The sequence below is a fragment of the Ruegeria sp. CDSB113 genome, assembly GCF_059611045.1.
Genome location: NZ_JBXWOU010000002.1, coordinates 112,614 through 168,078 on the forward strand (window position 1 = coordinate 112,614; position 55,465 = coordinate 168,078).

General features: G+C 58.2%; 59 protein-coding genes and 1 other RNA gene (2 of these 60 only partly in view). 30 read left to right on the forward strand and 30 right to left on the reverse strand.

What is annotated here, in order from left to right:
* The 3 genes from AC2FIS_RS04985 to AC2FIS_RS04995 form a co-directional block, all read right to left on the reverse strand.
* A protein-coding gene (locus AC2FIS_RS04985; RefSeq protein ID WP_058276835.1) for a hypothetical protein crosses the window boundary here: on the reverse strand, nt 1-23 show its start. The gene continues 331 nt to the left of window position 1, outside the view; 23 of the gene's 354 nt are visible here — the first part of the coding sequence; the start codon lies at nt 21-23; its stop codon lies beyond the left edge, outside the window.
* A gap of 136 nt (nt 24-159) precedes the next feature.
* Nucleotides 160-645: a DUF6497 family protein gene (locus AC2FIS_RS04990; RefSeq protein WP_496772207.1), complete on the reverse strand. Its 486-nt coding sequence runs from the start codon at nt 643-645 to the stop codon at nt 160-162.
* 113 nt (nt 646-758) lie between these two features.
* Nucleotides 759-2,291 (reverse strand): acyl-CoA carboxylase subunit beta, encoded by a 1,533-nt coding sequence (locus tag AC2FIS_RS04995; protein ID WP_496772208.1) that lies wholly within the window; start codon nt 2,289-2,291, stop codon nt 759-761.
* Between the two features lie 183 nt (nt 2,292-2,474).
* Between AC2FIS_RS04995 and AC2FIS_RS05000 the strand changes: the two genes are divergently transcribed.
* Complete coding sequence (locus tag AC2FIS_RS05000) at nt 2,475-3,680, forward strand: multidrug effflux MFS transporter (protein ID WP_496772210.1); 1,206 nt, start codon at nt 2,475-2,477, stop codon at nt 3,678-3,680.
* Between the two features lie 64 nt (nt 3,681-3,744).
* A complete protein-coding gene (locus AC2FIS_RS05005) occupies nt 3,745-5,145 on the forward strand; it encodes a helix-turn-helix domain-containing protein (protein ID WP_496772211.1) in 1,401 nt (466 codons plus the stop codon).
* 72 nt (nt 5,146-5,217) lie between these two features.
* On the opposite strand, the gene AC2FIS_RS05010 is transcribed toward AC2FIS_RS05005, so the two are convergent.
* From AC2FIS_RS05010 to AC2FIS_RS05035, 6 genes are all read right to left on the reverse strand, one after another.
* A complete protein-coding gene (locus AC2FIS_RS05010; RefSeq protein WP_109313161.1) occupies nt 5,218-5,457 on the reverse strand; it encodes an HP1242/YdcH family protein in 240 nt (79 codons plus the stop codon).
* Nucleotides 5,458-5,548: 91 nt separating this feature from the next.
* Complete coding sequence (gene betA / locus AC2FIS_RS05015; protein ID WP_496772212.1) at nt 5,549-7,207, reverse strand: choline dehydrogenase; 1,659 nt, start codon at nt 7,205-7,207, stop codon at nt 5,549-5,551.
* A 73-nt stretch (nt 7,208-7,280) separates the two neighbouring features.
* Nucleotides 7,281-8,789, reverse strand: coding sequence for a choline-sulfatase (gene betC / locus AC2FIS_RS05020; protein ID WP_496772213.1), 1,509 nt, complete (start codon nt 8,787-8,789; stop codon nt 7,281-7,283).
* Nucleotides 8,786-9,358, reverse strand: a complete 573-nt coding sequence (gene betI, locus AC2FIS_RS05025; protein WP_108859390.1) for a choline-binding transcriptional repressor BetI — start codon at nt 9,356-9,358, stop codon at nt 8,786-8,788. Before betI ends, betC begins: the two co-directional genes overlap by 4 nt.
* Before the next feature lie 88 nt (nt 9,359-9,446).
* Entirely contained in the window at nt 9,447-10,355 is a 909-nt protein-coding gene (locus AC2FIS_RS05030) for a DMT family transporter (protein WP_496772214.1), read from the reverse strand.
* Between the two features lie 40 nt (nt 10,356-10,395).
* Complete coding sequence (locus AC2FIS_RS05035; protein WP_496772215.1) at nt 10,396-10,995, reverse strand: LysE/ArgO family amino acid transporter; 600 nt, start codon at nt 10,993-10,995, stop codon at nt 10,396-10,398.
* Between the two features lie 86 nt (nt 10,996-11,081).
* Here AC2FIS_RS05035 and AC2FIS_RS05040 point away from each other — a divergent pair, with 86 nt between their 5' ends.
* Entirely contained in the window at nt 11,082-11,978 is an 897-nt protein-coding gene (locus AC2FIS_RS05040; RefSeq protein WP_496738093.1) for a LysR family transcriptional regulator ArgP, read from the forward strand.
* Here AC2FIS_RS05040 and AC2FIS_RS05045 read toward each other — a convergent pair.
* Nucleotides 11,975-13,246, reverse strand: coding sequence for an MFS transporter (locus AC2FIS_RS05045; protein WP_496738094.1), 1,272 nt, complete (start codon nt 13,244-13,246; stop codon nt 11,975-11,977). The genes AC2FIS_RS05040 and AC2FIS_RS05045 overlap by 4 nt on opposite strands.
* A 156-nt stretch (nt 13,247-13,402) precedes the next feature.
* Complete coding sequence (locus AC2FIS_RS05050; protein ID WP_058275643.1) at nt 13,403-14,143, reverse strand: YebC/PmpR family DNA-binding transcriptional regulator; 741 nt, start codon at nt 14,141-14,143, stop codon at nt 13,403-13,405.
* A 110-nt stretch (nt 14,144-14,253) separates the two neighbouring features.
* On the opposite strand from AC2FIS_RS05050, the gene AC2FIS_RS05055 reads away from it, so the two are divergent.
* The 4 genes from AC2FIS_RS05055 (at nt 14,254) to AC2FIS_RS05070 (ending at nt 19,380) form a co-directional block, all read left to right on the forward strand.
* Entirely contained in the window at nt 14,254-16,026 is a 1,773-nt protein-coding gene (locus AC2FIS_RS05055) for an SLC13 family permease (RefSeq protein WP_108859384.1), read from the forward strand.
* Nucleotides 16,027-16,042: 16 nt separating this feature from the next.
* The gene (locus AC2FIS_RS05060) at nt 16,043-16,777 is read left to right on the forward strand and encodes a glutamine amidotransferase (RefSeq protein WP_496772216.1); all 735 of its coding nucleotides are present in this window, start codon (nt 16,043-16,045) and stop codon (nt 16,775-16,777) included.
* Nucleotides 16,778-16,849: 72 nt separating this feature from the next.
* Nucleotides 16,850-17,707, forward strand: coding sequence for a bile acid:sodium symporter family protein (locus AC2FIS_RS05065; RefSeq protein WP_496772217.1), 858 nt, complete (start codon nt 16,850-16,852; stop codon nt 17,705-17,707).
* A gap of 11 nt (nt 17,708-17,718) precedes the next feature.
* Entirely contained in the window at nt 17,719-19,380 is a 1,662-nt protein-coding gene (locus tag AC2FIS_RS05070) for an FAD-binding dehydrogenase (RefSeq protein WP_496772219.1), read from the forward strand.
* Nucleotides 19,381-19,394: 14 nt separating this feature from the next.
* On the opposite strand, the gene AC2FIS_RS05075 is transcribed toward AC2FIS_RS05070, so the two are convergent.
* The 3 genes from AC2FIS_RS05075 to AC2FIS_RS05085 form a co-directional block, all read right to left on the reverse strand.
* On the reverse strand, nt 19,395-20,135 hold the full coding sequence (locus AC2FIS_RS05075; RefSeq protein ID WP_058275638.1) for a YbaY family lipoprotein: 741 nt from the start codon (nt 20,133-20,135) through the stop codon (nt 19,395-19,397).
* 98 nt (nt 20,136-20,233) lie between these two features.
* Nucleotides 20,234-22,012 carry an SLC13 family permease gene (locus AC2FIS_RS05080; protein ID WP_496772220.1) on the reverse strand — a complete coding sequence of 593 codons (1,779 nt, stop codon included), beginning with the start codon at nt 22,010-22,012 and terminating at the stop codon, nt 20,234-20,236.
* A 90-nt stretch (nt 22,013-22,102) separates the two neighbouring features.
* The gene (locus tag AC2FIS_RS05085) at nt 22,103-22,918 is read right to left on the reverse strand and encodes a TIGR00282 family metallophosphoesterase (RefSeq protein WP_496772221.1); all 816 of its coding nucleotides are present in this window, start codon (nt 22,916-22,918) and stop codon (nt 22,103-22,105) included.
* Between the two features lie 89 nt (nt 22,919-23,007).
* Between AC2FIS_RS05085 and AC2FIS_RS05090 the strand changes: the two genes are divergently transcribed.
* Nucleotides 23,008-23,241: a putative hemolysin gene (locus tag AC2FIS_RS05090; protein ID WP_496772223.1), complete on the forward strand. Its 234-nt coding sequence runs from the start codon at nt 23,008-23,010 to the stop codon at nt 23,239-23,241.
* Between the two features lie 5 nt (nt 23,242-23,246).
* Here AC2FIS_RS05090 and AC2FIS_RS05095 read toward each other — a convergent pair whose 3' ends face one another.
* Nucleotides 23,247-23,810: a 5-formyltetrahydrofolate cyclo-ligase gene (locus tag AC2FIS_RS05095; protein ID WP_496772225.1), complete on the reverse strand. Its 564-nt coding sequence runs from the start codon at nt 23,808-23,810 to the stop codon at nt 23,247-23,249.
* Nucleotides 23,807-25,201, reverse strand: a complete 1,395-nt coding sequence (gene mgtE, locus AC2FIS_RS05100; RefSeq protein ID WP_113789947.1) for a magnesium transporter — start codon at nt 25,199-25,201, stop codon at nt 23,807-23,809. Before mgtE ends, AC2FIS_RS05095 begins: the two co-directional genes overlap by 4 nt.
* Nucleotides 25,202-25,341: 140 nt before the next feature.
* On the opposite strand from mgtE, the gene guaD reads away from it, so the two are divergent.
* Nucleotides 25,342-26,631 (forward strand): guanine deaminase, encoded by a 1,290-nt coding sequence (gene guaD / locus AC2FIS_RS05105; RefSeq protein WP_496704691.1) that lies wholly within the window; start codon nt 25,342-25,344, stop codon nt 26,629-26,631.
* Here guaD and AC2FIS_RS05110 read toward each other — a convergent pair.
* The 3 genes from AC2FIS_RS05110 to AC2FIS_RS05120 all read right to left on the reverse strand — a co-directional run bounded on the left by AC2FIS_RS05110 (nt 26,628) and on the right by AC2FIS_RS05120 (nt 29,284).
* Complete coding sequence (locus AC2FIS_RS05110) at nt 26,628-27,962, reverse strand: 8-oxoguanine deaminase (RefSeq protein WP_496772226.1); 1,335 nt, start codon at nt 27,960-27,962, stop codon at nt 26,628-26,630. The genes guaD and AC2FIS_RS05110 overlap by 4 nt on opposite strands.
* A gap of 114 nt (nt 27,963-28,076) precedes the next feature.
* The gene (hisN, locus tag AC2FIS_RS05115; RefSeq protein ID WP_496772227.1) at nt 28,077-28,868 is read right to left on the reverse strand and encodes a histidinol-phosphatase; all 792 of its coding nucleotides are present in this window, start codon (nt 28,866-28,868) and stop codon (nt 28,077-28,079) included.
* A gap of 44 nt (nt 28,869-28,912) precedes the next feature.
* Nucleotides 28,913-29,284, reverse strand: coding sequence for a helix-turn-helix domain-containing protein (locus AC2FIS_RS05120; protein WP_058275630.1), 372 nt, complete (start codon nt 29,282-29,284; stop codon nt 28,913-28,915).
* A 320-nt stretch (nt 29,285-29,604) separates the two neighbouring features.
* Between AC2FIS_RS05120 and AC2FIS_RS05125 the strand changes: the two genes are divergently transcribed.
* Complete coding sequence (locus AC2FIS_RS05125; protein WP_496772228.1) at nt 29,605-30,561, forward strand: NADPH:quinone oxidoreductase family protein; 957 nt, start codon at nt 29,605-29,607, stop codon at nt 30,559-30,561.
* A gap of 7 nt (nt 30,562-30,568) precedes the next feature.
* Here AC2FIS_RS05125 and AC2FIS_RS05130 read toward each other — a convergent pair whose 3' ends face one another.
* Nucleotides 30,569-31,450 (reverse strand): LysR family transcriptional regulator, encoded by an 882-nt coding sequence (locus AC2FIS_RS05130; RefSeq protein ID WP_496772229.1) that lies wholly within the window; start codon nt 31,448-31,450, stop codon nt 30,569-30,571.
* Nucleotides 31,451-31,577: 127 nt separating this feature from the next.
* Between AC2FIS_RS05130 and AC2FIS_RS05135 the strand changes: the two genes are divergently transcribed.
* A complete protein-coding gene (locus AC2FIS_RS05135) occupies nt 31,578-31,787 on the forward strand; it encodes a DUF1127 domain-containing protein (protein WP_496720682.1) in 210 nt (69 codons plus the stop codon).
* A 181-nt stretch (nt 31,788-31,968) separates the two neighbouring features.
* Nucleotides 31,969-32,745 carry a Bax inhibitor-1/YccA family protein gene (locus AC2FIS_RS05140; RefSeq protein ID WP_113789941.1) on the forward strand — a complete coding sequence of 259 codons (777 nt, stop codon included), beginning with the start codon at nt 31,969-31,971 and terminating at the stop codon, nt 32,743-32,745.
* Nucleotides 32,746-32,921: 176 nt separating this feature from the next.
* Here AC2FIS_RS05140 and AC2FIS_RS05145 read toward each other — a convergent pair whose 3' ends face one another.
* The 3 genes from AC2FIS_RS05145 to AC2FIS_RS05155 form a co-directional block, all read right to left on the reverse strand.
* Nucleotides 32,922-33,428 carry a hypothetical protein gene (locus AC2FIS_RS05145; protein WP_496772230.1) on the reverse strand — a complete coding sequence of 169 codons (507 nt, stop codon included), beginning with the start codon at nt 33,426-33,428 and terminating at the stop codon, nt 32,922-32,924.
* A gap of 209 nt (nt 33,429-33,637) precedes the next feature.
* Nucleotides 33,638-33,805, reverse strand: coding sequence for a 50S ribosomal protein L33 (gene rpmG, locus AC2FIS_RS05150; protein WP_007799108.1), 168 nt, complete (start codon nt 33,803-33,805; stop codon nt 33,638-33,640).
* A 126-nt stretch (nt 33,806-33,931) separates the two neighbouring features.
* Entirely contained in the window at nt 33,932-34,636 is a 705-nt protein-coding gene (locus tag AC2FIS_RS05155; protein ID WP_496720684.1) for a DUF533 domain-containing protein, read from the reverse strand.
* 316 nt (nt 34,637-34,952) lie between these two features.
* Between AC2FIS_RS05155 and AC2FIS_RS05160 the strand changes: the two genes are divergently transcribed.
* From AC2FIS_RS05160 to AC2FIS_RS05170, 3 genes are all read left to right on the forward strand, one after another.
* Complete coding sequence (locus AC2FIS_RS05160; protein WP_108859367.1) at nt 34,953-35,588, forward strand: DUF1326 domain-containing protein; 636 nt, start codon at nt 34,953-34,955, stop codon at nt 35,586-35,588.
* A 13-nt stretch (nt 35,589-35,601) separates the two neighbouring features.
* Entirely contained in the window at nt 35,602-36,444 is an 843-nt protein-coding gene (locus tag AC2FIS_RS05165; RefSeq protein ID WP_496772231.1) for a DUF2182 domain-containing protein, read from the forward strand.
* A 67-nt stretch (nt 36,445-36,511) separates the two neighbouring features.
* Nucleotides 36,512-36,844: a GYD domain-containing protein gene (locus AC2FIS_RS05170; protein WP_113789937.1), complete on the forward strand. Its 333-nt coding sequence runs from the start codon at nt 36,512-36,514 to the stop codon at nt 36,842-36,844.
* A gap of 8 nt (nt 36,845-36,852) precedes the next feature.
* On the opposite strand, the gene rnpB is transcribed toward AC2FIS_RS05170, so the two are convergent.
* From rnpB to gatC, 5 genes are all read right to left on the reverse strand, one after another.
* Nucleotides 36,853-37,252, reverse strand: an RNA gene (rnpB, locus tag AC2FIS_RS05175) — RNase P RNA component class A.
* A gap of 123 nt (nt 37,253-37,375) precedes the next feature.
* On the reverse strand, nt 37,376-38,080 hold the full coding sequence (locus AC2FIS_RS05180) for an N-acetylmuramoyl-L-alanine amidase (protein ID WP_496772232.1): 705 nt from the start codon (nt 38,078-38,080) through the stop codon (nt 37,376-37,378).
* Nucleotides 38,037-38,735 carry a hypothetical protein gene (locus tag AC2FIS_RS05185; RefSeq protein WP_496772234.1) on the reverse strand — a complete coding sequence of 233 codons (699 nt, stop codon included), beginning with the start codon at nt 38,733-38,735 and terminating at the stop codon, nt 38,037-38,039. The genes AC2FIS_RS05180 and AC2FIS_RS05185 overlap by 44 nt, the downstream gene beginning before the upstream one ends.
* A 40-nt stretch (nt 38,736-38,775) precedes the next feature.
* Nucleotides 38,776-40,263, reverse strand: coding sequence for an Asp-tRNA(Asn)/Glu-tRNA(Gln) amidotransferase subunit GatA (gatA, locus tag AC2FIS_RS05190; protein WP_496772235.1), 1,488 nt, complete (start codon nt 40,261-40,263; stop codon nt 38,776-38,778).
* A gap of 3 nt (nt 40,264-40,266) precedes the next feature.
* Nucleotides 40,267-40,554 carry an Asp-tRNA(Asn)/Glu-tRNA(Gln) amidotransferase subunit GatC gene (gatC, locus tag AC2FIS_RS05195; RefSeq protein ID WP_058275619.1) on the reverse strand — a complete coding sequence of 96 codons (288 nt, stop codon included), beginning with the start codon at nt 40,552-40,554 and terminating at the stop codon, nt 40,267-40,269.
* Between the two features lie 236 nt (nt 40,555-40,790).
* Here gatC and AC2FIS_RS05200 point away from each other — a divergent pair, with 236 nt between their 5' ends.
* Together AC2FIS_RS05200 and AC2FIS_RS05205 are read left to right on the forward strand one after the other, a co-directional pair.
* Nucleotides 40,791-40,955 (forward strand): hypothetical protein, encoded by a 165-nt coding sequence (locus AC2FIS_RS05200; protein WP_186437502.1) that lies wholly within the window; start codon nt 40,791-40,793, stop codon nt 40,953-40,955.
* A gap of 141 nt (nt 40,956-41,096) precedes the next feature.
* Entirely contained in the window at nt 41,097-41,660 is a 564-nt protein-coding gene (locus AC2FIS_RS05205; protein WP_496772236.1) for a DUF4202 domain-containing protein, read from the forward strand.
* Here the strand turns inward: AC2FIS_RS05205 and AC2FIS_RS05210 are convergent.
* Entirely contained in the window at nt 41,651-42,307 is a 657-nt protein-coding gene (locus AC2FIS_RS05210) for a ceramidase domain-containing protein (protein ID WP_496772237.1), read from the reverse strand. The genes AC2FIS_RS05205 and AC2FIS_RS05210 overlap by 10 nt on opposite strands.
* A 60-nt stretch (nt 42,308-42,367) precedes the next feature.
* Here AC2FIS_RS05210 and AC2FIS_RS05215 point away from each other — a divergent pair, with 60 nt between their 5' ends.
* Nucleotides 42,368-43,060 (forward strand): metal-dependent hydrolase, encoded by a 693-nt coding sequence (locus AC2FIS_RS05215; RefSeq protein ID WP_472723195.1) that lies wholly within the window; start codon nt 42,368-42,370, stop codon nt 43,058-43,060.
* A gap of 2 nt (nt 43,061-43,062) precedes the next feature.
* On the opposite strand, the gene AC2FIS_RS05220 is transcribed toward AC2FIS_RS05215, so the two are convergent.
* Complete coding sequence (locus tag AC2FIS_RS05220) at nt 43,063-43,512, reverse strand: nucleoside deaminase (protein WP_472723194.1); 450 nt, start codon at nt 43,510-43,512, stop codon at nt 43,063-43,065.
* 61 nt (nt 43,513-43,573) lie between these two features.
* On the opposite strand from AC2FIS_RS05220, the gene AC2FIS_RS05225 reads away from it, so the two are divergent.
* The 12 genes from AC2FIS_RS05225 to AC2FIS_RS05280 all read left to right on the forward strand — a co-directional run.
* Nucleotides 43,574-44,383, forward strand: coding sequence for a pseudouridine synthase (locus AC2FIS_RS05225; protein WP_472723193.1), 810 nt, complete (start codon nt 43,574-43,576; stop codon nt 44,381-44,383).
* Nucleotides 44,384-44,557: 174 nt separating this feature from the next.
* Complete coding sequence (locus tag AC2FIS_RS05230) at nt 44,558-45,472, forward strand: 5-bromo-4-chloroindolyl phosphate hydrolysis family protein (protein WP_472723192.1); 915 nt, start codon at nt 44,558-44,560, stop codon at nt 45,470-45,472.
* Between the two features lie 29 nt (nt 45,473-45,501).
* Nucleotides 45,502-46,692 carry a toxic anion resistance protein gene (locus AC2FIS_RS05235; protein ID WP_472723191.1) on the forward strand — a complete coding sequence of 397 codons (1,191 nt, stop codon included), beginning with the start codon at nt 45,502-45,504 and terminating at the stop codon, nt 46,690-46,692.
* Nucleotides 46,693-46,741: 49 nt separating this feature from the next.
* Nucleotides 46,742-47,662: a DUF2927 domain-containing protein gene (locus AC2FIS_RS05240; RefSeq protein ID WP_496772524.1), complete on the forward strand. Its 921-nt coding sequence runs from the start codon at nt 46,742-46,744 to the stop codon at nt 47,660-47,662.
* Between the two features lie 21 nt (nt 47,663-47,683).
* Nucleotides 47,684-48,832, forward strand: coding sequence for an SPFH domain-containing protein (locus tag AC2FIS_RS05245; protein WP_496772238.1), 1,149 nt, complete (start codon nt 47,684-47,686; stop codon nt 48,830-48,832).
* Between the two features lie 238 nt (nt 48,833-49,070).
* Nucleotides 49,071-49,379, forward strand: a complete 309-nt coding sequence (locus tag AC2FIS_RS05250) for a hypothetical protein (protein ID WP_496772239.1) — start codon at nt 49,071-49,073, stop codon at nt 49,377-49,379.
* Nucleotides 49,376-50,464 (forward strand): TFIIB-type zinc finger domain-containing protein, encoded by a 1,089-nt coding sequence (locus tag AC2FIS_RS05255; RefSeq protein ID WP_496772241.1) that lies wholly within the window; start codon nt 49,376-49,378, stop codon nt 50,462-50,464. Before AC2FIS_RS05250 ends, AC2FIS_RS05255 begins: the two co-directional genes overlap by 4 nt.
* A 99-nt stretch (nt 50,465-50,563) precedes the next feature.
* Nucleotides 50,564-51,232 (forward strand): nitroreductase, encoded by a 669-nt coding sequence (locus tag AC2FIS_RS05260; protein WP_496772242.1) that lies wholly within the window; start codon nt 50,564-50,566, stop codon nt 51,230-51,232.
* A gap of 25 nt (nt 51,233-51,257) precedes the next feature.
* Nucleotides 51,258-51,695 carry a D-aminoacyl-tRNA deacylase gene (gene dtd, locus AC2FIS_RS05265; protein WP_496772244.1) on the forward strand — a complete coding sequence of 146 codons (438 nt, stop codon included), beginning with the start codon at nt 51,258-51,260 and terminating at the stop codon, nt 51,693-51,695.
* A complete protein-coding gene (locus AC2FIS_RS05270) occupies nt 51,695-52,798 on the forward strand; it encodes a glycerate kinase type-2 family protein (RefSeq protein ID WP_496772245.1) in 1,104 nt (367 codons plus the stop codon). The genes dtd and AC2FIS_RS05270 overlap by 1 nt, the downstream gene beginning before the upstream one ends.
* 51 nt (nt 52,799-52,849) lie before the next feature.
* Entirely contained in the window at nt 52,850-54,844 is a 1,995-nt protein-coding gene (locus AC2FIS_RS05275) for a CocE/NonD family hydrolase (protein WP_496772246.1), read from the forward strand.
* Nucleotides 54,845-54,969: 125 nt separating this feature from the next.
* Nucleotides 54,970-55,465 carry the 5' portion of an ABC transporter substrate-binding protein gene (locus AC2FIS_RS05280; protein ID WP_058275605.1) on the forward strand. It continues 1,091 nt past the right edge of the window, so only the first 496 of its 1,587 coding nucleotides appear in the window; it begins with the start codon at nt 54,970-54,972; its stop codon lies off the right edge, out of view.

Consider the following 55,465-nt stretch of genomic DNA (forward strand, 5'->3'; position numbering starts at 1 on the left):
GGAAATCCGCGATGTTTCAGCATGGTTCCACCTCAGTTGCACAAGGGGTCATGGTGATCAGATATTCACATCCGTCACAGGATGATGTCATGGTGCGCACCTCCAAGGCCGCGTAGCTGTTCAGAAATGCCCTGACGGGATGAATAGCGTGATTCATAGTCAAAGCCCCTCCCAGATACATCGGGACTGTTCCAGCCGGTAGGCTTCAAAGAACTGCGTGGCATCAGGGGATGTACGGCCGAATTCGATAGGCCTGTCAGATAGGGAAATGACCACCCGGGCAGCGTCCAGTTGGTATTTGGCCACATAGGTAACCGCCAGCGTCTGGCACAGATGTTCCATATCGACCGAGGCGATATCGTACCCGATCCGGCCAATGTCCGAACCGATCTTGGGCGCAATAAAGCGAAATCGCACCCAAAGCTCACCTGGGTTATTGTCCAACAGAACGTCGCTCAGGTGCACTGGCTGTCCGGAAGGGACCAGCAAAAGGTTTTCGGTATCAGCCAGAACGGGAACCGCAAAAACCGACAGTACAACAGCTAAGGCGCGATCCCGGACCCGCCACAGGCGAGCTCCTCTCTCCGGGATCGCGCGCGCCTGGCTTTCGGCCCGCGCTGTTCTATGTCTAATTGGGCAACTCATTAGCAGTTGTGGCCTCAAAGTCAATTTTGCACCCAAGTAACCTGCCCTGACCGGTTGTCCGAGACGCTGTCCAAACCGTTTTTTTGGCCGGGCAGATTTCCTGGCACATCCCCTTAAAGGGGGATGTTGTCGTGCTTTTTCCACGGGTTTTTCACGTGCTTGTTCCGCAAGCTGGCAAAGGCCCGCGAAACGCGACGGCGGGTCGATTGCGGCATGATCACCTCATCGATAAAGCCACGCTCGGCCGCGACAAACGGGTTCGCAAACCGATCTTCGTAGTCCTGCGTGTGCTGTACAATTTTCTCGGCATCGCCCAGATCGGCACGGTGAATGATCTCGGTCGCGCCCTTTGCGCCCATCACCGCGATCTCGGCTGTAGGCCAGGCATAGTTGAAGTCACCGCGCAGGTGCTTGGATGCCATAACATCATAGGCACCACCATAAGCCTTACGGGTGATGACGGTAACTTTTGGCACCGTGGCTTCACCGTAGGCAAACAACAGCTTGGCGCCGTGCTTGATCACTCCGCCATATTCCTGCGACGTCCCCGGCAGGAAGCCAGGCACATCCACCAGCGTCAGGATCGGAATTTCGAAGCAATCGCAGAACCGCACAAACCGCGCGGCCTTGCGCGAGCTGTCGATGTCCAGACAACCCGCCAGAACCATCGGCTGATTGGCTACAACGCCCACTGTCTGTCCTTCAAGCCGGATGAACCCGGTGAGGATGTTTTTGGCGTAGTCCTCTTGAATCTCGTAGAAATCACCCTCATCCGCCACTTTGGTGATGAGTTCCTTCATGTCGTACGGCGTATTAGGGTTGTCGGGGATCAACGTGTCCAGCGAGGCTTCCAGACGGTCGGGCTCGTCAAAAAACGGGCGCACTGGCGGCTTTTCGCGGTTGTTGAGCGGCAGGAAATCAACCAAACGGCGCACCTCGGCCAGTGCTTCAACGTCGTTCTCAAACGCTCCGTCCGCAACCGAGGATTTCTTGGTATGGGTCGACGCCCCACCCAATTCCTCGGCGGTAACGATTTCGTTTGTGACCGTCTTGACCACGTCGGGGCCGGTCACAAACATGTACGAGGTGTCTTTGACCATGAAGATGAAATCGGTCATCGCCGGGCTGTAAACTGCGCCGCCAGCACAGGGCCCCATGATCACGCTGATCTGCGGAACCACGCCTGACGCCATGATGTTGCGCTGGAACACCTCGGCATAACCAGCCAACGACGCCACGCCTTCCTGAATTCGCGCACCACCCGAATCGTTTATCCCAATCACCGGCGCACCGTTCTGAACGGCCATATCCATGATCTTGCAGATCTTCTGCGCATGGGTTTCCGAAAGCGAGCCGCCAAAGACCGTAAAATCCTGGCTGAACACATATACCATGCGACCGTTGATCGTACCCCAGCCAGTGACAACACCGTCACCCGCAGGCTTTTGATTCTCCATCCCGAAATCGGTGCAGCGGTGACTGACAAACATATCGAATTCTTCAAAGCTGCCTTCGTCCAGCAGCAGTTCGATCCGTTCGCGGGCCGTCAGTTTGCCGCGCGAGTGCTGTGCGTCGATGCGCTTTTGTCCACCACCCAGCCGCGCGTTGTCGCGACGGTCTTCAAGTTCGGAAAGGATGTCTTTCATAACGATGATCCCCTGTAAAATCTGGCCGGACACTATACGTAGATGCCGCAAGACCAAAGTATCTTTCGGCAAATTTGCAAATCTTTCCCAATCATCTTGGTGAATATTGTAAACTTGCTAATTTTCACTCACAAAACACGTGATGGATGGCATTCTTATCCGTGGTGACTATACACGTGAACTATGCAGTTTAGTTCTTCGTCGGCGCATCGCTCGCCTCCTAAAATTACCACTCTGGTTTTGCTGTCCGGATTGTCCGCGCTCAGCCTCAATCTGTTTTTGCCGAGCCTGCCCAATATGGCCCTGCACTTTCAAGCCGACTACAAGGTCATGCAACTGTCGATTGCCCTGTACCTGCTGGTCAATGCGGTGCTTCAGATCCTGATCGGACCAATTGCCGACAAGGCGGGGCGCCGCCCCGTTCTACTTTGGGGGTTGGCTCTTTTTCTGGGTGCTACGCTTGGGTGCATCTATGCCCCCAACATTCAGGTCTTTCTTGTCTTCCGGATGTGTCAGGCCATCATCGTGGTCGGGATGGTTCTCAGCCGTGCGGCGGTTCGCGACCTTTATGATCAGGACCAGGCCGCATCGATGATCGGTTACGTCACGATGGGCATGGCCATCGTTCCTATGATCGGACCCGCGATCGGAGGCTTGCTAGAGGAGAGCTTTGGCTGGAAAGCCAACTTCTGGCTGCCCTTTGCTCTTGGCGTCATGACACTGATGTTAACCTACTCAGATTTTGGCGAAACCTCAGCCAAGAGCGGCAAAACACTGGTTCAACAATTCCGGGAATACCCCGAACTGCTGGGTTCCCCGCGATTTTGGGGCTATTCGCTATCATCCGCGCTGTCGTCTGGCGCCTTCTTTGCCTATCTGGGCGGCGCTCCCTTTATCGGCACCGAACTATTCGGCCTCAGCGCCGCCGAGGTCGGCATCTACTTTGGTGCCCCAGCCGTTGGGTACTTTTTTGGTAACTTCTTCAGCGGTCGCTATTCCGTTCACTTCGGCGTCAATCGAATGGTACTTTGGGGCTGCTGGCTGAACGCAGCAGGCGTTGCAATGTCCGCGATCTTGTTTCTGGCCGGTTTCGGAACAGCGCTCAGCTTTTTCGGATTCATGACCTTTGTTGGCATTGGAAACGGCATGACAATTCCCAACGCAACCTCAGGCGCGCTTTCGGTGCGACCGCATCTGGCCGCGACGGCATCCGGGCTGAGTGGCGCCATCATGTTGGGCGGCGGTGCGGGCCTCAGCGCGCTTGCAGGAGCCTTGCTAACCCACGAAACCGGTGCAATGCCTCTGCTCTGGCTAATGCTGGCAACCTCAGTCCTGGCGGTTTGCGCAATATTGTCTGTTATTCGACGCGAACGACAACTGGGCCTTTGAATGGCTTGCCTATGACGGTTTGCAAAGTTAGTTTGCCGGATTAGGAAAGTTGCAAAGGCCCAACATGGCGACTCAGAAACTCTATGCAGGTGCAAAGCTACGCGAAATGCGTACGCGCTTGTCACTGACCCAAAAGGAATTTGCCGCTAAACTGGGTGTTTCCCTGCCCTATCTGAACCAGATGGAGAACAACAACCGTCCGATTTCGACTACGGTCGTTCTGGCGCTGGCGCAAGAATTCGGAATGGATGTCACCGAGTTGAGCACCGGCGACAGTGAACGCCTGGTCTCGGACATGCGCGAGGCATTGGCCGATCCGGTCTTTGACGACGCTGTTCCGCCACTCGCCGATCTCCGCCTGACGGCTTCAAACGCACCCGCTCTGGCACGGGCCTTCATTGCCCTGCACCGCACCTATCGTCAGACGCATGAACGTCTGGCCTCCCTTGACGAAGCATTGGGGCGCGAAGACGCGCAAATCCAGGCCAGCCCATGGGAGGAAGTGCGGGACTTCTTCCACTATTGCGACAACTATATCGACGCAATGGACCGCGCAGCTGAACGATTTGCCGGGCGCGCCGAGGATGCCGGTGGCATACGCGCTGCAGCCTTGGGCAGCCTCGCGGAGCGCGGCATCCGGGTCCAATTCCCGGACATCCATGAAACCCGAAAGTACGACCCAGAGAACAAGACACTGCAGCTTTCGTCCAGAACCGCACCGCAAACTCAGGTGTTTCAATTGTTGTTGCAGGTTGCACTGATCAGCCAGGACAAACTTCTTGAAGCAACGCTGGATTTTGCCAAATTTCACAGCGATGAAGCCCGTGCCATTGCCAAGATCGGGCTGGCAAATTATTTCGCCGGCGCATCGCTGATGCCTTATGCCAAATTTCTGGCCACAGCGCAGGAATATCGTCACGATCTTGAACTGCTTAGCAACCGGTTTGGCGCATCAATCGAACAGGTGGCGCACAGGCTTTCGACCCTGCAACGCCCCGGCGCAAAGGGCATTCCGTTCTTTTTCGTTCGCGTTGATCAGGCCGGAACGATCACCAAAAGACACTCGGCCACGCGTCTGCAATTTGCCCGGTTCGGCGGCGCCTGCCCCCTATGGAACGTCCACCGCGCTTTCGAAACGCCTGGCCACTTCCTGCGGCAGTTGGCAGAAACACCCGATGGTATTCAGTACATATCCTTGGCTCGGGACGTGTCGAAATCAGGCGGCTCATACGGCGCGCCAGTCCGTCGCTATGCCATTGCCCTGGGGTGCGAGGTGCGCCACGCCGAGGCGCTGGTTTATGCCGACAATCTGGATTTCAACAACGCCAGCGCTTACGAACCAATTGGCATATCCTGCCGCATCTGCGAGCGGCCGAATTGTCATCAGCGCTCGGTCCCGCCATTGGAAAGACGCCTGACGATCGACGCCCATACCCGCGGCACCTTGCCCTATGAAGTCACCTGATCTTCACCTGGCCTAAAAATATCCCGGGGGAGGCGCGGCTTGCCGCGACGGGGGCAGAGCCCCCGCCATTTCTCAGGACTTGGACAAGATCGCCCAGATCTCGTCTTTCAGAACCGCACGTCTTTTACGCAGATCTGTCTCAGCGATATCATCCATCGGTTCGACATTGGTTTCGGCACGATGAACCTCGCGGTTGATCTCATGATACTCGTCCGCCAGCCGTGAAAAATGAGCGTCCGTTTGCTTAAGCTGGCTCATCAGCTCAACCTTGTCCGGAAACTCTTCGGCCAGTTCGTGCGGGGTGTGGGACATTCCTGTTCGCTCCTGAAAATATGTCGTTACGATCCAAGTCTATTCGTCCCGGCCCCGTCAAGCTTTGACGCGGATCAAATCATGCTGTCGCTCACCGTTGGGCAACAGCCCATTGCGGGTGAATCCAAGGGCGGTCATTGGCGGAAGGCAAGGCTTCCTTGCCCAACAGATGATCGGACATTTTCTCACCCACCATGATCGACGGCGCGTTCAAGTTACCGTTGGTGATCTGCGGAAAGATCGAGCTGTCGGCGACGCGCAGCCCATCCACACCAATCACGCGTCCCTGCGGATCGACCACAGCATTTTTGTCATCCGCCCGGCCCATACGGCAGGTTCCACAGGGGTGATAAGCACTTTCAGCATGTTCGGCGATAAAGGCATTAAGCGCTTCGTCAGACTGCACATCTGCACCCGGTTGGATTTCTTTACCGGAATAAGGTTTGAACGCATCCTGCCCGAAAATTTCACGCGTCAGGCGAATGCAGGTGCGGAAATCTGCCCAATCCTCTTCATGGCTCATGTAGTTGAAGCGGATGACAGGTGCGTCTTCGACCTTAGCCGATCGCAGCGTCACCGCCCCGCGCGACGGCGAGCGCATCGGCCCGACATGCGCCTGGAAACCATGGCCTTCGGCCGCGGCCTGACCGTCATAGCGAACGGCAATTGGCAGGAAGTGATATTGAATATCTGGGTATTCCACGCCCGGTTTGGACCGAATGAAAGCCGCACTTTCGAATTGGTTGGATGCACCCAGACCGGTTTTTGTGAACAGCCACTGCGCCCCGATCAGACCTTTGCTGATCAGATTCCAGTGTTTGTACAGCGTGATCGGCTGTAGGGATGCCTGCTGGATGTAAAGCTCCAGATGGTCCTGAAGGTTCGCACCCACACCCGGGCGATCCGCCACGATGTCGATCCCATGCTCGGCCAGATGCGCTGCCGGACCGATGCCTGACAACATCAGCAGCTTGGGAGAGTTGATGGAGGACGCGGCAAGAACCACCTCGCGCCGGGCGCTGATGACCTCAGTCTTGCCACCTCGGATCAATTCGACCCCGATTGCGCGGCCATTTTCCATAACCACCTTTGAGGCCAGTCCGCGTACGATATCGCAGTTGTCGCGCTTGAGCGCAGGTTTCAGATAGGCATTCGCCGCCGACCAACGCCGTCCTTTCCAGACGGTTTGCTCCATCGGGCCAAAGCCTTCCTGCTTTTCACCGTTATAGTCTCCGGTAACTTCGTATCCCGCCTGCTGTCCCGCATCGACGAAAGCCTGAAACAGAGGGTTCTCGCGCGGTCCGCGCGAGACATGCAACGGGCCATCCGTGCCGCGCCATGTCGGATCACCACCATGTCCACCGTCATGCCAGGTCTCCATGCGTTTGTAATAGGGCAGCACATCCGCATAGGACCAGCCATCGGCACCCATCTCGGCCCAGGCGTCAAAATCACGCGCGTGGCCACGTACGTAAACCATGCCGTTGATCGATGACGATCCACCGATAACCTTGCCGCGCGGGCAAGCCAGTTCGCGGTTATTCAGGTGCGGCTCGGGCTCGGACTTGTAACCCCAATCGTACATCGGCATGTTCATCGGATAGCTCAATGCCGCTGGCATCTGAATAAACGGACCCGCATCGGTCCCGCCATGTTCGATCACCAGAACCGAGGCCCCGGCCTCGCTCAGGCGATACGCCATTGCGCAACCCGCTGATCCTGCGCCGACGATGACGAAATCTGCTTCCATTTTCAGGTCTCCATATCCTGCCGAACCGCGTTTTGAACCGTTCGGCAGGAGTATTTTCAAAAAGGTGAAGAGGTTACTCGCCGCGTGGGAAGCGGGCGTTTTCCTCGACGACATTCAGATCCATGTGATTGCGCATGTAGCGTTCGGATGCCTTCTGCAGTGGCTGATAATCCCAAGGGTAATACCCACCCTGCCGCAACGCCTCGTAAACAACCCAGCGGCGCGCCTGGCTGGCGCGGACATCCGCGTCGAATTGATCCAAGTCCCAACGCGCCTGAGATTTCGCGCGCAGAGTTTCCAGCGTACCTGCGTGTTCGGGGATTTCCGCAAGATTTTCCAACTCGTGGGGGTCAGCCTCAAGATCGTACAACTGATCAGGGTCCAATGCGCAGCGATTGTATTTCCACTTGCCATAGCGCAGCGAAACCAGCGGCGCATACGAGCCTTCGGCCGCGTATTCCATCTTCACCGGAGCAGTCCGTTCGGTGCCATTGGCTAGTGGTACAAGGTCTTCGCCATCGGTCCACGGCGCGATCTCGGCCATATCTACACCCGCCAGTGCGCCAAGGGTTGGCGTGACGTCGATTGTCGAGACCGGTGTGTCGATACGGCCTGCCGGCATATCCGGCGCGGTAATCATCAACGGCACGCGTGCCGACCCTTCGTAGAAGTTCATTTTGAACCACAGGCCCCGCTCGCCCAGCATGTCGCCGTGATCCGAGACAAACATGATGATCGCCTCTTGCCGGGTTGTTTCCAGCACCTCTAGGATTTCACCGATCTTGTCGTCCAGATATGAGATATTGGAAAAGTACGCGCGGCGCGACTTGCGGATGTCTTCTTCTGTAATGTCGAAGCTGCGCCAATCATTGGCATCAAAGATACGCTTTGAGTGCGGGTCCTGATTGTCATAGCCAATGTCTGCAATCTCGGGCTGCAGGTGCTCGCAGTCTTCGTACAGATCCCAATACTTGCGGCGCGCCACGTAAGGGTCATGCGGGTGGGTAAAGCTGACGGTCACGCACCACGGGCGGTCATCCTTTCCGCGCGCCAGATCATAGATCTTGGCCTTGGCGTTGTAGGCGACCTCGTCGTCGTACTCCATCTGGTTGGAGATTTCGGCCACGCCTGCACCCGTCACCGAACCCATATTGTGGTACCACCAGTCAATACGCTCGCCCGGTTTGCGATAATCCGGCGTCCAACCGAAATCAGCCGGATAGATATCAGTGGTCAGGCGATCCTCGAACCCGTGCATCTGGTCGGGGCCGACAAAGTGCATCTTACCGGACAGGCAGGTGTAATAGCCCGCGCGCCGCAGATGGTGCGCATAGGTCGGGATATCACTGCGGAATTCTGCGGCGTTGTCATAAACACCCGTGCGCGAAGGCAGCTGACCGGACATGAAGCTGGCCCGCCCCGGCGCGCACAGAGGCGACGCGGTATAGGCGTTGGCAAACCGGGTCGACCGTTCAGCCAGCTTCTTCAGGTTCGGAGCGTGAAGCCAGTCAGCGGGACCGTCTGGAAAGAGGGTCCCGTTCAGCTGATCCACCATCAGGATCAGAATGTTCGGTTTTGTCATTTTTCAGCCTCGAGCAGAGTGTTGAGGACACGCATTGCGTGATTGACCGCCAGCTGCGGTTCTTCCGGCGCGCTTAGTGCGGCGCGGATATACAGCCCATCGATCAGGGCGATCATGTTTTCGGCCGCCTCGGCCGGATCGCCCAGCAATGGGCGCAGGGCGTGTGTCAGGTTCGACCGGATACGCGCCTGATAGATTTGCCACAGGCGCAAGGCGTCATCATTCGTTTGGGCCAGCACGTAAAACGTCATCCACGCAGCGATGACATCCGGTGTGAAACACGATGGTGCAAAACAGGCCCGAATAATGGCCTGCGCGCGTTCCTGCGGGACAGCGTTCTTCAGCTCCTGCCTAGCCTCGTCGGCAAAGTCCGACAGAATGCGGCGCATGGCTGCTAGAAAGATCTGATCTTTGCCACCGAAATAGTGATGCGCCAGCGCGCTGGACATACCTGCCCGTTTGGCAATCTGGCTGACAGTTACATCAAGGGATTTCTTCGACCCGAGCTCGGCAATTGTTGCCTTGACGATCGCGTCACGGCGGATTGGCTCCATTCCGAGTTTCGGCATCGCTATCCCCTCATTGCGTTTATTGAGAAAACGCTAAGGGGTTTTTATTGACTCGTCAATCAATAACGTTTCACGCGACCGTCAACGATCAGAGTTTGGGTGCGATACTCGGGGTCGTCAAGCTGCTGCGGTTCAAAACCGCTTCGCGCCAGGCAATGAAACTGACCGCTAGCAGAATCACCGTACCACCCGCGACCACCCAGATGTCGATGCTTTCATTGAAAACCAGCGCGCCCAACAGGGTGGCCCAGATCAGCTGCAGGAACGTAACCGGCTGTGTGACCGCGACCGGGGCCGCCTTAAGTGCGATCGTCATGAAATAGTGGCCCGCCGTGGCAAAACTGGCCACCAGAAACAGCACGCCAAGGTCGCGCAAGCTGGGCGTGGTCCAAACTGCAATCGCAAAGGGGATCAAGGCTATGGTCACCCAGATCGACATATGCGCCACGACAACCGAAGGCGGCAGATCGCGCACAAGCACTTTGGCGATCAGATAAGACCCACCCAATGTCAGGGCCGTGCCCAACATGGTGAGGTGACCAGGCGAAATCTCACGAAAACCCGGCCTTAGGATGATCAGAACGCCAACCAGTGCCACGCCAATCGCAGCGATCCGACGGATGGCCAGCTTCTCGCCCAGAAACAACGCGGCCCCCAGCGTGACATAGACCGGCGTCATATAGTTCATCGCCGTAACCTCGGCCAATGGGATCTGGGTCATCGAGAAAAACCACAGCATCACTGCAAATGCGTGGACGACACCACGCGTCCCCAACAATACGATGTGGCTGCGTGTAAGGTGGGTTTTCAACACCAGGCGCAACGCCGGCAACAGAAAGATCAAGCCGAAGGCAAAGCGCAGGAACGCAGCCTGCGTAGGGTCCATCGAGGAGCCCAGCGACTTTACCAACGCGGTCATGACCACAAACGACAGGCCTGCCGAAAACATCCAGAGCATGCCAGCCATGGGGCGGTGTTGGGCGGTTAAAGTTGACATGTTAACGGTTGAACACCGAATACTTGGCAGAGGCAACCCGTCACATCAATACTAGCTTTGCAGCAATTGCCAGCATGACCACGCCGATCAGGAAATCCAGCACCTGCCACGCTCGTGGTCTTGCAAAAATCGGGGACAGCATCCCTGCCCCGTAGCCCAGCGAAAAGAAGAACACAAAGCTGGACGTCATTGCCCCAAGCGCAAAGGCCAGCCGGTCATCATACTGCGCCGAGATCGACCCGATCAGTACAACCGTATCCAGATAGACATGCGGATTCAGCCATGTGAACGCGAGAACGGTCAGCAGAACAGATTTCAGGCTGACCCGCTTACCCTCGCCGATCTCCATCACCGCTCCGCCGCGCCAGGCCGAATTCAGGCTGCGCAAACCGTACCATATCAGAAAAATCGCCCCGCCATACCGCATGACGGTCTCGAACCAGGGCAACGCGTGCGCCAATGTTCCGAAACCCGCAACGCCCGCGGCTATGAGAATGGCATCAGACACCGCGCAAGTCAGGCACAGTGGGAATACATGCTCGCGTCGCAACCCCTGGCGCAGAACAAAGGCGTTTTGCGCGCCAATGGCGAGGATCAGGCTGAAGCCAAGCACAAAGCCTGCAATCAAGGATGTGGACATGAAACCTCCGATAGTCTGAGGCGTTGACTACTCGCTTACCAAGCATCTATCAAATTAAAGAAACTGACCTGAATTAAGTCTGGCTAATGTTACTGGATCCAAACCACCTGACTGCGCTGTCTGCCATCCTGCGTCATGGCAGTTTTGACGCGGCCGCCTCAGAACTTGCGGTTACGCCTTCCGCGGTTTCACAGCGGATTAAGGCGCTGGAAGACCTTGTCGGCGCAACCCTGATCAATCGGGGAACGCCCTGCACGGGCACTCCGATGGGATTGCGTATCGCTCAACACGCCGAGGATATCGGGTTACTTGAGACGCATCTGGCCCGCGAACTGACGCTTGATCAAACCAACGGCCCCGCGCGCGTGCGCGTCGCCGTGCCAGCCGACGTTCTGGCGACGTGGTTCATAAATGTCATGTCTCAGGTCGACGGCCTGCTGTTCGATCTGGTCGTTGACGATCAGGATCATTCGGCGGAATGGCTGAGGCGCGGAGAGGTCAGCGCCGCCATAACGGTCGGAGGTGATACGGTCCCAGGCAGCGACGCCGTAGCCCTTGGCGCCCTGCGGTACATCCCCACGGCCAGCCCCGATTTCATGCGCAAATGGTTCGCGGACGGTGTAAATGTCGAGACGTTGTCCCGCGCCACCTGTTTGACATTCAACCGCAAGGATGGGCTGCAAAAAGCCTGGATTACCCGGCAGACAGGTCAACGGCTATCACCCCCTTCGCATTTCCTGCCCTCCTCTCAGGGATTTGTGGAAGCGGCCATTGCGGGGATTGGTTGGGGAATGAATCCGGAAAACCTTGCGCGCCCAGCGCTGGAAGACGGCCGGTTATGCCCTTTGGTACCGGGCGCGCATCTTGACGTAGGGCTGACCTGGCAGGTGGGTCGTGTGCTATCCACGGCGTTGGCCCCCTTGACTGACGCGGTCAAACGCGCCGCCGATGGTGCCCTGCTTCCAGCTGAAACTGCAGACTAGGATTGAACCGCTTTTTTCTCGCTGGGTACAACCACACGGTAACAGGCAACCGCCGCGAAAACGCTTGTGGCGACAATGAAGACGATAGCCCAGGCGACCTCGTGCAAATGCGCAACGCCTGCCAACGCGGCCGAGAGCAATACGCCAGAGATCCGGCAAATGCTCTTGATCGCTGCGGCACCTTTGACCCTCTGATCTTTTGGGGCAACGTCCAGGAAGTACAGCTTGCGGGCACTGCTGATCCCTGTCACCGCAACAGTGACAACGAACAAGGCAATGGCGTGTAAGTGAACGTCATGGTCCATGCCCAGAAAGTGCACGGACAAAAGCGCACCGCCCGTCAGTGCCACCATCAGGTTCCCGGTGACCATCACGGCGCGATGCGATTTCATGTTCACCAATTGCCACAGTGGGGCAGATACAAGATACCCCGACGCCGACGACACGATCATCGCCGTCAGCCCTCTGGCCGAATCGTGGTGCGCTTCGGCTGCGATCAGCGCAAAGAACGGTACGGACAGGGATACGACAACAAGCGGCATGCGCATGATCATGTAACGGCGGAACCAGTGCTGATCGAACATTGCAGCGATATCGGTGAAGTTATCCAGGAACTTTCGCTTCTTGACCCGTTGCGCGCCCTGTTCCTGGGTGGGACCGGCGGTTTCGGACATCATTAGAATCGACAGGCCGGATAGGACAAAGAATGTTACCGAAACGGCGATGACTGCGGAATGGCGCGAAAACGGTGGGTTTTCTTTGGTGATCTCGTGAACCAGCAACGCCAATCCGATTGCGCCCAATCCACCCACCCCCAGCTGCAGATAATGCATGATCATCCGCGATTTGGAGCGCACCTGATCGCCCAGCAGATCGGTATACATCAGCGACTGAATTTCTTCGATCAAACCGATCATGAAAAATGCCGCGACAAAAGCCACACCTATGACCGGAACGACACCTGTTGAGGCCACCAACAAAGCCAAAATCAGGCAGGCACCGATTGCGACCTCAGTCATCGCGATTGCACGTTTCTTGCGGTCACGCGCTGCGATGGGATACGCCAGGAAAACATCCGAGATCATGCTGCCAACCATCCGCACCGACACCAGCGCGCCGGCTATGTACATCGGAAGCTCAAGCGATACGGCCAGAAATGGCAAGACCACGGATGGGCTGCCTAGGGTCCACGCCACCTGAGACAGAATGCTTTGCCCAGCCAGGACCGGAACGTTTCTTTTCGATGTGTCCAGCGACTTGTCAGTCATATGCGTGCTTGGGTTCCTCGGCTCGCAAAAGGGCGCGCCACTTGGGTTTGATCAATCCATGGTACTCAGTTCCACGCAACCGGCCAAGAACCCCCTGTGTCAAAAATGAAAACCCGGCCAAAGACCGGGTTTTTCGTGCTTTTCTTGCAATGCGGATCAGAGCTGAGCCATGACTTCGTCCGTGGCTTCGAAATTCGTCGTCACGCGTTGAACGTCATCGTCGTCCTCCAGCGCATCGACCAGCTTCATCAGCTTTTGCATGTCTTCCAGACCCAACTCGGTTGTCGTCGTAGGCTTCCAGATCAGCTTGGTGGAATCGGTTTCCCCCAGCGCAGCTTCAAGGGCGCTCGACACTTCGTTCAGGTCGGTATCGGCACACCAGATGATATGCCCTTCTTCCGAGCTTTCGACATCTTCAGCGCCGGCTTCGATTGCGGCTTCGAACACGGTGTCCGCGTCGCCGACGGAACCCGGATAAACCACTTCGCCCTTGCGTTCGAACATGAAGCCAACTGAACCGGTTTCGCCCAGGTTGCCGCCGTTCTTGGAAAAAGTCGAACGCACGGTCGAAGCTGTGCGATTGCGGTTGTCGGTCATCGTCTCGACGATCACCGCCACACCGTTCGGGCCATAGCCCTCATACCGGATTTCTTCGTATTCATCGCCTTCGCCCGCCGTCGATTTCTTGATCGCGCGGTCGATGACATCTTTTGGAACCGACTGTGACTTGGCTTCTTTCACGGCCAAACGCAGCCGTGGGTTTTTTTCAGGATCCGGGTCGCCCATCTTGGCAGCGACGGTGATCTCTTTCGACAGTTTGGAAAACAGTTTGGACCGCGCGGCGTCCTGACGCCCCTTGCGGTGCTGGATGTTGGCCCATTTGGAATGGCCTGCCATGTTGCGTCCTCGTCATCGTGATTGCGTATTCGGCGCTCATATAGACGTTTGCGGGGCCAAGGATCAAGAGAGCGGCTTGCGACAGTGGCCGCGAAGGGTATGGTGGCCGCATGACGACAGACCAGATTATTCTATTTTCCCTTTTCGCCACTGTGTTTGGAATGCTGCTTTGGGGGAAGTTCCGATACGACCTTGTGGCCTTCACCGCGCTATTGATCGGAGTTACGCTGGGTGTTGTGCCGGTTGATGACGCCTTTGCCGGGTTCGGACACCCCGCCACGATCATCGTCGCTTTGGTACTGGTCGTCTCGGCCGGGTTGGTGCGTTCGGGCGCTGTTTTCCTGATCACCCGCACGCTGGTCGATGCCTCGCGCGGACTTGGCGCGCACATCGCGCTGATGGGCGGGATTGGCGCTGTTCTGTCGGCCTTTATGAACAACGTGGCCGCGCTGGCGCTGCTGATGCCGGTCGATATCCAAACCGCGCGCAAGGCAGGGCGGCCGGTCGGTCTGACCCTGATGCCGCTGAGCTTTGCCACCATTCTGGGCGGCATGGCCACGTTGATCGGAACGCCCCCTAACATCATCATCGCATCGATCCGGGCTGAGACTTTGGGTGAACCATTCCGAATGTTCGATTTCGCCCCCGTTGGTGGATTGGCAGCGATTGCCGGGCTGGCATTTGTCGCGCTGGTCGGATGGCGGTTGATTCCCAATCGCGGAACACAGGAAGAGGCCTCAGAAACCCTTGCCGAATACATCGCGGAACTGACGGTCCCGCCAGAGTCGCCGCAAATCGGAAAACGCGTCAGCGAGCTTTATGAGGCCGCCGAGAAATCCGACGTGGCCATCATCGGCCTTATCCGGGATGGCAAGCGGCGCTATGGCCGGTCGGCCCATGCGACCATCAAACCGGGCGACGCATTGGTGCTAGAGGCCCGCCCCGAAGCGCTGGACGAATTTCGCACTGCGCTGAACCTCGATTTCTCGGATACCCGCCGTCAGGAATTGCTGACCGCCGAGGGGGACGGTCTTGAGGTGATTGAGGTTGTTGTGCCGTTGAATGCACGCGTCACCGGTCGCACCGCGCAGGGCCTGGGATTGGCCTGGCGTCAAAGCACCGTTTTGATGGGGATTTCACGTCAAGGGCGTCGCATTACCGAACAGGTCCGTAAAACTCAGATTGAGGCAGGCGACATTCTGTTGCTGCTATGCCCACGTGACCGCAGTGCCGATGTGACCGAATGGCTGGGTTGTTTGCCACTTGCTGAACGCGGTCTGAACGTCACCGCCAACGAAAAAGCGTGGCTTGCCATTGGCTTGTTTGGTGCAGCTGTTCTGGCGGCCAGTGTCGGGCTGATCTACCTGCCCATCGCTTTGGGGTTGGTCGTTGTCGCCTATGTTCTGACCAAGATCATGCCGATTGCCGATATCTACAATCATATCGAGTGGCCCGTTGTCGTTCTGCTGGGTTCAATGATCCCGCTAGGCAGCGCATTGGAGACTTCCGGCGGTACAGAACTGATTGCGAATGCTTTGATTCAATTGACCGACGGGCTGCCGGCCTGGGCCATTCTGACCGTGTTGATGGTGGTCACAATGACCCTGTCAGACGTGCTGAACAACACAGCCACCGCCATTGTTGCGGCTCCGGTCGGTATCCAGATGGCCCGCACGCTTGAGGTTTCGCCCGACCCTTTCCTGATGACCGTCGCCGTCGCAGCCTCGGCCGCGTTCCTGACGCCGATTGGACATAAGAACAATACGCTGGTCCTGGGTCCCGGAGGGTATCAGTTTGGTGACTATTGGCGCATGGGGCTGCCGCTGGAAATCCTGATCATTGCGGTTTCTGTTCCCGCCATCCTTGTGTTCTGGCCACTGTGACGGATAAAGGCCTTTCATGAAACGCTTTCTGATCCTGCAGCTACGTCCGGAAACCGATGCCTCGGATGCCGAATATACCTCGATCCTGGACAAAACGGGGCTGACTCCCGACCAGACCCATCGTATCCGATTGGATTGTGAGGCTTTGCCCGACGATTTAAATGTCACGGACTATTCCGGGGTGATCGTCGGCGGTGGACCGGGATGCGTCAGTGACGATCCGGCAACCAAATCGGAAACTGATGCACGTACCGAGGCGGCCATCATGGGATTGATGCCGCAGATCATCGCTCAGGATCATCCCTTCATGGGCTGTTGCTATGGGCTGGGCATTCTGGCTGCCCATCTTGGTGGTGACGTCAGCAAAGAGAAATACGGTGAACCTGTCGGGCCTTCGACCTGCCACCTGACTGCAGACGGAGCGCAAGACCCGCTGACGGCAGGGCTGACCGGAACATTCGACGCCTTCGTGGGCCACAAAGAGGCCGTGCAGGCGCTGCCGAACGGGTGCATCCACCTGCTGACCTCGGACCCCTGCCCGTTCCAGATGATCCGCTGGGGGCAGAATGTTTATGCCACGCAGTTCCACCCCGAGGCGGACGCGCGCGATTTTGAGCAGCGCATCAATATCTACAAGAACCACGGCTATTTTCCGCCCGAAGACGCCCAACGCCTGATCGACATTTGTCACGCAGCGGACGTCACGCAACCGGCCGAAATCCTCCGCAGATTTGCCGAACGCTATGGGTGACCCAACGGCGTTATTGCCTGATCCACGACCGCTCGCTTAGGGTGGCCCGAACGGCTTTGGGAGGAGTTGTTCTTGGATCTTCTAATAAATGTCGGCCTGCCGCTATCGCTGGCCATTATCATGCTGTCTCTAGGCGTTGGGCTCGAAGTCGCCGATTTTCGCCGTGTCCTTAGCCGGCGCTATCCTTTCGCCATCGGTGCGTTGTGCCAGGTTGTGTTGCTGCCGGTCGCGGCTTTTGTCACAGTCACTCTTTTTGCGTTGCCACCCGAGATCGCTGTTGGCTTCATGATCCTCAGTTTTTGCCCCGGCGGTGTGACCAGCAACATCCTGTCGAAACTGGCAAAGGGTGATGTTGCCCTGTCGGTCAGCCTGACTGCCGTCATCAGCCTGCTTTCGATGGTCACCGTGCCGTTTCTTGCCGCCTGGTCAGTGAACTATTTCATGGGCGATGCGGCACCCGAGGTGTCCATCTCAGGGCTTGCCATCGCCATGTTCCTGATCACCACGCTACCCGTGGCGCTTGGCGTCACACTTCGCAGCTTTGCAACAGATTTTGCAAAGCGGATCGAGCCCGCGCTGTCCAAGCTTGCGACCGTTCTGTTCGTGCTGATCGTTGTGGCTGCTCTGGCTGGAAACTGGCAACTGTTTGTCGACAACCTCGGCGTCATGGGCGCTGGGTTGATTACATTGAACATCGCGCTTTTGCTGATCGGGCTAGGGCTGGCGCGTGCGGCAAAGCTGTCGTGGAACGAAGGCAAGACTGTTTCCATCGAAACCGGCATACAAAACTCGACACTTGGGATTACACTGGCTGCATTGATCACGGCGACGGAAAGCGGGTTCAGCCCGTTGGCCCTGCCCTCGGCTGTGTACGGAATAACGATGTATGTTGTGGCCTTGCCCTTCATCCTTTGGTTCCGCAGCCGCTGAAAGGATAAGACATGACGAATAACTCTGCCGATGCCATCGTCGTGGGGGCTGGGCTTGCCGGGTTGGTCGCAGCTGCCGAACTGGGCGACCGGGGCAAGAAGGTGATCGTGGTCGATCAGGAGCCCGCGCATTTCCTCGGTGGCCAGGCGTTTTGGAGTCTCGGCGGCCTATTCATGGTCGACACGCCGGAACAGCGGCGCATGGGGATCAAAGACAGCTATGATCTGGCACTGCGCGACTGGATGGGCAGCGCGCAGTTCGATCGTGACGAGGACGCATGGCCCAGGAAATGGGCCGAGGCCTATGTTGAATTTGCCGCCGGCGAGATGCGCCCTTGGCTGCATGACATGGGCCTGCGCTGGTTTCCGATTGTCGGCTGGGCCGAACGCGGTGGATCATATGCGGATGGTCACGGCAATTCTGTGCCCCGTTTTCATATCACTTGGGGCACCGGCCCCGGTGTTCTGGAGCATTTCAAACGCCGGGTGCGTGACCATGTCAGCAACGGGTTGATCGAGCTAAAATTCCGCCATCAAGTCAGCCACATCATCATGCAGAACGGCGCTGCCAAAGGCGTCTCGGGCGAAGTTCTGGCAGACGACACCGCACCCCACGGCGCCAAGACCAACCGTGATGAGGTCGGCGAGTTCGAGTTTTACGCCCCAGCCGTCATCGTCACGTCAGGCGGCATCGGAGGCAACTTTGAAATGGTGCGCAAAAGCTGGCCACGCGACCGTCTGGGCGAGCCGCCGAAGGACATGGTCGCAGGCGTGCCATTCCACGTCGATGGACGCATGATTGGCATCAGCGAAAAGGCTGGCGGTCATGTGATCAACGGCGACCGGATGTGGCATTACACCGAAGGCGTGCGTAACTGGAATCCGATCTGGCCATCGCACGGTATTCGCATTCTGCCCGGCCCAAGCTCAATGTGGTTCGACGCCGAGGGAAACCGGTTGAAACCGCCATGCCTGCCGGGTTTTGATACGTTGGGGACGTTAAAGGAAATCCTGAAAACCGGTCATGAATACAGCTGGTTCGTTCTGACCCAGAAGGTAATCAAAAAAGAGTTCGCCCTGTCCGGGTCTGAACAGAACCCCGACATGACGGACGGTGGTTGGAAAGAAGTTCTGTTCCAACGCATTCTGACCGGGTCCAAGGCCACCGCTCCGGTCGAAGCATTCAAGGAACACGGCGAAGACTTCATCGTCGCCAATACCTTGACCGAGCTTGTTAACGGCATGAACCATCTGGGCGGAGGGCTGATCGATGAGGCGCATCTACGCGCCCAGATCGAGGCGCGCGATTCCCAGATCGACAACCCGTTCACCAAGGATGCGCAGATGGCCGCCATTCTGGCCGCGCGCAACTACCGTGGTGACAAGCTGATCCGGACGGCCAAGCCGCACAAGTTCCTTGATCCGGCCAATGGCCCGTTGATCGCTGTGAAACTGCACGTGCTGACGCGCAAGACGCTGGGTGGGCTTCAGACCAATCTGGACAGTCAGATGGTGGGCGCAGACGGTCAGGTCGTTCCCGGCCTGTTCGCAGCCGGAGAGGTCGCAGGTTTTGGCGGCGGTGGCTATCACGGCTACAACGCGCTCGAAGGTTCATTTCTGGGGGGCTGCATTTTCTCGGGACGCAATGCAGGGCGGTCGAGGGCCGTCGCGTGACGGCCCCTTAAACCCTACTGTTCCCGGGCAAACTGCACGACGGATTGCCCGGCGTTGTCCAGCAACACCAGCGTATCGCCTTTGAAGGCATATGCTGTCACCCCCTGAAGGGCTTTGAAAAACTGCCGCTCAACTTCATCCAGTGGCGGCGGACAGGCCATCAAGGTGGCGGCCATGTTGTCGGGGAATTCAATATTGTTGCCCGCAATCTCGGCTTGGCCGGAAAACCGGTTACATCCACCGCTGCCTGAGAACGCGCCATCATTGGCGAATGAAAGCGCGGGGCGCCTTTCGGTCTCAAGTGCTGCGCCATTCAGGCCGGTTGCAGTCCAGTTGGTGTTCTCCAGCACGGCTGCCCCGGGCGGTTGTACTTTGACCAGCATCAGATCGGTCGTGTTCCCGGCCCCATTCGTCAGAACAGGGTAGGCAGTATCGGTTGTGAACAACAGCTTGTCGCCCTGAAAGATCGAACCACGCACTACGTAGCGCATCCCCTCTTGAATAAGGGCGTCGTCATAGCTCAGCTCGAATTGTGCTGGCACTCCGGTCAGCGCATAGCGCTTTGCCGACAGGGTCACCGACGGTGCGTCCGCGCGCGAGACGTCCTGCAATTGCACGTAAAGCGTCGCATCCGGTGGTACGGCGATGCGTTCGCGATATGCTGCAGTGCCTTCGATCGTTCCGCCGATGGCCGCGCTGCTCAGCATGGCTGATGTGGCCGCAACCGTAAGCGCAGTATATCCGGTCTTGAGCATTGGCGTGCTCCTTTTCGCAAAATCACTTATTCAAAACATTGTATGAGGTTTTGATTTTACAAGGACTTCGCCGGAAAACCAGCGGTTCCGTGCCGAACTCAAAGCGGCCAGATCAGAGGGATCAACAGCGAAGCCAGCAAACCCACAGTCAGATTCAGCGGCACGCCAACTTTCAGAAAATCTGTGAACCTGTACCCACCGGGGCCGTAAACCATCATGTTGGTCTGATATCCGATCGGCGTCGCGAATGAAGCCGAGGCCGCCACCATGACCGCCACGACCAGAGGTCGCGGATCAACGCCCACTGCCTGCGCCAATCCGATGGCAATCGGTGTCACCACAACCGCCACAGCGTTATTCGACACCAGCTCTGTCAGCACAGAGGTCAGCAAGTATACAGCCCAGATGATCAGGAATGGTGGCAGGGCACCAAGACCCGGCGCCACGGCTTCGACAATTAAGGAAACTGCACCGGATTTATCCAAGGCCGCGCCTATGGCCAGCATTGAGAAGATGAGGGCGAGCAATCGTCCTTCGACAAAGGAAAACGCCTCATCCGCGTCGATGCAGCGCGTAATCAAAACTATCGCAACAGCAAGGATCGACAGCAGCAGGATCGGTGCAACACCCAGCGCCGCCAGCACAACGATCATGACCAGCGCACCAATCGCAATCGGGGCGTGGCTTCGGCGGAATGCGCGGGCCGAAGGTTGGGTCACATCGACCATATCCATATCAGCAGCCAGTTTCCGGATATCCGCTGGTGATCCCTCCAGCAGCAGCGTGTCACCGACCCGCACGACCAGATCATCCAATTGCCGCCCGATATTCTGGTTTCTCCGATGCACCGCCAGCACATAGACGCCATAACGGCGGCGTAAACGCATCGCGCCAAGCGTCCGCCCGACCATGCGGCAACCCGGAGTGATCAGCACCTCGACCGTTTTCGTCTCAACCGCCGAGACCTGATCGACACGCTTGAGTTCCCTGTTGGTTTGCAGGCTCAGCAGTTCCGTCATCTCGGTCCGAAGAACGACACGGTCGCCAACTTTCAAAGCGACGCCCTTGAGGTTGCGCCGCAACGACTCGTCGCCGCGCACGACGTCGATCAGGCGCACGCCCGGTCGCTTGAACAGCTGCACGCCCGTCACCTCACGCCCGATCAGGTTGCTGTCGGGCGGGATGACGGCTTCGGTGAAAAACTTCATCTTCGACCGGTCGCTAAGCATGGATGCCATGCTGTCCCGTTCCGGCAGTAGGCGGGGCGCGACAAACCGCAGGTAGAACATGCCGTAAATGACTAGCGCAATGCCCAGCGGCGTGACCTCGAAGATCGTAAACGGGGCCATCCCCTGGGACCGCGCAACACCATCAACCAACAGGTTGGTCGAGGTCCCGATCAGGGTCAGGGTACCACCCAGAATGGCCGCATAACTTAGCGGGATCAGCAGTTTCGAGGCCGACACGTTCAGCGTCCGCGCGATCTGAACGAATACGGGGATCATGACGACCACAACAGGCGTGTTTGAAACCACCGCCGAGGCAAAGACAACAAAGGCCATCAATGTCGCGATTGCGACTTTGGGACTTACCTGTGCCTGTTTTTGTGCGGTCGATGTGAATGCGTCCAGTGCTCCGGTACGCACCAATGCTCCCATGATGATGAACATCGCCGCAATCGTCCAAGGGGCCGGATTTGACAGAACGGCAAGTGCACTTTGATAGGGCAGAATGCCCGTCACCAGCATCACAGCCACGCCACCGATTGCGACCACTTCAGTCGGATAGGATTCGCGCAGAAACATGATGAACATGCCTGCAACGACCAACAGCGCCAGTATCGCGCTTCCCATTTCTGTCAGTTGAAGGAATTGCATTCTTGGTATTCTGTCCGAACCCTGGCCTGGCTTACGCGCCCGTCAGGCAGTTTCACGCATTGCGCGCGACAGAGCAAGCCTGACGTGCCCTTACTGTGGGCCAGCTTGCTGCAGCCGCCCGCCAACGCGCACCATTTGAACAGATTTTGCCTGACCGTCCCGGTCGTCAGTTTCAACGAACACACCACTTAGCGTGGCCTCGCCATTGGCGGGGGTGAACCGGGCCTTGGGCATGCCAGTGATAAACCGGCGCATCGGTTCCAGCTTGTCCATGCCGATGACCGAGTCATAATCGCCGCACATGCCCGCATCCGTCAGGTAAGCCGTTCCACCCGGCAGTATCTGCGCATCCGCAGTCGGCACATGCGTATGCGTGCCCACAACAAGGCTGGCGCGCTTATCGCAATAGTGGCCCATGGCCATTTTTTCGGATGTGGCTTCGCAATGCATATCAACGATCACGGCCTGCGCCTGTCCGCCACGCGGGTGCGATTTCAGGATCGGTTCAATCGCCGAAAACGGATCGTCGAAGGGGCGCTTCATGAAGACCTGCCCCAATACCTGGACCACCAGAACCTTGCGCCCACCGGGCGCAGTATACAAACGATGCCCCCGGCCCGGCGCACCCTTGGCAAAATTCACGGGCCGCACGATTCGCGGCTCTTTCTCGATGAACTGCAACATGTCTTTCTGGTCGAACGCGTGATCGCCCAGTGTCAGGCAATCGGCCCCGGCATCCAGCAGCAGCTTGGCGTGATCCCCGGTCAGACCCATCCCGTTCGAGGCGTTCTCGCCATTGACTACGACAAAATCCAACCGCCATTCGTCGCGCAGACGCGGCAAATGTTGCTGAATGGCCGCGCGTCCAGCGCGGCCCATCACGTCACCCAGAAAAAGTATCCTCATTCGAACTGTCCTAAGTGTGGTATCTCTCAAGCACAAGTGGTTAAGCTGGCAGAATAAACCGCCAAAGCACATTATGCAGGAGATTTCCCATGCGCCTTGCCATTCTGACCGCCGCCAGCTTGACCGCGCTTTCAGCTTGCGACCAGCCTGCTTCAAATGACTCGTCCACCCAGCTGGCGAACCCGGCAGCAACCTTTTGCGTTGAAAGCGGCAATCGTTACGAGATCCGCGATGGCGAAGGCGGCCAGACCGGCATCTGCATCCTGCCCGATGGCACAGAAGTGGACGCGTGGGAGTACTTTCGCGAAAACAGCCCGACCTGAGGCGGTCAGGCCAGAAACGTCAGTACCCGGCTTTCAGTGATGACCATATCCAACGGTTGATCCGTGGGTTCCAGCGGCAGCCCCTCGGCCTCTTGCGCGTCAAAGGCAAAGCCGATGGCCAGTGTGGGGCGCTTGGCGCGCAATCCCTCCAGCGTCCGGTCATAAAAGCCGCCACCATATCCCAGTCTTCCGCCTTGCGCGTCAAAAGCAACCAGCGGCACTACAAGAATTTCGGGGTCAAAATAATCGTCAATCTCGGGAACCTTGGCGCCGAAAGGGCCGTCCTTTAGCACTCCCTCGGGCGTCCAGCGCGAAAATCGCAACGCCTGACCGGCGGCCTGAATGACCGGCACACCGACCGGACCATAAGCCGCGGCCTCGGCCATAGCAGGCAAAGGATCAATTTCGGTGCGGATCGGCATGTACCCTGACATCGGGACGCCGCGATGCCCCGCAAGCACTTCGGACAATCGCCCGGCCGCCCCCGGCAAACGCGCATCGAACGCGGCCTTGCGGCGCGCAAAAGCCGCCTTGCGCGCAGCGGCTTTGATTTCAGTCAGATCGGTCACAGAAGCACCACGCTGGCAAGTCCAAGAAAGATGAAGAACCCCATGACGTCTGTTGTGGTCGTTACAAAGGTTCCCGATGCCAACGCCGGGTCAACGCCCAGACGATCCAGCACAACCGGTACTACCGTACCTGCAAAGCCTGCGATCGCCATATTCACCACCAAGGCCGAGCCGATCACGACACCCAGCAAGGGTGAATCGAACCACATCATGCCGACAGTCCCCAAAATGGTCGCGAAACAAAGACCATTGAGCACACCCACAAGCAATTCTCGCCGGATAACGCGCGCCACGTTTGATCCGGTCAGGTCGCGCGTTGCAAGCGCCCGCACCGCAACCGTCAGTGACTGCGTCCCGGCATTACCCCCCATCGAGGCAACGATCGGCATCAGGATTGCCAGTGCCACCAACTGATTAATCGCCGCCTCGAACTGCGAGATGACCAGTGACGCGCATATTGCGGTACACAGATTGACAGCCAGCCACGGTAAGCGCCGCCTACTGGTTGCGGCGACACTGTCGGACAGCGAGCTTTCGTCGCTGACACCGGCAAGGCGTAACATGTCCTCTTCGTATTCTTCGTCCAGAACAACCATGGCGTCATCAATGGTAATCACGCCGACCAAACGCCCATCGGCATCGACCACCGGGGCGGAAATCAGGTGGTACTGGTTAAAGGCGTAGGCCACATCCTCTTCGTCCTGATCGACGGGGATGGTGTGAAATTCCTCTTCGGCGATGTCGTGCAACGGCACTTCGCGCCGGGTTGCCATCAGCTTGCCCAGCGTGACTTGTGCCACCGGTTTGAGCCGCGGATCAACCAGAACAACGTGATAGAACTGTTCCGGCAAGTCATCATTGGCGCGCATGAAATCGATGGTCTGCCCCACGGTCCAATGCTCGGGCGACATGACCACCTCGCGCTGCATGAGGCGACCGGCCGAGTTTTCCGGATAGGACAGCGCCTGTTCCGCGGCGATCCGTTCGGAATCTTCCAATGCGCCCAGGATGGCTTCTTGCTGCGGCTCTTCAAGGTCTTCCAGCAGGTCGACAACGTCATCGCTTTCCATGTCCCGCACGGCGTCGGCCAGAACGTCGGGGCGCAGGACACTGATAACCTCTTCGCGGACGGACTCATCCAGTTCGGATAAGATATCGCCATCGAATTCCTTGTCGTAAAGACGGATCAAACGCCCACGGTCATAGGGATTAATCTGTTCAAGGAGGTCGGCAATGTCCGCAGGGTGCAGCGGCTCCATCAGCTCGATCAGTTTGTCGCGATCTTCCACATCAACCGCATACAGGATCGCGGCAACCATCCGGCGATCCAGCGCATAGGCGTCATCGTCGCTTGCGGAATCGATTACGGGTTCATCATAGCCTGTCGTCATGTCTGCCCCCGGTTGGTTCGCGCATTGACCCCTAATTAGAAGAAGCAGCTACCGGAAAACAATGACAATGCGCCGATTTACCGACAAGTTTCGCCCCACTATGCTGTTTCGCAGTCCCATACAGGCGGAGATGAACGGAAATGGCGCAAAAAACGCTGCTGAAAGGGCGTGTCCTGAGCTTCAACGGATCACCATTCGAAGGTGAGCCGACAGAGGCTGTGACAATCAGCGAAGCGGTCCTGATCGAAGACGGCTGCATATCTGCAGTCGGCGATGCCGACAGCTTGATATCCGCGAACCCCGATGCCGAAGTTGTAAACCACGGTCAACACGTGATCATGGCTGGCTTTGTGGATGCGCATGTCCATTACCCACAGACCGCGATGATCGCCAGCTGGGGCAAGCGCCTGATCGACTGGCTGAACACATATACTTTCCCCGAGGAAATGAAGTTCGGGAATCCCGACTATGCAGCCGAGATCGCCAACCGTTATTTGGATCTGACGGCCTCGCATGGCACCACAACAATGTGCAGTTTCTGCACCATCCACCCCGAAAGCGTCGACGCATTCTTCACAGCCGCGCAGCAACGCCGGCAGCGTGTGGTGGCAGGCAAAACCTGCATGGATCGCAACGCGCCCGAAGGGCTGCGGGATACCCCGCAGACGGCCTATGATCAATCGCAGGCGCTGCTTGAGAAATGGCACGGTGTCGACCGGATATCCTACGCCATCACACCACGGTTCTCGCCCACATCCACGCCCGAGCAGCTTGAGGCGATGGGCGCACTGTGGGCCGAACACCCGCATTGCCTGATGCAAACACACCTGAGCGAGCAGACAGACGAAATCTCATGGGTTCGTGAGCTTTTCCCTGATGCGCGAGACTATCTGGATACCTATGAAAAGTTCGGGCTGCTGGGCTCGCATGGCGTTTACGGCCACGTTATCCACCTGGAATCGCGCGAACGTGACCGGCTGCGCGAGGTTGATGCCTCGTTGATCCACTGCCCGACCTCGAACACCTTTATCGGATCCGGCTTGTTCGACATGGACGGACTGATGCGCGAAGGGCACCGGGTTGGCCTGGCAACAGATACCGGCGGCGGGTCGAGCTTTTCAATGCTGCACACGATGGCCTCGGCCTATGAAATCGGGCAGCTGCGCGGCTCGCCGCTGCACGCGGCACAACTGCTGTGGCTGGGCACGGTTGGCTCGGCCCGTACGCTGCGGATGGATGATCGCATCGGCAATGTCGCACCGGGGATGGAGGCTGATCTGGTCGTTCTCGACCTTGCCTCAACCCCTGCAATTGCCCAGCGTGAGGCCTGCTCCGATGATCTGTGGGAGGCGATCTTTCCAACGATCATGATGGGCGACGACCGGGCGATTGCGGAAGTTTGGATCGCCGGTCGCCGCGTGTCTTCCTAAGCCTGCAAATCGCGGGCCAATTGGGTCTGCCGTTCGATCACGCGCGGCAGGTCCAACGTCGTGACATGCCCGTCGCGCACGATCTGGCGGCCTTCAACAAACAGGTGTTTCACCTTCATCGGTCCGGCCAACAGCAATGCGGCCGGGTCCCAACTGCCCGCGCTTTCGATGCCGCGCGTGTCCCATATGGCAATGTCGGCGCGCTTTCCGGGCTCTAGCCGACCACAATCAGGGCGGTTCAGCACGTCTGCTCCGCCGCGCGTCGCGATTTCCAGCGCTTCGCGTGACGACATCGCATCCGCACCATTGGCAACGCGCTGCAGCAGCATGGCCTGTCGAGCCTCGAGGATCAGACTGCCGTTATCGTTGCTGGCCGAACCGTCGGCGCCCAGACCCACCGGAACCCCGTGATCACGCATGGTTCGAACCGGTGCGATACCGGACCCCAAGCGGCAGTTTGAGCACGGGCAATGCGCCACCCCCGTTTGGGTTCGGGCGAAAAGATCAATCTCGGCCCCGTCCAGTTTCACGCAATGCGCGTGCCAGACGTCTGATCCGGTCCAACCCAGATCTTCGGCATATTGACCAGGGCGGCACCCGAACTGCGCCTGCGAATACGCTATATCTTCATCATTTTCCGCCAGATGAGTGTGCAGCATCACACCCTTGTCGCGCGCAAGGATTGCTGTGTCGCGCATCAGGTCCCTGCTGACGGAAAACGGGGAGCAAGGCGCCAACCCTACCCGGCACATCGCCCCATCGGATGGATCATGAAACGCGTCAACCACACGGATCATGTCGTCGAGGATTTCGGATTCGACCTCGACCAACGCATCTGGCGGCAAACCTCCGTCGCTTTCCCCGATACTCATCGCGCCGCGGGTCGGATGGAATCGCAGGCCAATTTCGGCGGCGGCAGCGATCGTGTCGTCCAGGCGCGCGCCGTTGGGGTAAAGGTAAAGGTGGTCAGAGCTGAGCGTACAGCCCGACAGAGCCAATTCAGCCAGACCAATCTGAGCCGACACAAACATCTCTTCAGGGCCGAAACGGGACCAGATCGGATAGAGTGTCTGCAACCATCCGAACAGCAGTGCATCCTGCCCGCCCGGCACAGCCCGCGTCAGGGTTTGGTACAGATGGTGATGGGTATTCACCAGCCCGGGCGTCACAACACAACCCGCAGCATCGTGGATCTCACCGTCGGTTTGCAAGTTGTGGCCGATCTGCGCGATCTGCCCCCCCACGATCAGAATGTCTGCGCCCGACAACTCATGCCGCGCGTCATCCATCGTCAGAATGGTATCTGCATTTTTGATAAGGATTTCGGTCAATTCGCCCTCCTGCAACAGCCCGTCTCATGCAAGAAGTGCAAAGGCTGGCGGAAAACGGGCATAAGAACCAGCCGCGTAGAACCTACCCGACCGGCCAAATTGCGGCAACCAGTTTCAATAGTTGCGCAGGATTTCCAGTGCGACCGCGTGCAGTTCGGGATTCGCCGCCGCCAGAGCCCGCCCGCCATTATGGGCCGGACCGCCCTGCCAGTCGGTCACAACCCCCCCCGCAGCCTCGATTACTGCGATAGGGGCCTGAATGTCATAGGCGTTCAGGCTGGATTCGATCACCAGATCAACCTGCCCGGCCGCCACCAGCGCATAGGCATAGCAATCCATGCCATAACGGGTCAGCTTTGCTTGCCGGGCCACCGCTTCGAACCCTGCGCGGTCCTCGGGCGTCCCAACCTCTGGGAAGGTCGTGAAAACAACCGCCTGATCCAAAACGGATGTCGCGCGCGTTTTCAGCGTCGCCGTTCCGGATGGGCCGGTGACCTCCGCAATATCCGCCGAACCCACAAACCGTTCGCCGATATAGGGCTGGTCAATCACCCCCATGATCGGGCCGTCAGATGTGCTGAGCGCAATCAGAACCCCCCAAGTCGGAGTACCACTGATAAACCCGCGGGTACCGTCGATGGGGTCCAGAACCCAGGTCCGTCCGCTGGAGCCTTCTTCGCGACCAAACTCTTCGCCGAAAATGCCATCTTCGGGCCGATAGCGCGCCAGAACCGCGCGCATCGCCTTTTCGGCGTTTCGGTCGGCTATAGTGACGGGGTCAAACCCATCGTCCAGTTTGTTCGTGGTGGCCAGATTGGTTTGCCGAAAATACGGAAGTATAGCCGCACGCGCCGCGTCGGCCATTTCTTCGGCAACTTCCAGATCGCTTAGAGAGGTCTCTTGCATGCGTAACCCGTGAGGCGCACACGGTTTGGAGTCAACCCGCTAAATTATGCGACGTCGCTGAGAACCCGAGCAAGCTCGAACAGGCGGCGGCGCTGGTTTTCGGGAATCGCGTAATAGGACCGCACGAGGTCCAGCGCTTCCTTGTCCCCCATCAGATCGGCAGGAACCGACTTTTTGCCAGAGGTCTCTTTTTCGGCCTCTTCCAGACCTTCAAAGAAAAAGCTGACGGGAACGTCCAATGCCTCGGCAATGTCCCACAGGCGAGACGCGCTGATCCGGTTGGCCCCAGTTTCATACTTTTGAATTTGTTGAAACTTAATACCAACTTGCTGCGCCAACTGCTGCTGGGTCATGCCAATCAGCCAGCGGCGATGCCGGACGCGCTTGCCCACATGGACATCGACGTGATGGGTCATTGGTATTCTCCTCTTTTACACACAACTACCTGGGGCGCGCGTTGCTTTTTATCGCAACACTAGCGAGTCGCACTTAACCACTCCCTAATTTGGAACATACCCCCAAAACAGCACCATAGCGCAATATTGCCGCATTTGGGTATTTTTTCAAGAAGGTTGAATCTGTTTCGGGTCACAAAGATTTAGGGTTGTGTGTTTTTAATGCTGGGATTGTCCCCGCATCCACCACCACGCACCTGAAACGAGCCGAATTGGCCGGGGAAAAGATTGACAAACCCTAGCTGAAAAGAATCTATGCCCCAAAATTACGGAGCGCGATCATGCAGGCATTCACGATTCAATCCCAGGGAAGCGCGGCTCAATTGGCTGATATTGACCTTCCCGAACCCGACACCGGGCAAGTGCGCATCGCGATCAAGGCCTGCGGATTGAATTTTGCCGACCTGCTAATGCAGAAGGGTACGTATCAGGACACGCCCGAGGCTCCGTTCACGCTGGGTATGGAAGTCGCGGGCGTTGTCGACAAGCTGGGTAACAGTGTTACGCGCCTGAATGTCGGGGACCGCGTGGCCGTATATTCCGGTCAGGGCGGACTGGCGGAATATGGCGTTTTTGATGCGAGCCGTGCAATTCCCCTGCCCGACGCAATTAGCTTTGAAAATGCCGCGGCCATTCAGATCGCTTATGGCACCAGCCACATCGCCCTGGATCACCGGGCGCATCTGCGACCGGGCGAGACCCTTTTGGTGACCGGTGCCGCAGGTGGGGTTGGACTTACCGCCGTCGAAATCGGCAAGCTGATGGGCGCGACGGTAATTGCCCATGCGCGCGGGCAGGAAAAACTGGATGTGGCCCGCGCGGCTGGTGCGGATCACCTAATCGACGCCTCAGAAGACTTGCGCGCACGCGTCAAGGAACTGGGCGGCGCGGATGTCGTCTATGACGCTGTCGGAGGGGATGTCTTCAAGGCCGCGTTCCGGGCAACCAACCCCGAAGGCCGTCTGTTGCCCATCGGGTTTGCGGGCGGCGACGTCCCCCAAATTCCGGCCAACCATCTGTTGGTGAAAAACCTGACCGTTATTGGGTTTTACATCGGCGGCTACCTGAGATTCCGACCTCAGGTCGTTCAGGACAGCTTTGACACGCTGTTCGGCTGGCTCGCCGAGGGGCGGATCAAGCCGCATATCAGCCACGTTCTTCCGCTGGCCGAGGCCGACAAAGGCATGCAGCTGCTGCGCGATCGCGTGGCCACCGGCAAAGTGGTTATTACTCCCTGACGGGCGCTTACCCCACGACAGCCTTGAGCGGGGCACTGCCCAGCATACGAAAATTCTGACGCACCAGCGCGGCCAGCGCTTCGACGACGGCGCCGCGCCCGGTCTCGCCCCCGTACAGGTTGATCAAGTGGGCCGGCAGTTCCGGCAATGCCCCTCCGGTATCGATCTGTTCAAGATGTGCGGGTTCAGTCCCGTCCAGCATGGCGTGGACAGCCAGATCCGCGCTGACTGTCGCCTCGATCGTGCGGTCGTTTTCTGTTTCGACCGACAATTCCCACGGGATACCTTCCGCATCAAGGGCCGAGATCATCTGGGGCCGAAACGCGCATCGCCGCCCAACAGCCAACGGAATCGGATTCTTGCGCCACGCTGACCCGCCCGGCGCCCCAATCCACCGCAAGGGCAGTTCGGCGACGGTCTCAGATCCATCACTGGCTGATGCTTCGGTTGTCAGGATCAGATCACATTCGCCGCGTTTGAACATTTCTTTCAGCTGAAGGGAATATGACGAAATCAGCTGCACCCGAACCCGCGGGAAGTCAGCGTTGAAACGCTGCAAGACCCGCGGAATGGCCGGGTAGACGATGTCATGCGGAACGCCCAGAACGACCTCGCCTTCATAGGCCTGATCCGTGAGCTTTGAGATTACTTCGTCATTCAGCGCGATCATGCGCCGGGCATAGGCAAGCAGCTGTTCACCGGATGCAGTCAACGCAATTGTGCGCCCACTACGGTCCAACAATTCAAGGCCCAGCAGCTCTTCCAACCGCTTCAACTGCATCGACACAGCGGATTGCGTCAGATGCAGAAATCCGGCGGCCCGTGTGACGCCACCCTGGTCTGCAACGGCAACGAAGGAACGAAGCGTGGTGATATCCAGATTTCGCATGTTCACAAATCCTTATGTATCTCTTCATAAATATTCATTTTCAAAATGTGACATGTTGCGCCATATAAATCAAGGAAGTTGATGGAAAGACGGCAAACCATCATGAAACAGAGAAAGGACAATAAATATGACCCAAATTGCAATCAAACAACACTGCAAACCGCAGCGTCGCTCTTTGTTGTCCTCGCTTCTGGACTCGCTGTCTCTTCTGCGCCAGCGCCAAACGCTTGCCAGACTTGATGATCGCGCTCTGGAAGACATCGGCATCACCCGCCAACAGGCCGAAGTCGAGGCGTCACGATCCATTTGGGATGCGCCGGAGTTCTGGCAAAAGTGATTCGACACTGCACCTTTTCTCGGTGAATGGCAGCGCGAACCGTCGGGCTGCCATTTTTGTTGCGTGTTTTAGCCAGTTTCGGGCGTTAAACCCTTGAAACACAGCCCGCACTTGCCGATATTTGCGGGGAACGGTGCCAATTTCATTGGTCCGACAAGAAATATGCAAAGGGAGACCCTTAATGGCACAATTTGACACGATCCGGACGGCGACCGGTGCGCGCGCTGCCCAGATTGACGAGGGCCTGCGCGCCCATATGAACAAAGTCTACGGCACGATGTCTGTGGGCATGCTGATTACATTCATGGCGGCCTGGGCCATTTCCGGCCTTGCAACCACAACCGACCCGTCGGCTGCGGTCGGGCAAATCAACTCGGGCACCTATCTGACGTCGCTGGGTGCCGCGATCTATACCTCGCCCCTGCGCTGGGTGATCATGTTTGCACCGCTGGCGTTCATCTTTGGCTTTAGTGCCGGGATCAACCGCCTGTCCGCGTCGGCAGCACAATTGGTGTTTTATGCTTTCGCGGCGGTGATGGGCCTGTCGATCAGCTGGATTTTCATTGCCTTTACCGGGATGTCGATCATTCAGGTGTTCCTGATCACTTCGATCGCTTTCGCTGGCCTGTCCCTTTATGGCTACGTGACCAAAAAAGACCTGTCCGGAATGGGTACCTTCCTGATGATGGGTCTGATCGGCCTGATCGTGGCTATGGTGGTAAACATCTTCCTGCAGTCGCCCGCGATCATGTACGCGATTTCGGTGATCGGCGTTCTGATCTTTGCTGGTCTGACCGCCTATGACACCCAGAAGATCAAAACCACATACCTGCAGATGGCCCATTCGGGTGATCAGGAATGGTTGGGTAAAGCCGCAATCATGGGCGCGCTCAGCCTGTACCTGGACTTTATCAACATGTTCATGTTCCTGCTGCAGTTGTTCGGCAACCGCGAATAAGACAGCCGAGATTCGATTTCAAAGGCGGGCCAGATTTGGCCCGCTTTTTTTGTTTGCCTCGCTGCATGGCATCCCGCCCGAGACGGAAAACAGGCGGCGCAGACTTATGTCGCCAAGAACAAAAAAGCCTCCACTGGGCCAGTGAAGGCTTTTCGTTTCGTAACTGCGTGGTTCGATCAGCTGCAGTTCAGAGCAACCGCAAAACCCGAGCTGCGCGACGACGACCCCTTGCGGAACACGTCACCTGCAGGCAAGCACCCGGTAAACTGTTCGGCATTTTGGCCAAAGGCTGCGCCGATGTTATTGTCCACGCGGGTGCTGTTGTTTGCGGTTCGAAGAACTCCGAACAAAGTGCCGTTCACGCTGACTGTGCTTAAGAACAGGTTCATGTCCGAACCGGTCAGAACGACTGAGTTTGTGTCGCTGCGCCCACCGTTGTCGATCGCGACGCGGGCTACTTTTTCCGCCTCGGTCTGATCCGTTACGACCGGGATTGATGGCAACAAAGCCAGTTCCGCCGGAATATTAGTGGCGTCGGGAAGGAACGAGACCGCACCCGGAACATCCGAGAGGGTCCGCGGCTCACCATCGATGCCCGTGAAGCCAACGCCCGATCGGTTATAGGGGTCTTCACAAGCCGCAAGGGCGAATACGGCAATTGTGGATAACAAGATTTTTTTCATGGCGACCAACATTTTGGAACGATTTGCTGAAGCGTATGGCCAAGGGGTTCCAAAAAGCAACCCGGCGCCCAACCGAATGGCCGTTACGCTGATGCGTCACTGCAACGGCCAATTCCTGATCCCGGGCATTTCACCCAGCCGCATACACAAAGAAAAAGGGTTCCGCATCAGCGAAACCCTTTTCTAGTCTGTCCAAATTGGACGGCAGATTACTTAATCTTGCCTTCCTTGTACTCGACGTGTTTCCGAACAACCGGATCGTATTTACGAACGGTCATTTTCTCGGTCATGGTGCGAGCGTTCTTTTTGGTCACGTAGAAGTGGCCCGTGCCCGCGGTCGAGTTCAGACGGATCTTGATTGTCGTCGGCTTCGCCATGGTTATCTCCTGCGTCCGAAAAGGCAGGGGCCTTTCGGTTGAATTCCTATGAGCGTGCGCTTTTACGCCTTGCACGGCTCGTGTCAAGGGCAATTGGGCACATGATCGGCTGATCAGGGATCAGGCCTAGGTCGAAAGGGTCGGCGCGCCCATATACGTGTGAATCTGGTCGCGTTCGGCATCAGATAAACCCAGAGCAGTTGCTAGTTGAACAAGGTAAGAGGCCTCGCGCTGGTTATCCAGACGAATCGCCGCCAGAGACGTGGCATAGACCTGTGCTTTCAATGGTGCACCGGAATCAGCAGCCAGGCCGATCACATCAATCGGGCCATTCAACTGATCCTGGACAAAGGCGCGTTCTTCGTCGCTGATGTCATCACCCAATTCGCCCAGAATGGTTTCCTTCTCTTGCTCATCTAGCTCTCCGTCCGCCTTGGCTGCCTGGATCATCGCGCGCAGCATCAGCTTGGCTTGCGCCTCCATCGCCGCGCCCCCGGGTGTGCCTTTGAACACCGTATCCATCATGTCGACGGTCTGCTGATTGCCTGTCTTTGCGGCGCCCTGCATGGCATTCATCAACCCACCAAGACCAGCGGCCCCCGCCGGATTGGCCATGCCAAGCTTTCCAATCATCTCTTGCAGCCCACCCGCACCCCCCGGCAACCCGAACTGTTCTGCCATCTTGCCCAGTTGATCCATGCCAAAGCCGCCCCCGGCGCCTTGCATCATGTCTTGCAGGCCGGCCATTCCGCCCATCTGCTTGTATTTTTCCATGCCTTTTGCGGCGGCAAATCCAACTGCGACCGAAGCCAGTGCCTTCATGAAACTCATAACAATCCTCCCAATATTCAAAATGCGTTTTTGCAATATAGCAGATATCTGCGACTCAATAATCCACAGATCAGGCAGATGCCCTAACGCTAGCGCACAGCTGACCAATGGTGGCTTCGCTTCAGCAAGTGAACATGTAACAGGCGTATTCCCGCGCAAGTGCATGTCTAATTTGTCAGAAATTCGAATATGTGATACTTACCGCGCCATCAACAATCCAAAGAAGCCAATTTTCGGCTCGATCTTCGAGGCACCATGAATAGGCAAGCAACCGTGCAAGCAGGGTTTGCACGATTGATTTTGTTTAGGGGGCATCATGACTGAATGGACTATTAAGGGCGAAGAGCTGGCCAATTGTAACTGCAACTTCGGTTGTCCTTGCCAGTTCAGCGTACTTCCGACACATGGCAATTGCGAGGCCGTCGTCGTATTCGACATCGAAAGCGGTCACTATGGGGACACAGATCTGGCGGGCGTAAGGGCGGCTGGGGTGTACTATTGGCCCGGCCCGATCCATGAGGGCAACGGTCAGATGCAACTGATCATAGATGCCAGCGCCAGCGCCGATCAGCGTGCGGCCCTGCAAGCCATCATGACCGGTGAAGATACTGATGAAATGGCAACCTTCTGGTATGTTTACAGCGCGATGGCCCCGACCAAACATGAAACGCTTTTCGTGCCCATCGAACTGAACTGGGACCGCGACGAGCGCACCGGGTTTGCAAAGGTGAACGGCGTCTTCGATGTCGAAGTCAGCCCGATTCCGCATATCGTTTCGGGTGCGGCGCACCGGGCGTCAATTCAGCTGCCAAACGGGTTTGAATACCGACACGCCGAAGCTGCCTCGGGCTCGGCCAAGACACATGGCGGCGAAATTAGCCTGACCTTTGACGCGACACACGCCCATCTGGCCCACCTGAACATTTCGGGCCACGGTGTCCTGGGCGCCTGATCCGGGGGTCATCATGACATCCCATCCCACACCGCCCCGCACCGGGGCGGTTGAGCGGCTTATGCGGCGTGAGCGGGTCATCGTGCTGGCCGGTGTGTCGCTGATTGTTCTGGTTGCAGCCTGGTACACCATCGCCGGGATCGGCATGAACATGACGGCCACCGAAATGACCACGATGGCGGGTCCGATCGGAGAGCCCATGCAAATGGGTGAAGCGCCCGGTTGGGGCCTGCAATACGTAATCCTGATCTTTCTGATGTGGTGGGTCATGATGATCGCGATGATGACCCCCAGCGCCGCACCTGCGGTCTTGCTGTATTCGGCGATAAAGCGTGCGGGACCCGAACGTGACAAGGCCGCGCAGTACAGCTTTTGCTTTCTCGCGGGCTACCTGATCGCCTGGGCTTTGTTCAGCCTTGCCGCGACGGGGTTGCAATGGGGTCTGGAAAGCATTGGGCTGTCCGATGGTCCAATGATGACAATCCGGTCCAAAACATTTGCTGGCTGCGTCCTGATTGCGGCAGGCGCGTATCAGCTGTCGGACCTCAAGTCCGCCTGTCTGCGGCATTGTCAAAGCCCTGCCCGGTTCATCGCCGATCATCACAGGCCCGGAGCGTATGGCGCGTTCCGAACCGGCGCGTTGCATGGCGCGTACTGCCTTGGCTGTTGTTGGGCCTTGATGGCGTTGCTGTTCGTGGGTGGGATCATGAATCTGTACTGGATTGCCGGAATTGCCGTCTACGTGGCTTTGGAGAAGCTGCTGCCGGGCGCACGCTGGTTGCCCACTTTGACTGGCTTGGCCCTGATTGCCGTGGGTTTCTGGATCGTCCTGGACGCCGTTGTGAGCATTTTTTAGATTCCGTTTCCAGGCCACGGAACCGGCCAATTTCAGCGTTCCAACCATTGAAACAAGGAGAAGACATATGCCCATTTTCATTACTTATGCGACCTACTCGCAGGATGGCGTCAAAGGAATGCTGAAGAAACCGACGGACCGCTCAACGGCCGTGAAGAAGCTGCTGAAACAGGTGGGGGGCAAGCTGCTGGCGTTTTATATGACGACCGGCGAGAATGACGTTGTCGCCATCACCGAGGTACCGGACGGCACCGATGCGGTTGCTATTGGCATGGCTGTCGCGGCCTCGGGTGCGGCCACAAAGGTTGAAACTGTGCGCGCCTGGACAGCAAAGGACTTTTCCGCCATTGCCAAAAAGGCCGCCAAGCTGACCGGGGCTTATACGCCGCCCGGAAAATGAATAGAGGTATGCGCGGAGGGCCTGTAAGCCGGATCTTGTTCCGGGGTTACCCCCTTCGATGACCATTCCTCTAGGCCGCGCATTGCTGCGCGGCTCAAGCTGCCAACCCGGTCCCTCTTGGCCAGGACATGCCTAGCGGCGGTTTCGACTGACGCCGACCTGCCCGCGCGGGGACCCTATTTGGCATTGCTCCCGGTGGGGCTTGCCGTGCCGCCACTGTTGCCAGCGGCGCGGTGGGCTCTTACCCCACCGTTTCACCCTTACCCCTGACCGAAATCCGGGGCGGTCTGATTTCTGTGGCGCTTTCCGTCGGGTTTCCCCGCCCGGGCGTTACCCGGCACCGTTGTCTTGTGGAGTCCGGACTTTCCTCTCGGGCCTTGCGACCCCAGCGGCCATCCGGCCCTCCGCGCAAGCGGTGGGTATGCCTTGTGCCAGGCCGCGTCAAGAGTGGAGAGCGTGCGAAGGGGCCAGCCTCTTCTTGGCCTGCGGCCAATTCAACCCCGGGATATTTTTGGCCAGATGAAGAGCGGATCAGGGCTGAGGGGTCAAGGGCGCGAAATCGGCCTGTTGCAACGGGCCTGCACCCCAAGGGCGATATCGCAGTCGGACGGCGCTCAGCAGGGTTTCGTCGTCTATGTCAGCGCTGAAACCGGCCGCTTGAGCCAGGGTTCGAAACCGGGTCTGTGAGACATATTGTTGGCAATCTCCGCATCCGCGTGGTGCGGCCAGCGCGTTGCGCTCCAGCCGCAGCCAGTCAAATCGTGGGCCCGGATCGAATTTTCGCCCGGGTGCCATGTCGGAATGGCCGATAACGCCGTTTGGCTGGATGGTCCAACGGTGCATGATCTTGTCCAACAATTTCTCCAACCGTTGCATTTGCCGTTCTGAGAACGGATGTTTGCCGGTGTTGTCCAGTTCGATGCCGATCGAACGGGAGTTGATGTCGCTCTGACCGTGCCACTCTCCGGCGCCTGCGTGCCAGGCGCGGTCCTCTTCCCGCACCAACTGCCAGAGCGTTCCATCATTTCCGATCAGGTAATGCGCAGACACTTCGTGGACGGGGTCGCATAACCTGTCCAGCGCCTCTTGCGCGCTGTTCATAGCCGTATAGTGCAAAACGATCAGGGACGGCTTCAACCCGTCCCTACGCGGCCCGAAATTGGGCGATGGGTGCCAGATCGGCGCCAATGCGTCAGTTGTTGACGGCGCTACGGAAGGCGCTGGGATCCCAGCCACAAGCGTATCCGTCTCCATCGGGGTCTAGCCCGTTGCGATCACGCTGTGGGCCGCCATTGGCCAGAAACTCGATCTGGGCCTGGTCGGGCGACGGGTACTTGGCGCAGTTCCGCTGGGCTTTGGCCTCAAGGTTAAAGCCTGCGCGACTGTATAGCTGCGTACCGACGGGATTCGAGGTGCTCAGGGCATATTGTACGATATTGGGTTGGCCGTCCGTACCACGCTGCGGAATGGCGGTCGGGGTGACAACTTCGTAAGTTTGGCGGTTCTGTTGGATCAGGGCCGCGTCGTTTTCGATCGTGCGGCGGCCCGATACAGCCGCGAAATCCTGTTCGTCCGAGATCGCAGTGTTGCCGTTGGCGGACAAAGGCACTTGTGTCAAAGTGTTTTGCCCCGACGTGTTGGCCAAGGCAGCTGCCGTTGCCGACGCGATATCAGCGTTGTCCCCGGCCGGTATGCTGCCGGGCGCGCCGAGTTGTTGTTCTGACACGTCAGCAGGGCCGACCAAAGGATTTCCGGTGTAGCCCGGCCCGGCCAGTGCGGCCTCGCGCTGTGCCTGGTACTGAGGCGTATTAAATCCAGTACCCTGGACCGGGGCCACCGTGTTGCAGGCGGCCACAAGTCCGATTGCGGGGATCAGATGCGTAAAGCGCATTCAGCTGCTCCGTTTTAGCTGGTCTTGCCTGATCCGAGGATTACCACCATTTGCCCGGCTTGGCCACAAATCCGGCGGCACTTTCCAACGCATAAGCTGTGTTCAGCAAATCGCCTTCTTCCCACGGACGGCCGATCAGCTGCAGACCCAGCGGCAAACCCTGTTGGTCCAAACCTGCCGGAACCGAAATACCGGGCAAGCCGGCAAGGTTCACTGTCACGGTAAAGACGTCGTTGAGGTACATCTGCACCGGGTCCGCCTCGGTCATCTCGCCCAGACCGAAAGACGCCGACGGGGTTGCCGGTGTCAGGATCGCGTCGATCCCTGCGGCGAAGACATCTTCGAAGTCTTTCTTGATCAGGGTCCGCACCTTGCGAGCACGGTTGTAATAAGCGTCATAGAACCCTGCCGACAGCACATAGGTGCCGATCATGACACGGCGCTGCACTTCGTGACCAAAGCCTTCAGCGCGGGTTTTTTCGTACATCTCGGTGATGCCATCACCCTGCGCCAGCTGGGCGCGGAGGCCATAACGGACACCGTCATAACGCGCGAGGTTCGAGGACGCCTCGGCCGGGGCAATCACGTAATACGCAGGTAGCGCGTATTTGGTGTGCGGCAGCGAAATGTCGACGATCTCGGCGCCTGCTGCTTTCAGCATCTCAGCGCCATCGGCCCACAGCTTTTCGATCTCGGCGGGCATACCGTCCATGCGGTATTCCTTGGGGATACCGATCTTCTTGCCTTTGATATCGCCGGTCAGCATCGCCTCAAAATTCGGCACGGCCAGTTCGGTGCTGGTCGAATCCTTGGGGTCATGACCACACATGGTCTCGAGCATAATCGCAGCGTCACGCACGTTCTTGGTCATCGGCCCGGCCTGATCCAACGACGAAGCAAACGCCACAATACCCCAGCGCGAGCAACGACCATAGGTCGGCTTGATGCCAGTGATGCCAACAAATGCAGCAGGCTGGCGGATCGAACCACCGGTATCGGTACCGGTGGCAGCCAGACAAAGATCTGCCGCGACGGCCGAGGCCGACCCACCGGACGAGCCACCGGGTGTCAGCTGTGCGTCGTCATTGCCGCGGCGCCACGGGCTGACCGCATTGCCGTAAACAGAGGTTTCGTTGGACGAGCCCATGGCGAATTCGTCCATGTTCAGCTTGCCCAGCATAACCGCGCCTGCGTCTGCCAGTTGCTGAGACACAGTAGATTCGTATTCGGGCTTGAAACCTTCGAGGATTTTAGATGCCGCCTGCGAGGGTACGCCTTTGGTGCAGAACAGATCCTTGATACCGATCGGCAGGCCGCACATCGACGTTGCGTCGCCTGCTTTGATCCGCTCATCCGCCGCTTTGGCGCGTTCCAGCGCGATCTCGGGCGTTTTGTGGACAAAAGCGTTCAGCGCGTCGGCGTCATCGATCGCCTTCAGGCAGGATTCGGTCAGCTCGACAGAGGTTACGTCGCCCGCGCGCAGTGCGTCGCGCGCTTCGGCCAGGCCCAGTTTGTTCAGATCGCTCATGTCTTACTCCACAACTTTGGGAACAGCGAAGAACCCTTCGCGCGCATCGGGGGCATTGGCCAGAACTTTGTCTTGCTGGTTGCCGTCAGTGACCACATCCTCGCGGCGTTTCAGGCGCATTGGCTCGACCGAGACCATCGGCTCGACACCTTCGACATCAACCTCGTTGAGTTGCTCGATGAAGCCAAGGATGGTGTTGAATTCGGATGCCAGCGCAGGCAGCGCGTCATCCTCGACCTTGATCCGGGCCAGTTTGGCCACCTTGGCGGCGTTGCTTTGGTCAATCGACATCGGATATCCTCATATGCGTTAGGGGGCATTTACCTGTCTGGTCGCCGGGTCGCAAGAGCGCCAAGGCGCTGATCCACCCTTGAGCGCATGGCAAAGGTCCATAAATCCTGTCCGATCATTCATTTCTAATTACTCCCATGCAAAAAATGAACCAATTAGTTCACTTCGCATCTTGAAATACTGAACTGAACTGTTCACTTCATATGGTACGGCACAGCCTTATATGGAGAAAAACGATGAAAACGTTCATGACTGCCTTTGTACTGGCCACTACGGTTCTTGCTGCGCAAGCTCAGGCGGGCGCTTTTGGCCCAAGCATGGACACCCTGACCCGCAGCCTGATTTTCCCCGATCAGGTGTCGGAACCTGTCACTCAGGATCAGAACAAACCGGGCAAGTAATTTAGCCCGCAAAAACCGGGTCGGGTCCAAATGCCCCGGCCCGGCAATTGCCTGCTGCGTTCCGCGCGGCGTATCGCTACGGTGGTCCACAAGTAACCCGCCGGCCTGCCCTGCAGACCCGGCAAGCCAACGGAGCGGAAGATGAACGCGCGCAAGCAAGCTGTTCTGGACGCAATTGATGCGGCCAACTCACACGACCCCAACCTCGAAGACGGCCAGCCCACTGAACTGCTTTATGGTCAACGCATGAGCGCCGAGTTGGACAGGTTGTTCCCGGACGCCTCTGACCCGTTGCAGATTGCAGCGCGGGGTCAGCATGTGGAGCGGTGGAAACTGGCGCGCGGCGAATACCCCGAAGGTCGCGCTGGATATCTGGCCTGGCGCAAGGCGCAGGGCGTCCACCACGCCGAGGTCGTGATGGGGCTTATGGAGCAGAACGGCTACTCTGCCGAGATTATCGAATCCGCCAGTCGGATGCTGCGCAAACAGGGCATCAAGCGTGATGACGAGGTGCAGGCGCTGGAGGATGTGATCTGTTTCGTTTTCCTCAAATGGTATTTCGCGCCGTTCGCCGAAAAGCACTCGGCCGAGAAAATCCAAAGCATTGTCGAGAAAACCGCGCGCAAGATGTCGGATCAAGGCCGTGCACGCGTGCTGTCCGAATTTGACCTGCCCTCAGAACTGGCCGCAGCGTTTCAGGCCTGAGCCGCGTGGGTCAGGTGCCTACGATACACCTCGATCATCCAGCCCAGCATGAGGGCATTCAGGATGTGCCACATGAAATGCGTGCCAAACGGGATCTGCCCACATATGGGTTCGTCCAGCGCACGAAAGGTGATCGAGGCGATCAGGATCATCGCCCCGATGGCCAGACCACGGGCGGTGTCCGGCACCCGGTGGCGCAAAAGAAACGCATAGATCAGTATCAGCAGCGGCACCGGAGCATAGGCTGCTGATCCACCCAATCCCGGCACAAGCTGGAACAACGGCACCGTCGCTGCGGCATAGGGAATAAACAGGGCTGTCGCGATCCCAGCCACAAGCGGCCGCATGTGCCAGACGTCCCGGTTGATCGCGAAAATGTAGACCAAGATGTACAGCAAAATCGGCAGAACATCCGCTATAGCGGCCCAGACCTGCGCGTGGGTATGGAACAGGTAACTGCCGACCCCGATAGCGGCGAGAATGACGACCAACACCATCGCCAACGGCATCCCCTGCCCGCGCACGCGCAGCCACATGACAAATGCTGCAATCAGAAACGCCGCGTTTGTCACCGCGTTTATCGGTTCGGCCCAATAGGCGGGCGACAAGCGCTCGCAATAGCCATCAATTTCCTGAAACCAGTCCATGAACTTTTACATAGCCAATGCTAAGTTAATGCCAACAGTTTGTTTTGGGAGGATGAATTCATGAACATCATTTGGCTGGGACACGGCAGTTTCCGCATCGAAACCGGCGGGCAGGTTCTGCTAATCGACCCTTGGCTGACCGGCAACCCGGTCTTGTCCGAGGAACAACATGATGACGCTCTAAACGGTGCGACTCACATCCTTCTGACTCATACACACTTCGATCACGTCGCCGATGTCGTATCGCTGGCCAAGCACCTGAACGTCCCCGTGGTCGGACAATACGACCTGATGGGGTATTGGAGCGAGTCCGAGGGGCTGGAAACTATTGGCTACAACAAGGGTGGCACCGTGAACCTGAACGGAGTCAAAGTATCGATGGTGCCAGCCTCGCACAGCTCGACCTTTTCTACACCTGACGGGCTGCGTACCGGCGGCAGCGAGGTCGGGTTCATGATCGCCTCGGACGGGCACATGCTGTATGTCTCGGGCGATACCGACATCATGGCCGATATGGATTGGATGGGGGATTACTACAAACCCGATATCGGGATCCTGTCGGCAGGCGGTCATTTCACGATGGACATGAAGGGCGCCGCATATGCATCCAAGCGGTACTTCAACTTCAAGACCGTGATTCCCTGCCATTACAAGACCTTCCCGATCCTCGAACAATCAGCTCAGGCGCTGGTCGACGGGTTGCCGGGGGTCGATGTCATCGAACCCGAGGTGATGAAGGCCATTACCCTTTGAGGTTAACGCCGCGCGGCGAAGAACTCTTTCAAAAGGTCGGCGGCCTCTTGCCCTCGGATGCCGTCGTAAACCTCTGGCACGTGGTGTGCTTGTGTATGGGTGAATACCCGCGCGCCGTGGGCGACGCCGCCGGATTTCGGATCGGCAGCCCCGTAATAGATGCGCCGGATACGCGCCGCTGCCAGTGCCGCCGCACACATCGCGCAAGGCTCTAACGTCACATAGAGGTCGTGATCAGGCAAACGTTCGGATCCGGCTGCGGCACATGCGGCACGCAGGGCCAGTATCTCGGCATGGGCGGTGGGATCGTTCAGTTCTCGTGTTCGGTTGCCCGCAAAGGCCACGATCACGCCATCGGGACCGGCAATAACAGCGCCCACTGGCACCTCGCCGCGATCCGCCGCTGCGCGCGCTTCAACCAGCGCCTTATCCATGTGCGATCTGAACACCATGCCTCTGACTGCAACAGAAACCTGTCTTTCGCAAGCGGCCGGGATGCGCTATGGGCTGCGGATGACCAAAACCCCTCCTCCAGGCGACCGGATCGCCAAAGTCCTTGCCCGCGCAGGCGTTGCCTCGCGCCGTGAAGCCGAACGCATGATCGAAGCAGGTCGTGTGAGTGTAAACGGCAAGACCATCGACAGCCCCGCGCTGAACGTCACAGCCAAAGACAAGATCAACGTCGATGGCAAACCGGTGTCGGAACCGGAACCTTCGCGCCTGTGGCTGTACCACAAACCTTCGGGTCTGGTGACAACGACACGTGACGAAAAAGGACGCGCGACCATTTTTGACAAACTGCCCGAGGATATGCCCCGGGTCATGAGCGTCGGGCGGTTGGACCTGAACTCGGAAGGGTTGCTGCTGTTGACCAATGATGGCGGCATCAAGCGCAAGCTGGAACTGCCCTCGACCGGATGGCTACGCAAATACCGCGTGCGGGTGAATGGCCGCCCCAAGGACGAGGATTTTGCACCGCTTCGTAAGGGGCTTGTGATCGACGGGGAACGCTTTTTGCCGATGGACGTCACGCTGGACCGTCAACAAGGCGCGAATGCCTGGCTGACTATCGGTCTTCGCGAAGGCAAGAACCGTGAAATTCGTCGTGCGATAGAAGATATCGGTTTTGCGGTGAACCGGCTGCTGCGTGTGTCCTACGGCCCCTTCCAACTGGGAAGCCTGAAACCCGGTGAAGTCGAAGAGATCCGCCGACGGGTCATGCGCGATCAACTGGGTTTGGAAGCCGAGCCCGAAGCACCGGCCAAACGACCCGCCCGTCCACAGCGAAATCGGCCCCCAATCGGCAAGAAACCTCGCAAGTGACGCAGGTTAGGCAACCTTCCCCCTAGCGCCACGGCCTCTCATGGCCTAGATTCCCCCAAGGGACATTTTTGGGGGGCGCCATGTCCGGGACCGGAGTGCAAAAACTGGCCTATGTCGTGTTGTTGATGCTGATGTTCGGCGTCTGCACCGGCGTGTTGGGAGGCTTGTAAGCACATGGCCAAACGGTATGGCGGGAAATTCAGCCCTCAGGACGACTCCTCGTCTCCGAATCAACCTCCGCGCGGTCAGTTTGACGTCGCTCGGGTCGAACCGGCCGGGGCTCGCGCTAACCTGTTGTTTCTTCCGGCTGTTCCCTTGGTTTTTCTGTCGCTGAACGACGGGGCCGTCGGATTGACGATCGGCCTGATCGCAGCGGGTCTTTTGACAGCTGCAGCATTTCTGCTGCGCGAAGGGCTGCGGGCCGAATCCGCCTACAACGCTCGCCGCACAGCCCGTCGCCCGGCGTTTCCCAGAAAGGTATTCTCCAGCCTGCTGACCGGACTTGGCGTCGGATTGGCTGCTTATCGCACCGAATATCTGGATGCAGCAGCAGCGTCTGAGGCCAGCCTGATCGCCCCGATTCTGTTCGGTTTGATGGCCAGCGTCCTACACTCTGTCTCTTTCGGAATTGATCCGATGACTGACAAAGGGATGGAAGGCATCGACACTTTCCAGCAAGACCGCGTTGCCCGCGTCGTGGAAGGTGCTGAAACACATCTGTCCGAGATGACCGACGCCATCAAACGCGCAGGCGACCGCAGGATCGAAGCCCGGGTTGAACGTTTTCAGGATACCGCCCGCGACCTGTTCCGCACGGTCGAGGAAGACCCCCGCGATCTGGCCGGTGCGCGAAAATACCTGACCGTTTACTTAAAGGGCGCGCGTGACGCGACGGTCAAATTTGCTGACGTTTATGCCCGCACCCGCGATGCGCAGGCGCTGGAGGATTATTCGTCCCTCCTGGATGATCTTGAACAAAATTTCGCGGCGCGTACCCGCAAGTTGCTTTTGGACGACCGCAGTGATCTGACGGTTGAAATTGATGTGTTGCGCGAAAGACTGCAACGCGAAGGCGTCCGGTTGGACTGACCGGCCACAATTTGAGAGAGGATTACCCCATGTCCGATGACATCAAGAATAAGGCGGTCGAGGCTGAAACGCTGGTGCAGGAAGTGACTGCTGTCACCCTGCCCGACCCGACCGCCGAAATCGTCTTGCTTGAGGAAGCCGACGAACCTGTCAGCGCCGAAATCCGCAAGCGGATGAATGAGATCGACATGGATAACACCAATTCCATCGTCGCGTTCGGGTCGTCTGCCCAGGCGGAATTGCAGGAAATCAGCCAGGCCATGCTGGCGGATGTCCGCAACAAAGATGTCGGACCTGCCGGAGATAGCCTGCGCAATATCGTCACGACGATCCGCGGGTTTTCGGTCAGTGAGCTGGACGTCCGGCGCGAACGCAGCTGGTGGGAAAAGTTGTTGGGCAAGGCTGCGCCTTTCGCCCAGTTTACCGCCAAGTTTGAAGATGTTCAGGGGCAGATCGACAGGATCACCGACGACTTGCTGGGCCACGAACATACGCTGCTGAAAGACATCAAGTCACTGGACCTGTTGTATGAAAAGACGCTGGGCTTTTATGACGAGCTTGCGCTGTATATCGCAGCAGGTGAAGAAAAACTGACCGAGCTGGACAGCCAGAACATCCCCGAAAAAGAAGCCGAAGTTCAGGCCGCGCCCGAAGACCAACAAGTCATGAAGGCGCAAGAGCTGCGTGACCTGCGCGCAGCGCGGGATGATCTGGAACGGCGTGTTCACGACCTGAAGCTGACGCGACAGGTGACGATGCAATCCCTGCCCTCGATCCGGTTGGTGCAGGAAAATGACAAGTCGCTGGTGACCAAGATCAACTCGACCCTCGTCAACACCGTGCCGCTGTGGGAAACGCAACTGGCTCAGGCCGTCACCATCCAGCGTAGCGCCGAGGCGGCCGCGGCCGTGCGTGATGCGAATGACCTGACGAATGAGCTGCTGACCTCGAACGCGGCGAACCTGCGTGAGTCGAACAAGATGATCCGCGAGGAAATGGAACGCGGTGTGTTTGATATCGAGGCGGTCAAGCAAGCCAATGCTGACCTGATCGGTACGATCAACGAAAGTCTTGCAATTGCTGACGAAGGCAAGGCCAAGCGCGCCGCAGCCGAGCAGGAACTGCAGAAAATGGAGACCGAGCTGCGCGACACCCTTGCCTCTGCCAAGGCGCGCAAAGACGGCGTCGGCGACAACGCTGGAACTGCGGTTTCGAGCTAAAGGCAGGCTGGACGTGCGAGTGCTGGGATATCTGAAACCCCTGTTGGGCATGGTGGCGCTGTTGGCGCTGGCCAATTGCGATGAGGCATTGACGTCGTCCGTCGTGCCGCAACCGCGCCCGGTGGCACCTGCACCGGCACCAAATGCTTATGTTCCCCCGTCTGCGGCAAGTCAGGATCTGGCCCGGTTCTATCAGCGGGTCGAACGTGACCTGCTGACCCGCGATATGTTGCGCGTGGACGGAGGCGGCCCCGACACACCCTATGATGCCGATGATCTGGCCCGCAATTTCGAGGCCATAGCCTTTTACAGCGAATACCCCGATCACGCTGTAACCACGCGCATTCGGCGAACGGACGGGCAGCTTAGCCGGTGGGCAGGACCTGTGCGGATTCAGACCGAATTCGCCCCGTCCGTGGCACCCGAGATACGCGCAAAAGATTCCGCCGACGTCGAAGCGTTTGCGGAACGGCTGAGCAAATTGACGGATCATCCTGTTTCGGTCGTCAATCGCAAGGCCAATTTCCATGTCTTCTTTGCAGGCAAAGATGACAGCGCCTATGTGGTGAAACGCCTGAAACAGCTAATCCCTGGTATCAGCACGCCTTCACTGGATTTGGTTGCAAACCCGCGCGCCAATATTGACTGTCTTGTTTTTGCGTCTCCTACCAATACCTCACCGTATAAATTTGTGCGGGCTGTCACGCTCATCCGAGCTGAACTGCCGGACTTGACCCGGCGCAGCTGCATCCACGAGGAAATTGCGCAGGGGCTTGGATTGTCCAATGACAGCCCGGCGGCACGGCCTTCGATTTTCAACGACAATGACGAGTTTGCGCTGTTGACCAGCCATGACGAGAAACTTCTGACAATGCTCTACGATCCGCGACTTGAGCCCGGTGTGACAGCCGAGGACGCCCGCCCCGTGGTACGGATTATTGCACGCGAATTGATGGGCCAGCAGCTCTGAGCCCAAGAAAAGGAGACCCCAATGGGTATTTTCGATTTTCTGACCGGAGAATTTATCGACGTCATTCACTGGGTCGACGACACCCGTGACACCATGGTCTGGCGGTTCGAGCGTGAAGGGCATGCCATCAAGTACGGCGCCAAACTGACGGTGCGCGAAGGACAGGCAGCGGTGTTCGTGCACGAAGGGCAATTGGCGGATGTATTCACGCCCGGCCTCTACATGCTTGAGACCAACAACATGCCGATCCTAACGACGCTGCAGCATTGGGATCACGGGTTTCAATCACCCTTCAAGTCTGAAATCTATTTCGTCAACACGACGCGGTTCAACAACCTGAAATGGGGCACCAAGAACCCAATCATGTTGCGTGATCCGGAATTCGGCCCGACGCGCATTCGTGCCTTTGGCACCTACACGGTCCGGGTCAAGGACCCGGCGAAGTTTCTGATTGAGATCGTCGGCACCGATGGTGAATTCACCATGGACGAAATCAGCTTTCAGATCCGCAACATCATCGTGCAGGAATTCAGCCGCGTAATTGCCGGGTCCGGCATTCCGGTTCTGGACATGGCCGCCAACACCGCCGATCTGGGCAAACTGATCGCGGCCGAGGTCTCGCCCGTGCTGGAAGGCTATGGCCTGGAAATGCCGGAGTTCTACATCGAAAACATCTCGCTACCGCCCGCAGTTGAAGCGGCCCTGGACAAGCGGACCTCGATGGGGCTGGCGGGCGATCTGGGCAAGTTCACCCAGTATTCGGCCGCCGAAGCAATGACCGCAGCAGCGACCAACCCCGGTCAGGGCGGCGGCATGGGTGCCGGTCTTGGCATGGGAATGGGCATGGCGATGGCACAGCAGATGTCGAACATGGCAGCGGGTCAACCGGGCGGGCCTTGGGGCGGTTCCGCCCCCGCTGCGCCGCAACCAGCGGCGCATGCGGCACCGCCCCCTCCTCCGCCGGTCGAGCATGTCTGGCATATCGCGGTGGACGGGCAGACCAGCGGGCCGTTTTCCAAGGCCAAGATGGGCCGCATGGCGACCGACGGTGATATCACCCGTGACACACATGTCTGGACCGCCGGTCAGGACGGATGGAAAAAGGCCGGTGACGTGCAGGAACTGGCGCAACTGTTCACGATATTGCCACCACCACCGCCGGGAAGCTAACCTTGTGGCTGACGCCGGTAAGACAGCTCCTTATTCCCAACGCGATATCGCGTGCGCGGTCAAACTGTCCGCGCTTCTGGGATGGGCAGGAGTTATTGGCGTTCCGGTTTTCTCCAACGCGTATCGAAATGGATTTGATCTGAACTCGCTGTCCCTTGTTTTCTGGTACGCGTTGTTTGGGTTGCCAATTTCTCTTTTCATCTGTTGGCTAGTGGTCAAACCGTTTTTGCGCATCTTGATGCGGCGCACCGTTAGCTATGTCCGCGCTGCTTTCTGGGGCGCGGGAATTGGGTTTGGCCTTGTAGCCGTTTGGGTTGCCATAAGCCGCTACCGTGGTTGGCGAAAGTCACAGAACCCCGACACTAGGTTTGGCTTTGGCGACGCTAACGGAACAATCGAAGAAAACGGCATTTTGACTGATTATGGCTGGTGGCGGCTCGCCGAGAACTCTTTCCAGTTCATTCTGATCTGCGTCCTCGCTGCGTTGATCGTGCGCCTGATTATCGGGCCCGGAAAATACCCCCCTCCAATCAAGGTTCACCCATGACAGACGAACACCGCTTTCCCTGCGAGCAATGCGGCTCGGACTATCGGTTCAATCCGGGCGACGGGACCCTGACCTGCGATCATTGCGGGCATTCGGAATCCATAGGTGCCGGACCGTGGGGCGGTGCCAGCCTGAAAGAACTGGATTTCAACGCGGCGCTGGCGAACAAGCTGCCGGAAGCAGAGATCGAGGAAACGCGGGTTCTGTCCTGCCCGAACTGCGCAGCTGAGGTCGAGTTTGACCCGAACACCCATGCGGCCGAATGCCCGTTCTGTGCCACTCCGGTAGTCACAGAGACAGGAGTTAACCGGCATATCAAGCCAAAAGGCGTGTTGCCCTTTGCTCTGGACGAACGGTCGGCTCACAAGGCGATGTCGAGCTGGCTTGGCAAGTTGTGGTTCGCGCCCAACGGGTTGAAGGATTATGCCCGCAAAGGTCGCAAGATGCAGGGGATTTACGTCCCCTACTGGACCTTCGACGCGGATACCAAGTCAGCTTATCGCGGCGAGCGGGGCACGGTGTATTACGAGACCCGGACCGTCATGCGTGACGGCAAACGCGTGCAACAGCAAGTGGCCAAGGTGCGTTGGTCCCCAAAATCCGGTCGGGTTGCCCGGTTCTTTGACGATGTTCTTGTGCTGGCGTCCCAGTCATTGCCGAAACGCTATACCGACGCGTTGGAACCCTGGGACCTGCCGGCGCTTGAACCTTACCAGCCCGAGTATCTGGCGGGATTCCGGGCCGAGGCTTATACAGTCGAATTGCAGGACGGGTATACCGAAGCGCGCGGGCATATGGCCCGGGTGATCGAACGGGATGTTCGGTTCGATATCGGCGGTGACCGGCAGCGCATTCACGCAATCGACACGAATGTGCAAAATGTAACCTTCAAACATATTCTACTGCCTGTCTGGCTGGCCGCATACAAATACCGGGGTCAGACCTATCGTTTCGTTGTGAACGGCAGAACGGGGCGCGTTCAGGGCGAACGCCCTTGGTCCGCTTTGAAGATCACGATCGCGGTTGTCCTTGGCCTGCTGGTTGCGGCGGGTGTCGGGTACATGATGGCAACCGGTCAGCAATAGAACCGCGTCGCGTTCGCGTGCTTTTTTGGCGGTTTAACCGCTTGAACATCGCTGATCCTGCCGCCATCCTGCGCCTCGGCTACACGAAGGGGGAGCAGTGTGACGCTATCCGATCTGGATCGATTACTGGCTGAGCGACATTCTTGCCGGGCGTTCCGACCTGAACCCGTTCCCAAGGACCAGATCGAACAGATTCTGACCTGTGCGTCACGTGCCCCCAGCTGGTGCAATGCGCAGCCCTGGAACATCGTGATCACCAGTGGAGCCGAGACTGACGCTTTTCGAAAAGCGCTGCAAAACGAAGTCACAACCGGCGCACCGGAACCCGACCTGCCGTTCCCGACGGCGTATACCGGTATTTATCAGGAACGCCGCCGCGAATGTGGCTGGGCATTATACGAAGCCGTGGGCGTGCAACGCGGTGATCGCACCGGTTCGGCCAAGCAAATGATGAAAAACTTTGCCCTTTTCGGTGCGCCGCATTGCGCGATTATTTCAAGCCCTGCGGACCTTGGTCCTTACGGAGCAATGGACTGCGGTGGTTTTGTCATGGCCTTCACCCTCGCCGCGCAAGCCTTGGGAGTGGCCACAATCCCTCAGGCCGCCGTGGCCAGCTATGGCAAGTTTCTGCACCGGTATTTTGACATCCCCGATGATCGGTTGATCTTGTGCGCAATCTCATTCGGCTACTCGGACACAGACCACCCTGCGAACGGGTTTCGAGCCAGCCGGGCCGATCTGGGCGAGATCGCAAGCTGGGTCGGGTAACCACGACACCAAACGGAGAACAGATTTGCGTGCACTTTTACAGAGGGTTTCCCGGGCAAAGGTCTCGGTTGACGGACAAACGGTTGGGCAGTCCGGTCCGGGGCTGATGATCCTGGTCTGTGCGATGAAGGGTGACGACGAACAAAAGGTCGAACAACTAGCGGCCAAGGTTTCAAAGCTGCGTATTTTCAAAGATGAAAGCGGCAAGATGAACCGCTCTGTCGTGGATGTGGGTGGCTCGGCGCTGGTGATCAGCCAGTTCACGCTGGCCGCCGATACCTCGCGCGGGAACCGGCCGGGGTTTTCCGAGGCCGCCCCGCCGGATGTGGGGCAGCGCCTCTATGAAGAGTTTGCGCGGCGGTTGCAGGCCCATGGCGTGCCCGTCGAAACCGGGCAGTTCGGGGCCGACATGGCGGTAGAGCTGGTCAATGATGGACCGGTCACAATTTGGATGGAAAGCTGATGGACCAAAGGCAACAGGCAATTCGTATTTGGCAGGCCGGTGTTGATGCGGTTGACGGAAAACGAGCCACCAAAGCTGCTCTGGATGAGGTCCAAACGCCCGACCGGATTCTGGCCGTCGGCAAGGCAGCCGCGGCGATGGCCAGCGCGGCATTGGACCATTTCGGTCCGCGTCCGACGCTGGTTGTCACCAAGGACGATCACGGGCGCGACTTGCCAGAACATGTTCAGTTGATCGAAGCCTCTCATCCGGTTCCGGACGCACGCAGCCTGGACGGTGGCCGTGCCCTGCGCGAAGCGATCGAGGCGATGGCACCTGGTTCCCATGTACTGCTGCTGGTCTCGGGCGGGGCATCATCTTTGGCAGAGGATTTGCTGCCGGGGAACTCATTGGCAGATCTGGCGCAACTGAACTCAAGGCTGCTGGCCGAAGGTTTGGATATCACCGCAATGAATGCCGAGCGTCGAAAGCTGTCGCGGATCAAGGGCGGCGGGCTGTTGTCCCATTTCAACGGGGCCAAAGCGACCGTTCTGGCAATCTCGGATGTGCCCGGGGACGACCTGAACGTCATCGGATCGGGAATTGGCGCATTGCCTGACACTTACAAATTTGACGCCTCGACCACGATCGTTGCTTCGAACGCCCATGCACGCTCGGCAGCCGCAGAAATGGCGCGCCGAGACGGTTTGCAAGTGCTGGCTGACGAAGAATGCCTGCATGACGATTTCTTGCAAATCGCATCCAATCTGGGGAAACGCCTGAGGGATATGCCGACCGGCGTCATGGTATTCGGCGGCGAACCAACGGTGGTTTTACCGGACAAGCCGGGCCGTGGCGGGCGCAATCAGGCTCTGGCGCTGGCACTCGCCCGGGAAATAGCTGGAACATCAGACTTGACTGTTGTTGTCGGTGGTACCGATGGCACCGATGGCCCAACCAATGCGGCCGGAGCCGTAGTCGACGGCAAAACTTGGGGCAAAGGGGCCGATACCGCCTTGCAGCAGGCAGACAGTGGCAGTTTTCTGGACAAGGCCGGAGCTTTGCTGGTGACAGGCCCAACCGGAACGAACGTGATGGACCTTGTTGTCGCAATCAAACAGTGATTTGACGATTTTAGTACATTGCGAAAAGACAAAGACCGAAAGACTTCCAAAATGACTCGCTCGCCCAATTCGCTATGCGATATCGAAGATTTACCGGATGTCGGCATAGTGATGCCGGATGGATGTCGTCTTTCAGCGCGTGTCTGGCGCCCGGTGGATGCAGACAGCAGTCCCGTTCCGGCCATTTTGGAATTCCTGCCCTATCGCAAACGCGACGGCACGGCGACGCGGGATGCCCTGACCCATCCCTGGTTTGCCAAACGCGGCTATGCCTGCATTCGTGTGGACATGCGCGGCAATGGGGACAGCGAAGGGTTGATGGAAGACGAGTACACCCAGCAAGAGCTGGATGATGCCGTTTCCACAATCCAATGGCTGGCGGATCAGCCGTGGTGTTCAGGCACCGTTGGGATGATGGGAATCAGCTGGGGCGGGTTCAACGCGCTGCAGGTTGCCGCCCTTCAACCCGCGCCGCTGAAGGCAATTATCACCCTGTGTTCAACCGCGGATCGGTACGCAGACGACATCCATTACAAGGGCGGGTGCCTGCTGAATGAAAACCTGGGTTGGGGCGCGACTATGTGGTCCTACTCATCCCGCGCACCCGACCCAGCGCTGCGCTCCAACTGGCGCGAGTTGTGGCTTAAGCGTTTGGAAAACCAAACGTTCCTGCCCTCGACCTGGCTGCGCCACCAGACGCGCGACGCCTATTGGCAGCATGGCTCTGTCTGCGAGGATTTCAGCGCGATCCGCGCGGCGACCTTGGCCATTGGCGGCTGGGGCGATGCCTATAAGAATACAGTGCCATTGCTGGTCGAACAGCTTAGTGCTCCGGTCAAGGGGATCGTGGGGCCTTGGGTGCACAAATACCCGCATTTCGCAGTGCCCGAACCGAGGATCGGTTTTCTGCAAGAGGCGCTGCGTTGGTGGGATCATTGGCTAAAGGGTCTGGATAGCGGCGTTGAAACCGACCCAGACTATCGAGCGTATCTGATGGACGGTGTCCGTCCTAAGCGGTGGTACAACAACAGACCCGGGTGCTGGATCAGCGAGCAATCCGGCGCGACCTCGCATTTGTCCAACCTAACTTTGAACCTGTCGAACGGTGGCCTCGGGCAAGATGATCCGCTGGACACGCGGATCCGGTCACCCCAAACCTGCGGCATGGATAGCGGCGAGTTTTGCGCAATTTGGCTGGGCCCGGACATGCCCGGCGATCAGCGCGCCGATGATGCGTTGTCCGCCTGTTTCGATGGCCCGCCTTTGTCGGAAGATCTGGATATTGTCGGCGCTCCGCGCATTTGCCTGACTGTTAGTGCCGACCGTCCGCAGGCACAGATTGCCGTGCGGTTAAATCATGTCCATCCGGATGGGGCCTCAACCCGGATCACCTATGGCGTTCTGAACCTGTCGCACCGAGATTGCCACGCGCAACCAACTCCGTTGACGCCCGGAGCACCCTACGAAATCTCATTGGACCTGGATCACATCGCCTATCGCGTTCCCAAAGGGCATCGCGTGCGGGTGGCTGTGTCCAGCGCGTATTGGCCGCTGATCTGGCCAGCGCCTGAACCCGTCGAACTGCACCTGACAGGTGGTACGATCACGATCCCCAACCGGCCGACCGCGGGTGATGATGAGCATGTGTTTCAGCCGCCCGATTCTGAAACCCCGATTGATGTGACGACCCTGCGGGACAGCAGCAACTCTCGCCGGGTGGAGACTGACTTGAATTCAGGTGAAACCCGATTGATCATCGAAGACGATTTCGGTCGCGTAACGGACAATCACCACGGGCTTACGCATGGTGGCACTGCATATGAACGCTGGACCATCCACCCCGACAACCCGCTATCCGCCCACGGGCGGTGCCGCTGGACACAGGAGATCAGTCGGGACGGGATAGACCTGCGCACGGAAACATCCTGCGAAATGTGGTCGGATCGAGAGAGCTTTTTTCTTAAGGCGCAAATAAGTGCCTTTGAAAACGAAACTTTGGTATTCTCTAAACAAACGGAGGACGCCGTTCCACGAAACCAGATGTGATATTTTGGTGGCCAAAGGTCAGACATTTGTCCTTGCTCGGTAGACCGAAATGCGCCTAACTTGACTCATGCGTCAATAAAAATGCCCGAGAAGGGCTGAAATCCAATCAACTGGGAGATCACTAGATGAACGAACAACTCACTCACATGGCCGGTCAGGTCACTGCGGGCAAACTGACCCGTCGCGAATTCATGGGGAAAGCGGCGGCTCTGGGTGTGTCGGCGGCGATGGCCAGCACCATGTTCGCTGACGCTGCGCGCGCGGCAGGACCGAAGAAGGGTGGCGACCTGAAATTTGGCCTGCAGGGCGGCGAATCCACCAATTCGCTGGATCCGGCGACCTATGCCAGCTCGGTGCCGTTCCAGAACGGCAAACAATTCGGCGACCAGCTTGTGGAAGTTGCGCCCGACGGGTCGATCGAGCCGCGCCTGGCTGAAGCCGTCGAAGGCAGCGCGGACGCCAAAGTTTGGACGTTCAAACTGCGTCAGGGCGTCGAATTCCACAACGGCAAGACCATGACCAGCGAAGACGTGCTGAAAACCATGGAGCGCCACTCGAACGAAGACTCCAAGTCCGGTGCCCTGGGTATCATGAAGGGCATCGAGTCAATGAAGGCCGATG

What these genes read in the sequence shown, in the direction of transcription:
- AC2FIS_RS05050 (WP_058275643.1), bottom strand. Translation starts at nt 14,143, where the DNA reads ATGGCAGGCCATTCCAAATGGGCCAACATCCAGCACCGCAAGGGGCGT.
- rpmG (WP_007799108.1), bottom strand. Translation starts at nt 33,805, where the DNA reads ATGGCGAAGCCGACGACAATCAAGATCCGTCTGAACTCGACCGCGGGC.
- AC2FIS_RS05155 (WP_496720684.1), bottom strand. Translation starts at nt 34,636, where the DNA reads ATGAGTTTCATGAAGGCACTGGCTTCGGTCGCAGTTGGATTTGCCGCC.
- AC2FIS_RS04990 (WP_496772207.1), bottom strand. Translation starts at nt 645, where the DNA reads ATGAGTTGCCCAATTAGACATAGAACAGCGCGGGCCGAAAGCCAGGCG.
- AC2FIS_RS05210 (WP_496772237.1), bottom strand. Translation starts at nt 42,307, where the DNA reads ATGGACTGGTTTCAGGAAATTGATGGCTATTGCGAGCGCTTGTCGCCC.
- AC2FIS_RS05250 (WP_496772239.1), top strand. Translation starts at nt 49,071, where the DNA reads ATGCGGCGCACCGTTAGCTATGTCCGCGCTGCTTTCTGGGGCGCGGGA.
- AC2FIS_RS05235 (WP_472723191.1), top strand. Translation starts at nt 45,502, where the DNA reads ATGTCCGATGACATCAAGAATAAGGCGGTCGAGGCTGAAACGCTGGTG.
- AC2FIS_RS05275 (WP_496772246.1), top strand. Translation starts at nt 52,850, where the DNA reads ATGACTCGCTCGCCCAATTCGCTATGCGATATCGAAGATTTACCGGAT.
- AC2FIS_RS05215 (WP_472723195.1), top strand. Translation starts at nt 42,368, where the DNA reads ATGAACATCATTTGGCTGGGACACGGCAGTTTCCGCATCGAAACCGGC.
- AC2FIS_RS05040 (WP_496738093.1), top strand. Translation starts at nt 11,082, where the DNA reads ATGTTACTGGATCCAAACCACCTGACTGCGCTGTCTGCCATCCTGCGT.
- AC2FIS_RS05145 (WP_496772230.1), bottom strand. Translation starts at nt 33,428, where the DNA reads ATGAAAAAAATCTTGTTATCCACAATTGCCGTATTCGCCCTTGCGGCT.
- AC2FIS_RS05165 (WP_496772231.1), top strand. Translation starts at nt 35,602, where the DNA reads ATGACATCCCATCCCACACCGCCCCGCACCGGGGCGGTTGAGCGGCTT.
- AC2FIS_RS05070 (WP_496772219.1), top strand. Translation starts at nt 17,719, where the DNA reads ATGACGAATAACTCTGCCGATGCCATCGTCGTGGGGGCTGGGCTTGCC.
- AC2FIS_RS05130 (WP_496772229.1), bottom strand. Translation starts at nt 31,450, where the DNA reads ATGCGAAATCTGGATATCACCACGCTTCGTTCCTTCGTTGCCGTTGCA.
- betC (WP_496772213.1), bottom strand. Translation starts at nt 8,789, where the DNA reads ATGACAAAACCGAACATTCTGATCCTGATGGTGGATCAGCTGAACGGG.
- AC2FIS_RS05000 (WP_496772210.1), top strand. Translation starts at nt 2,475, where the DNA reads ATGCAGTTTAGTTCTTCGTCGGCGCATCGCTCGCCTCCTAAAATTACC.
- AC2FIS_RS05230 (WP_472723192.1), top strand. Translation starts at nt 44,558, where the DNA reads ATGGCCAAACGGTATGGCGGGAAATTCAGCCCTCAGGACGACTCCTCG.
- AC2FIS_RS05035 (WP_496772215.1), bottom strand. Translation starts at nt 10,995, where the DNA reads ATGTCCACATCCTTGATTGCAGGCTTTGTGCTTGGCTTCAGCCTGATC.
- AC2FIS_RS05245 (WP_496772238.1), top strand. Translation starts at nt 47,684, where the DNA reads ATGGGTATTTTCGATTTTCTGACCGGAGAATTTATCGACGTCATTCAC.
- AC2FIS_RS05030 (WP_496772214.1), bottom strand. Translation starts at nt 10,355, where the DNA reads ATGTCAACTTTAACCGCCCAACACCGCCCCATGGCTGGCATGCTCTGG.
- AC2FIS_RS05240 (WP_496772524.1), top strand. Translation starts at nt 46,742, where the DNA reads ATGGTGGCGCTGTTGGCGCTGGCCAATTGCGATGAGGCATTGACGTCG.
- AC2FIS_RS05220 (WP_472723194.1), bottom strand. Translation starts at nt 43,512, where the DNA reads ATGGTGTTCAGATCGCACATGGATAAGGCGCTGGTTGAAGCGCGCGCA.
- AC2FIS_RS05270 (WP_496772245.1), top strand. Translation starts at nt 51,695, where the DNA reads ATGGACCAAAGGCAACAGGCAATTCGTATTTGGCAGGCCGGTGTTGAT.
- gatC (WP_058275619.1), bottom strand. Translation starts at nt 40,554, where the DNA reads ATGTCGATTGACCAAAGCAACGCCGCCAAGGTGGCCAAACTGGCCCGG.
- hisN (WP_496772227.1), bottom strand. Translation starts at nt 28,868, where the DNA reads ATGCAAGAGACCTCTCTAAGCGATCTGGAAGTTGCCGAAGAAATGGCC.
- betA (WP_496772212.1), bottom strand. Translation starts at nt 7,207, where the DNA reads ATGGAAGCAGATTTCGTCATCGTCGGCGCAGGATCAGCGGGTTGCGCA.
- AC2FIS_RS05140 (WP_113789941.1), top strand. Translation starts at nt 31,969, where the DNA reads ATGGCACAATTTGACACGATCCGGACGGCGACCGGTGCGCGCGCTGCC.
- AC2FIS_RS05200 (WP_186437502.1), top strand. Translation starts at nt 40,791, where the DNA reads ATGAAAACGTTCATGACTGCCTTTGTACTGGCCACTACGGTTCTTGCT.
- AC2FIS_RS05125 (WP_496772228.1), top strand. Translation starts at nt 29,605, where the DNA reads ATGCAGGCATTCACGATTCAATCCCAGGGAAGCGCGGCTCAATTGGCT.
- guaD (WP_496704691.1), top strand. Translation starts at nt 25,342, where the DNA reads ATGGCGCAAAAAACGCTGCTGAAAGGGCGTGTCCTGAGCTTCAACGGA.
- AC2FIS_RS05255 (WP_496772241.1), top strand. Translation starts at nt 49,376, where the DNA reads ATGACAGACGAACACCGCTTTCCCTGCGAGCAATGCGGCTCGGACTAT.
- AC2FIS_RS05075 (WP_058275638.1), bottom strand. Translation starts at nt 20,135, where the DNA reads ATGCTCAAGACCGGATATACTGCGCTTACGGTTGCGGCCACATCAGCC.
- AC2FIS_RS05060 (WP_496772216.1), top strand. Translation starts at nt 16,043, where the DNA reads ATGAAACGCTTTCTGATCCTGCAGCTACGTCCGGAAACCGATGCCTCG.
- AC2FIS_RS05090 (WP_496772223.1), top strand. Translation starts at nt 23,008, where the DNA reads ATGCGCCTTGCCATTCTGACCGCCGCCAGCTTGACCGCGCTTTCAGCT.
- AC2FIS_RS05120 (WP_058275630.1), bottom strand. Translation starts at nt 29,284, where the DNA reads ATGACCCATCACGTCGATGTCCATGTGGGCAAGCGCGTCCGGCATCGC.
- AC2FIS_RS05080 (WP_496772220.1), bottom strand. Translation starts at nt 22,012, where the DNA reads ATGCAATTCCTTCAACTGACAGAAATGGGAAGCGCGATACTGGCGCTG.
- AC2FIS_RS05045 (WP_496738094.1), bottom strand. Translation starts at nt 13,246, where the DNA reads ATGACTGACAAGTCGCTGGACACATCGAAAAGAAACGTTCCGGTCCTG.
- AC2FIS_RS04995 (WP_496772208.1), bottom strand. Translation starts at nt 2,291, where the DNA reads ATGAAAGACATCCTTTCCGAACTTGAAGACCGTCGCGACAACGCGCGG.
- AC2FIS_RS05170 (WP_113789937.1), top strand. Translation starts at nt 36,512, where the DNA reads ATGCCCATTTTCATTACTTATGCGACCTACTCGCAGGATGGCGTCAAA.
- AC2FIS_RS05205 (WP_496772236.1), top strand. Translation starts at nt 41,097, where the DNA reads ATGAACGCGCGCAAGCAAGCTGTTCTGGACGCAATTGATGCGGCCAAC.
- AC2FIS_RS05010 (WP_109313161.1), bottom strand. Translation starts at nt 5,457, where the DNA reads ATGTCCCACACCCCGCACGAACTGGCCGAAGAGTTTCCGGACAAGGTT.
- AC2FIS_RS05185 (WP_496772234.1), bottom strand. Translation starts at nt 38,735, where the DNA reads ATGCGCTTTACGCATCTGATCCCCGCAATCGGACTTGTGGCCGCCTGC.
- AC2FIS_RS05055 (WP_108859384.1), top strand. Translation starts at nt 14,254, where the DNA reads ATGACGACAGACCAGATTATTCTATTTTCCCTTTTCGCCACTGTGTTT.
- gatA (WP_496772235.1), bottom strand. Translation starts at nt 40,263, where the DNA reads ATGAGCGATCTGAACAAACTGGGCCTGGCCGAAGCGCGCGACGCACTG.
- AC2FIS_RS05160 (WP_108859367.1), top strand. Translation starts at nt 34,953, where the DNA reads ATGACTGAATGGACTATTAAGGGCGAAGAGCTGGCCAATTGTAACTGC.
- AC2FIS_RS05225 (WP_472723193.1), top strand. Translation starts at nt 43,574, where the DNA reads ATGACCAAAACCCCTCCTCCAGGCGACCGGATCGCCAAAGTCCTTGCC.
- AC2FIS_RS05135 (WP_496720682.1), top strand. Translation starts at nt 31,578, where the DNA reads ATGACCCAAATTGCAATCAAACAACACTGCAAACCGCAGCGTCGCTCT.
- AC2FIS_RS05085 (WP_496772221.1), bottom strand. Translation starts at nt 22,918, where the DNA reads ATGAGGATACTTTTTCTGGGTGACGTGATGGGCCGCGCTGGACGCGCG.
- mgtE (WP_113789947.1), bottom strand. Translation starts at nt 25,201, where the DNA reads ATGACGACAGGCTATGATGAACCCGTAATCGATTCCGCAAGCGACGAT.
- AC2FIS_RS05005 (WP_496772211.1), top strand. Translation starts at nt 3,745, where the DNA reads ATGGCGACTCAGAAACTCTATGCAGGTGCAAAGCTACGCGAAATGCGT.
- betI (WP_108859390.1), bottom strand. Translation starts at nt 9,358, where the DNA reads ATGCCGAAACTCGGAATGGAGCCAATCCGCCGTGACGCGATCGTCAAG.